Consider the following 57671-nt stretch of genomic DNA (forward strand, 5'->3'; position numbering starts at 1 on the left):
CCCGCCACGCCGATGGTACTGCGAAAGTGGGAGAGTAGGTAACCGCCCCCTTCACAATCAGGCCGACTGCACATCGCAGCCGGCCTGATTCTTTTTATACCCTCCCCGAAAATTTTTCAAAAAATTTATCCCTCAAGGTTGAGTTTTGAAAATGTTATGTGTCTTATTAGTGTATGACAAGCAGAAATGACATAGAGAGGCTTTTCAAAGCTCATTATGCGAGGATGCACCGATTGGCTGTTGCGCTCCTGCACGACGAGGACCTTGCACGTGACATTGTACATGATATCTTTGCCGCCCTATTGGGTGGCGAAATGCGGGTTGCAGCCCTGTCCGATGCCGACATCAACGTTGCCGGAGGTTATCTTCTTAAGTCGGTAAGAAACCGTTGCCTTAACCACATCAGGGATTGTGAGATTCATCAGCGCATAGCCAATCGCTACTTTCTCGACAACGAGGAATACGATACCGAGGATTGGCCCGATGATGAAACCATTGCTCGCATATACGCTCTCATAAAGTCGGATATATCCTCACAGGCCCGCAAGGTTATGGAACTTCGGTTTTCCGAGGGAATGCCGTTTGCCCGAATCGCTGCTGCAATGGGCATAAGTGAAACAGCCGTCTATCGTCATCTAAGTCATGCATTAACTGTCATCCGTCAAAAACTCAATGAAAATGAACAGTAATTTAGACGATCCGAAGGGCACCGGTAAATATGCCCTTGTGCTTGACATTATCGAGCATCCCGAGAGATATACCGAGGAGAAACTTAATGAAATATTCTCCGATTCTGAGTCAAGGGAGATCTACAATCTCCTCTGCAAGACCGATTCCGCAATAGAGGCTCACAATGTTGTCGATGTCGATGCCGAGTGGGAGGACTTTTCTCGCAAGCACGCTGTAAATCCTCGTCGTTACCTTTTGTGGTTTGGAAGTCGCGCAGCCTCGATTGCGGCGTTGGTATGCACTTCCATTGTGGCGGTCGCTGCAGGAATTGCTGTCACTGTTGCTGTGATAGAGCGCAAGCCTCAATCAACAATTGTAAATGATGTCGATTACCCGGAATCACCGGTTGTGGCATCAGCCGATTCTTTAATAAATGCACCGGCCGATACGACAATATCGGCCTCAGGGCCTATAATGTTTGAAAATGAGCCTCTTGAAGCAATAATGGAAACGGTTGCCAAGGCCTACGGTGTTGAAGTGAAGTTCAACAGTGGAGAAACCGCATCCCTGCATCTTTATTATAGGCTCGACCCGGCATTGCCTCTCGATGAAGTAGTGTCGCAGCTTAATACATTTGAGCGAATAGATATAAAACAAGAAGGTGACACATTAATTATTGATTGAAAATGTTATCGATTTATCGTTTGTCGGTCAAGAGAGTCCTGCTGACCGCTTTCATAATAATGGTGACCTCTATTTCGGCCGGTGCTTATGAATATTCCTATACATTCAACAATGTACCTATATCGGATGCCATAGTGCGAATCAGCAAAGATCACCCCGAAATAAACATCTCGTTCATCTACAAGGAGCTTGACAACTACACTGTATCGGCAAAAATCAACACCGATGATGTCTATGACGCATTGCACCAAATAATCGGAATAAACCCCGTTTCGGTGATAAAGAGAGGTGACGATTACTATGTCGAAGCCTTTCAGCATGGTCACTACACCATACATGGCAGGGTTGTGGATGGCGATGAAGAGCCTATGGTAGCCGGTGTCATATATATTTTGTCGGGCGATGAAGTAAAACCATTGACCTATGGTATCACTGACAATGACGGAGCTTTCAAAATTCCGTGTGACAGCAATGATGTTACGTTGAAAATATCTTATCTCGGATATGATGATTTTTCAATGAAGGTTCCTCTATCGGGTAATTGTGGAGTTATATCACTCTCTGAAAGTCCGGTTAAGTTGCAGAATGTTGTTGTGGAAGGAGAGTTGCCTATGACGCGCATAGCCGGAAACGCAATGATTACAACCATAACCAACACGGTACTTGCAAGTGCCGGCACAGCCAATGATGTACTTGTCGGAATTCCTCTTGTCTTCGGCTCTGACGGTAATTATTCTGTTTTCGGACGAGGATCGGCGGTAATATACATCAACAACAGGATTGTCACTAATCCGAGTGCGCTTGACCAATTAAGCTCTTCCGAAATCAAGTCCATCGAAGTTATAAGTAATCCTGGAGCCAAGTATTCGGCTGAAACTAATGCCGTTATCCGCATTGTCACTCTTCCTCCTAAGGGTGAGGGATTCAGTATTGCGCTGTATAATAGGCTCAAAGTGGCCCATTTCGCTTTGAACACCGATAATGTGTCATTGAAGTATCGGCATGGAGGATTGGAGATTTTTGCCAATGGGTATTTCCATGGTGGAAAGAGGCGGTTTCATGATGTCCCAAGTATGACAACCTATGGTGAAAGTATTTTTGAGCAACTTATTAATGCATATACGATAAATACTATTCGGAATTTTTCAGGCAAAATAGGATTCAATTACCAGATTGGCGAGAACCATTCGTTTGGTGGATATTTTGAAACCGGCAGCATGAAAGCCAAGCCGAATGGCAGTATCGAATCGGTCGTGACCAATGACGGAAAACCCTACGAGAAGCTGTCTACTATACAGTCGGCTGTTGAAAGGACAATGCCTTCACATGAGGCCAATGTATATTATAGCGGCAAAATCGGGAATTCTTATGTTGACTTTAATGCCGATTATGTCGAGAATAATTCAAAAAAGGATTTTACACATTTTGAAACTGACGAAAACGACAGTGAGCGGACGGTGATCACTGACGCCGGCAATCGCAAAAGGTTGTTGGCCGAAAAACTCAATGTGTCTTATCCTCTATGGAATGGTCAAATCGAAGTGGGTGAGGAATACACTAATTCCAAAGTGAGTTATAATTCAGTTTACACGGGAGCCGATATTTCGGGAAGCGATACGAGAATCAATGAGGACAATATTTCGGCATTTGTCGAGTTGACACAGACTTTCGGAAAATTCCAGACCGGATTGGGCGTCCGTTTCGAGCATGTGCGTTACAAATATTATGAAGGCAACCGCCTTGACGAAGACCGTAGCCGTAAATATAACAACTGGTTTCCTTCGGTTTTCGCATCCACCAAAATAGGCCGAGTGGGATTGTCGCTTAACATAACAAGTCGAACAACTCGCCCCTCTTATTATCAGCTTGACGGTGCGCTGCAATATATAAACAGATATAGCTATCAAAGTGGCGACCCTTCACTGAAACCGGTCGACATATATTCCGTGCAACTGATGGCACAATGGAGTTGTTTCTTTGCTCAGGCAATATACTCTTATGAAAAGAATCCTATATTTTATACGGCTCACCGCTACAACGATGACCCGTTGGTGAAGCTTATCAAATTTGAAAACAGTAAGGCGCGTCATAAATATCAGTTTGCCATAGGTGCGCAACCCCATGTAGGTTGCTGGTCACCACAGCCCACAATTGGCGTATATTGCAGTCGTTACGCCACTCGTTTTCTTGACCGGGAAATGAAGCTTAATCGACCGATTCTGATTTTCAATTGGGATAACGCCATATCTCTTCCTCATGGATGGATAATCGATGCCGATTTTATGGTACAGACTTCGGGAAGCGCCGAAAATTGCTATCTTAAGGCGAGAAGCTACCTTAATTTCGGAGTGCGTAAATCATTCTTCGATGACATGTTTTCTATTCAATTTAATGCCAACGATATATTTGACACAAATAATGAGCGCATAGTGATGTACAATGGCGATATTAAGGTCACCACGGTAAATTATCAGGAATCCCGAAATGTAATGCTTACACTGCGATACAACATCAACACTTCCCGCTCCAAGTACAAGGGCACCGGTGCCGGGCAAGCCGAAAAGAACCGCATGTGACAAGCTTAAAAATGCGATTCGCGACATTATGGGGTGAAATCGGACATTTCGTGCTATTATCTTTGTGAGAAAAGATAATGTCATGGAAAACCGTCCCAACCGGCACGTGCCTGTGAGCCCGCACAGCCAAGCCGGGCTGCGCAGCCGCATAATGACGAGTGCCGCTCTAAAGCCATGCGCCCGCCTGTTAGGGAAATCGGTCGGGAAAACGAGTTGACCTACAGGGTGATCAATGAGTATCTATACTGACATCGCACTCTTCCGGTCGCGGGGTTTCAACGGCTCTTGTTCATGTCGTCCTTACGTTCCTGAGCAAGCTTGTCACGCTTCTTGAGAAAGAAGTGCAGCAACACTATGCACAGCAATGTAGCTCCTATTATGCTGAAATAATATACATAATTCCCCGCATAAAATTCATCACGTCCTATATAGCTCATTACTCCCAGATAGATGGTAAGCAGCAATGGGATGTAAGTCGATTTTTTCATGGATTGCAAATTGGTTTTATTATTGAGATTCTTGTGATTGTTTATATGGTGATTCTTCGGGTTTGAAGTTTCCTGATATAAGGTGATTGTATATCTTGAGGCATGTCCAGGCGTCGATTGAGGCATATATCTGCTGGGGAGCGGTGAGTGTCGATGCTTCCCAGTTGGATAGCCTTTGGCTCTTGGAAATGCGCTCGTTGAATATTATGCCATATATCTTCTGCAGGCTGCAATCCTGTATGTTATACTCCTTTACCATGCTTTGAAGGTCTATAAAACCTTTAGGAGAGAACTCCTGAATCTTGTGCAGAACCTGAAAATCGTCTTTTAACGACAGTCCCACTTTGGTTGTCGATTCGTCCTCGATCAATCGGCACAATTCAGGGATAAAACCGAATTTATTTATTCGGAAAAGATAGCAGCAATCTCCCGTAGATATTTGTATTAGAGCCACCTGATTGGTGCGTCCTTTGCGGAATGAAGGTTTGGTTTCAGTGTCAAAGCCTACTACGGGATACCTCTTTATTATCTCAAGGGCGCTCGTTGCCTGCTCTACCGTATTCACTACCACGATGTGCCCCGGGTAGGTAACGGTCGGTAGAGCTGCAAGCTGCTCTTTTGATATTGATAGTATTATAGTTTTGACATTCATCTGTATGTTAGATTTCTCGTTGATGTCCAATTAGTATATATGTGTCGCTTCAAAGATAATAAAATGTGTTTTAACAGAGTTTGCGGTATAAGTTAGTTTAACTTATATTAACGGATATTAAATCAAAACTACATGACCAGCACTTCGCTATTGGGAAAATGTTTAGCTACATATCGTTGTATGAATCCGAGCGTGTCCTCGGCAATTACCTTGTCCTTGTCGAAGTGGGTGTTGTAGATTACCGAATGTAGCTTGATGTTGCGCTTGCTGATCGCCTCGAGCGACAGTATGGTGTGATTTATCGAGCCGAGAATGCCGTTGGTCACAAGTATTATGGGCAGATTCCGGTCGGCCACGTAATCGATCGTGAAGTAGTCGTCGGTTATGGGCACCATCAGTCCGCCGGCACCCTCGATAAGCAATATGTCGTAGCGCGACGACAGTGTTTCACGGCTTTTGTCGACAAGCGACAGGTCAATCTCCCTGCCGTCGATTCGGGCCGCCAGCTGGGCCGACGCGGGATAGTTGAATATTATCGGAGCGGTAGTGTGGTCGATGTCCTCGGGCAGCATCTCTATGCCCATTATTTTGCGATGGGCTTCAATGTCCTCCGAGAACTCCTTGTTGCCTGTCTGGATAAACTTTTGAGTGGCTACCGAGAGCCCTTTGTCCATGTAGTTTTTTGCCAGCCATCCTGTGGCGTATGTCTTTCCGGCATCGGTGTCGATGCCCGATATGAAAATTGTCTTTCCCATTATTTTTTTCTTGCAATTATGTAGATTGGATGATAGGTCAACGGACATCCTTCGTCGTGTCGCGGATATTCGTGCATTATGCGTGCGAGGTTGTTGGACGGAGTGTACACTCCGTTAACTCCGGTGTCGCGCAGATGCACCAGTATGTCACGCGGCGAATTGAAGTACATTGTAATCCGCTCTTCAAGAGCTTCGCATATTTCAAATCCTTCAGGAATCATGTCACACAGCTCCTGCTTGCTGAAATATCGCAGTGATGAGCCGGTTATCGCCGACAGCTCCTTCATGTTGTCGTGGCCGAATGTCGAGAATGCCAGTATGCCGCCCCGTCGCATGATGCGTGATGCGTTGTTCAGGAACATGGGCAGAGAGTTGAACCATTGGAATGTTGAAGCCGACACGATTGTGTCGAAGCTGTCGGGGAGAGCGTCGTAGACAAGCTCCTCGGCGTCGCCTGTGACCGCTTTGCCGGTCGGAAGCGGGCGTATCGCATTGGTCAAGTCCCAGGTGGTTATGTCGGCATCGGTCAGCACCGGTGCATATTCTCTTGTCAACATTCCCGTTCCGGCACCTATTTCAAGTATGCTGCACGGCTGCGATGTCATGTTCTCGCGCCAAAGTTTCCACAAGGTAGCGGCTATGCGATTCTGGACAATCGCGTTTTCATCGTAGGTCGAGGCGCTGCTCTCAAATTTTTCACCTACAGCCTTCTTGTTGATTATTTCGCTCTCTAGTATCTTTTGCCATTGCGGGAGATGCCCGCCTGCGATTTTGCTTGTGCGTGGAGTGTGTTCCCACGCCTTCGCCATGTTTTCAGGAGGGAATATCCTGTCGTCGGCAGCGATGATTACGCGGTGCCATGAAGTGTCGAGCGGTGAGCCGTCGGCTGCGTAACGCTCGATTGCTGTCAACTCATCTTTGAGGCCGTCGATGTCACGTTCGGGATAGTTGCCCTTGAACTCGTTGAATTGGGAGATGTCGCTGCACATCCGGCGATAGAACTTTGCGAGTGATCGCTCGTTCAATCCGGCAAGTGTTCCGTGGAATATGGCCGAGGGTATGCCGAGTGTGTCGTGAACGGGATTCAGTGTGCCGTTTATCGCCACCTTCAGCGCTACTGGGAGTGAACTGTTACGTGCAAGGGTGCGTGCGGCCATGAATACGCCAAACGACCATGCGAATACGAATATCTCACGATAGGAGTTGATGATTTCGGCATCAAACGATTCGTCGCGGTAGTCCCACACAGCCATGATGTCATAGCCGTCGAGCCGTTCAACCGAATTGAGCACGGCATCGGTCATGCCCCATCCCAGGAAGATGAGTATGAGCCTGCGGTTTCCACTATGACGGGTTATGAATTCCTGCTTCATTTCATGATGCTTTTTATTGCATTTACAACTCTGTCGATGTCGCTGACATCCATCGATGCGCTAAGGCTGAATCTCAGTCGTTCGGTTCCGGCAGGGACGGTGGGGGTGCGTATCGGCAGCACTTTGTAGCCGAGTGCTCGAAGCTGCAATGACATGTCGACCGTAAGCGATGCATCGCCTACGATGAAGGGTATTATGTGGCTCTCCACAACCGGTTTCGCTGAGATGGCCGAAAGCTTCTCGGCAAAGTGCTTTCCGAGCATGGCCAGGCGGTCGCGCTCAGCATCCATCGTGACAAGCCGCTCGATTACAAAGGATGTCCATGCGCATGTCATGGGCGACAGCGCGGTTGAGAATATGAAACTGCGTGAGCGGTTGATGAGGAAATTCTTTATTGTGGAATTGACGGCCGCGAAGGCTCCCGACGAAGCTGCCGCTTTGCCGAATGTGCCGACTATGATGTCGACATCGTTGTAGTTGGCGTTGTCGCGCGACAATCCCAATCCACGGTGTCCGGCGGCGCCGAATGCATGGGCCTCGTCGATGTATAAAATCACGTTGTTGAAGCGTCGCTTAATGTCGGTCATCCGGTCTATGTCGGCCGCATCGCCGTCCATGCTGAAGATTGACTCGGTTATTACGAGTATGCGCTCGTGGGAGTCGGCTATGCGTTGCAGTATCCGCTCCAGATGGTCGTAATCGTTGTGACGGAACCTTGTGAACGGTGCGCGTGACAGCACTATGCCGTCGATTATGCTTGCATGAACCAGCTTATCGGCCACGATGTAGGTTCCCGAATCGGCAAGGGCCGATATGATTCCGGTGTTGGCGTGGTAGCCGCTGTTAAACAGCAACGTGCTGCGACCGTATAGGTCAGAGAGCAACCGCTCAAGCGCTTCATGCTCGTGCTGGCGTGAAGCTAACAGGCGTGACGCCGACGAGGTCATGGGTATTGCGCGGTTGTCGACATTGTCAAAAAACTGCCTTTGCAGCTCCCGGTCGTTGCCCAGCCCCATGTAGTCGTTGGTCGAGAAGTCGATGCCCCGGAAATCTCCGTCGGCGGGAATCTCACGGTAGTTGCCTGTGGATTGAAGTTGGTTTAGAATGTCGCTGTAATGTGTCATGCAATGATAAATTCGGCTACAAAATTACTTAAAATAACTCACACCGCAAATTATAAAAGCAACGGCAGCCGGTGGTGATTCCGACTGCCGTTAAGCGGATTGTTATTGAGTTGACTTACTTACTTCACTTCCCACTCAAAGAGTCCCGATGAGTATTCGGCGGGCTGGGTGACTTCGAGCTTGACAGCCGATGTCTTCACGGGGTCGAAGTTGACGGTGTTGGCCGCTCCCTTTACAGTGCCGTAATTGTCGGCTCCTGTTACGGGCTGCCATTGACCCTGTGAGTCACGGTAGTATATTTTCCACGACTTGGGAACACGGCAACCGCCCCAAGGTGCGTCGTCAAACCAATACACGGTCGAGCTCTGTACGGTTGAGGGCTGCGGCAGCTCGTAGCTTATCCACTCGGTAGTGCCTTGCTTGGGCCACCAGTGGTAGTAGGGCATAGAGCGGTCGTTTTCGTCTTTCGGAACAAGACGGTCGTTGATTGCCGAGATTGACGATGCCATGTGCGATGCGTTGATTTTGCTTTCCGAGGCAAGGGTTGCGGGCATTGTGGGACGAGAAGCCGAAAGCTCCTGAGGCAACCACACGGCCATTGCGCCCGATCCGCGGTGAGCCCATGAGTAGTAGGGGATGAGGGTGAGCTTGACATCGGTAGTGGTGAGTCGGCCCTTGTCGTCATATCCCAGTGTCTGGGCGTCGGTTACAAGTTCATTGATGCCGTAGAGAAGTTCGGGTTTCTCTACAACTTCAAACTTGGGATTGCGGTTCATGAACACGCTCAGTACATCGAAGTCGTTGTCGGGCCACTCGGCGCAGTACACGATGGGGCCGCGCTCAACAGCCACGCGTCCGCGGTCGGATTCAACCTTATTGTTGGCTTTCACTGTGCGCGGTTCCATGTCGAAGTGAACGTCAACCTGGTCGCCCTTCTTCCATTGACGGTCGATGCAGAAATAGCCGTCCTTTAGTTCGCTGGTGAGCGGAGTTCCGTTAAGAGTAACGGTGTAGCCGAGGCGTTTTCCGTCGGAATAGGTGTAGAGGTCGCTCGGAACCACCTGATTGCGAACCCATCCGGGGATGCGGATCTTCATTGTAAACTTGCCGGCATTGTTCTTGTCGACCTTTATGTTAACATCGCCGTTCCAGGGATAGCGGGTCGACTGGCTGAGAACGAGTTTCTTGCCTACGACATCGAGGTCGGCGGTGTTGGACATGAAGAGGTTCACGTAAACATCACGGTCCTTAACGGCATAGATGTAGCCGGGAAGCGACGGGATGAAGCGGCAGATGTTGGAGGGACAGCAGGCACAGCCAAACCAGGGCTGACGCTGGTGCTGACCTATCGACTCAAGAGGATTTGGGTAGAAGAAGCCTCCTCCGTCGAGCGACACGCCCGAAATGAGACCGTTATAGAGTGTGCGCTCAAGCACATCGTAGTACTTTGAATCGCCGTGAAGCAGGAACAGGCGGTAGTTGACATATACATTGCCGATTGCTGCGCAAGTTTCGCAGTAGGCCGACATGTTGGGGAGCTCATAGTTTTTGCCGAATGCCTCGCCGTTGCTGGTGGCACCGATACCGCCGGTGATGTAGTACTTCTTGCCTACGATATTGTCCCAGATCTTGTCGATTGCGTTGATGTAGGCCGAGTCGCCGGTAAGCGCAGCCACATCGGCCATTCCGGCATACATGTAGGCGGCACGAACTGCGTGACCTACAGCCTCATCCTGCTCCACAACAGGCTTGTGGGCCTGGCTGTATTCGTCGGTGCGGGTGGTATAGCCTCGCTTGTCGAGGAAGAACTTTGCCTGGTCGAGATATTTCTTGTCGCCGGTCACGAGATAGAGCTTGGCAAGCGCCATTTCGGCAATCTGGTGTCCGGGTACGCGTACAACCTGTCCGGGATTGTCGCCGATTTCGCGGCACACACAGTCGGCATACTTGATTGCGATGTCGAGGAAGTTGCGCTTTCCGGTAGCCTGGTAGTGGGCGATTGCTCCTTCAACCATGTGGCCGAGGTTGTAGAACTCGTGCGACAGATCCTCCACCATCTCCCAGCGCTTTGAGCCGGCCCATTCGTGGGGATGTTTGGGGTTCATCGTGCGGCTTGTGTAGAGGTAGCCGTCGGGCTCCTGGGCTGCGGCCACGATCACGAGCACGCTGTCGATATAGTGTTCAAGCTTCTTGTCGGGATAGGTCTGCAGCAGGTAGCTTGCGCCCTCGATTGTCTTGTAGACATCGGTGTCGTCAAATGCAAGGCCGCCAACCTTTATTGTGTCGCTGGGGTGGGCTGCGTTGATGAAGTTCTGATAGCGACCCGTTTCCTCACACTTGCTGAATGCGAGGGGAATAGTCACCTCACGGCTTGCTTTAAGGCGTTGGCCCCAGAAATTGTCGGTCACTTTCACCGAAGTGAATGGCACGGGGTCGATGGGGTATCCGTGCGATTGCTGTTTTGGCGACTTGGCCGAGGCACTTGCCACGACTGTTGTCAACAGCATTGTTGCTAATAACTTTTTCATGATGATAATGATTATTTATTATATGGTATATATTCGTCCCAGAGTTTCAGTGAATGCAGATAACCTGTAAAGGGCCAATCGCGCTCGGCATTGCGTCCGAGGGTTATGTATTGCGACGGTTTGACAATTAACTGTATGTCCTTTTCGCTGACTAGATTGTCGTTGATGTAGACGCGCTCCATTCGGCCGTCGAAGCACACGTAGACATGCTGCCACTTGCCTTCGAGGTTCTTGACATCCTTCCAGCCCGCGTCCTCATACCATCCGTAGTGCTGCATCACTCCGCATCGTGGCTCGGTGCCGTTCACGGCCATTATCTTTTCAAGCTCGTCGTGTGAGGTGGTGAAGTCGGCGATGCACTCGTTTTCGGCGATTTCGGGATTCAGAATCCACATTTCCAGAGTGTAAGGAGCGTTGTCGCGCAGGGTGGCCGGCAGCGCGAATGATGACATGTAGACTTGCGAGCCGTCAAACTTGAACGCCTTCTTTCCTTCGATTTCGGTGATTACGGCCGGCTGTGACATGGCTTCAAAGTAGCCTTCGACACCGTTGTTGTCGAAATAGGGGATTGTGTCGCCCGTAGCGAAGTTGTCGGCGTTGATGTCGACAACGATTCCGTTAAGCAAGTTGTCGGCCACGGGCATGCGGCGAATGTCGGTCGTGAGGTCAAATTCGGTTTCCACCGGCTCCTGCTTCCAGTTATAGAAGCGCAGATTGGTTATAGTGAGTTGACGGTCACCGCTGCTTATGGTTATTCGTCCGTCGGTGAGCGCGTTGCCGAGGTCGGCTGCGGTCCACTTGCTGTTGATGTGCTCCATTGCGCTGAGCGTGTGGGGCTTGGCGGGCGACAACAGGGGATTGGCATATTCAAGCACCGTACCGGGCTGAAGCACAAGCGCATCGCGGCCGTCGACACGGCATGAGCGCGCCTCACCCGACTTCAGCGTGAAGTAGCCTCCGAGCTGACCCTCGTTGTTGTTCCAGCGGCGGCCGTCCCAGTCGGCGGCTGTAAGTCCCAGCCATTGCTGCGGACACGACTCCTCGATGTCGCCGAATATCTTGATGTTCCATATCGCACCGCCGAATCCGTTCTTCTGGCCGCCGGTGAATGTCACTCTCACGTAGCGGGCCTCGGTGTTGCCGAAGTCGACCATGGGGCTTCCGGCGAGGCGGTTGTCACGCTTGTCGGCGAAGATGTCCCACGACTTGCCGTCGAGCGATGTTTCGATGAGGTATTGGTAGAACTGGGTGCCGTACTCCCATTGAGTCCATATCGTGCGAATGTCCTCTTTTTTACCGAGGTCGATTTCAAGCCACTCCTGACCCATGCCCTTGGGGCGCCACAGGGTGCCGTTGTTGTCGTCGACGGCATATTCGGCCTTGAAGTCACTGTCGTAGGATGACGATGCCTTCACGCTCTTGCCGAATGCGAGGTTGGGCGATGTCACGCTGCTCTTGGCGAGAGCGCCAATGCCCTTGTGGGTGGGCGTAATGGGCTTTATCGAGCCGTCGGCGGCAAATTCAAGCTTGTCGATGCACAGCTGACGGTGGAAACCGCGGTTGGAGTGCGGATTGTCGTGACGGTGATAGACGATGTAGTAGTTGTCGCTCTCCTGCAGCACGCTGTGATGTCCCGGGCCGTGTACGGTGCCGTCGGCATTGCTCTCAAGCAGGCAGCCGCGGTAGGTGTAGGGGCCGAGAGGCTTGTCGGAGGTGGCGTATTGCACGCGGTAGGTGTGGTCGTGACATGAGCCCGACGAGTACATGAAGTAGTAGGTGCCGTTGCGCTTCAGCACAAAGGGAGCCTCAAAGAAGTCGGTCACCTCGGTGTTGGGGATGAGGCGGGTTTCGGTAAATCCCTTCATGTCGGGGGTGAGCTTGCCTGCGCCGCATCCGAAACCGTCATATATTCCCCATGTGCCCCAATACATGTATATCGAGCCGTCGTCATCGACAAATGTCTGTCCGTCAAGGGTGATGGCGTTGGTGACGAATCGGTCGGGGACAAGCACCGCCTCGCTCTCGCCGAGGATGTTGTGCCACGGGCCGCGCGGGGTTTCGCCTGAGCCTACATGTATCTGGCACGGCTGGCAGTAGACATAGTAGTACTTGCCGTCGTTCTTGTTGAGCATAACATCGGGAGCCCATATCCAGTGGCTGTCGGGCCAGTTCATGGGCATCAGGGTCCAGTTTACGAAATCCTTGCTCGACCATAGCTGGGCAGGTCCGAAACCGGCACCGCTGCCGTCGGTAGTGGCGTACATATAATATGTGTCGCCGAATTTCTTCACCGTGGGGTCGGCAAAGTATCCCGGAATTACGGGATTCATAGCCCCGGGGGCGTTGTAGGGCACATCGGCCGATGCACTGCCGAGGCTTACTGCGGCGGTGATGAGCCATGCTGTCAGTCTTCTCATACTGTGTTGCTGGTTATTTGTGAATTTGGTTTTTTATAGGAATTTCGATTTCGTAGAAATATTCGCTCAGGAGCTTGTAGATGTCGGGGTCGTAGGCTTTCAGCTTGGCACGGCGGTTGACATGGTTGTGAATTCCGTTGGCCGGTTCGGCATATCGGTTGCAGTTGAAGAATGACTGCACGGCCTCGGCGAAGTACTCCTCCTTGTTGGAGAGCGCATAGGTGTCTTCCCACAATCCCTTTTCCTTGGCGTTGAGCCACAGGGCTTCGAGCCGGTCGTTGAAATCGGGCTCAATCTCGGCGATTCCGAGCATGTGGATGAGGTGGGCAAACTCATGAATCAGAATGTTTTCGCCCTCATACTTGTCGCCGGGCAGTGCGAGCAGATTCTCCTCGCCGCAGCTTGACGACAGTTCATCCTCGGGGGCACCGCCGAAGCCTCGTGCGCGCCAGTTCCAGAATGCTATAGAGTCGGGATCGTTGGTGCAGATGTGCTGAAACTCAGGTATGTCGCAGGTCTGCTCGTCTTTGCCTATCACCATCAGGTGAGCTCCGCGCTGTACCATGTGACGCTTCACATCGGGACGCTTCAGTAGCATGTAGCCGATGATGTCACACGCCAGTCCGAGAGCCTCGTCGCTCACTTTGTCGGACGACACGACATAGAAGCCGTCGCTTTCGATGTACTTCTTGTAGAAATCGGGAATCGCCGCACGCTTCTCGGCGGGAATAGCGGTGACTGTGCCATGGCCGGCGGGCATCGGGTCAAGACGGATTGCAAATCCTCCTCCCGAAGCCAAATGCACCGATGTCTTTGTGTCGCGGGTTACGGTGGCGGTGGTCTTGGCGTAGTCCTGCGCCTGCTTGTCGGCGTTGATTCCGTCGACCATCATTGTGGCCTTGAACGTGGCGCCTTCGGGCAGGAAGGAGTAGTCGACGGTTATGTCACGCGGCTCCCAGTCGGTTATGCCGCCCACAAACCAGCTGCCGCCGTTGCGGCGGGCAGTCACGATGTACTTGCCCATCTCGCCGGATATCACTTTGGTTTCGTCGAATGTCACGGGCAATCCGGCAATGAATTCCACGCAATCCTCTTCGCCCCGATAGTTGGTGGGAGCGTCACACAACATGGTGAACGGGGAGTCGTGCACGATGTAGGCGGCGAGCTGATGGCAGCGCGTGCCCATGCTCATGGGGCTGTAATAGACTGCTTTCCAGTCGGCTTTCGATGCGTTGCGCATAGCTCCGGGGGTGTAGTCGACCTGACCGGCCATCATGCGTATATAGGGGAATGTCACGTCGTAGCGCGGCATGTCGTTGGCAATGTCGGTCCACTTCACCTCCTCCATGCCGAAGACGCTCTCGAAGTTGAGCACGTTGGGGTAGGTGCGGTTGATTCCCGCAGGCTTGTAGATGCCGTGATAGTCGAGCGTGAGGTTGTGGCGGGCCGCAGCGTCGGCGAGGCGGTAGGTCATCTCGACGGCTGTCTGGTCGTCACGGTCGAGGAAGTCGACCTTGAATCCGGCGATGCCCATGTCGCTGTACTTCTTGCAGGCTTCCTCAAGCTGTCGGTCGAGAACGTTGAACACTGTCCACAGCACGATGTCGACACCGCGTTTGCGGCCGTATTCGATAAGCTCGGGCAGATTGATTTCGGGCACCACGGTGAGCATGTCGCCGCTCTTCGGGTCATACCATCCTTCATCGAGCACGATGAATTCCAGGCCGTTCTGCGAAGCGAAGTCTATGTAATATTTATAGGTGTCGGTGTTGATACCCGCCTTGAAGGGCACACCTTTCAGTCCCCAGTCGTTCCACCAGTCCCAGGCCACCTTGCCGGTCTTGATCCACGAAGTGTCGGGCACACGCGAAGGTGACGCGAGGGCGTAGACGAGGTTGTTGACGGGCATCTGGGTGTCGCTTGTGGTGACGGCCATGATGCGCCACGGATAGGTGCGCGCGCCGTCGGCGAGTGCTATGTAGGGGGCGGTTTCGGTCACATACTCCTGCACGCGCCAGGGGTAGAAGTCGGTCTTGACGGGGTAGGGGGCAAACTTTGCGTCGAGGCGGCCGTTGACGGTGTCGGCCTTCAGCCACATTCCGGGGTAGGCCTCAAGGTCCGACTCGAGAAGCGTGAGTTTAAGCCCGTTGCCGTAGTCGACCGTCGCGGGAAGGAATATGAGCTTGTCCTTGGCGTGGCTCAGCGGCGTTACATCGTAGATGTTCTGAAATGCCATCGCCATGGGCTTCTCGTCGTTGGTAGTGTAGGGGAGATAGACCGTGGGGTCGCCGGGGATGTCGAGCTGCGCTGTTTCGCCGGCAATGGTGAGGCGCTTGCCTTTGTCGCGCGTCACGTAGCGATAGGCGACACCGTCGTTGAATACACGCAGCTCCAGTCCTGTGCCGTTGTCGAGCCGCAGCGACAGCTCGTTGTAGGTAATGTCGAAATGTTTCTGACGGTAAAACTCGGCGTCGACGGCCTCGGTGACATTGCGTCGCGAGCGCGCGCTTTTTATCGATGAGGCATCCTTGCGACCCTCGATGTCGAGCGAGATGCGTGACGGCTTGATGAGCTCCACGCCGTTGCGTGAAACTCCCAATGTGATTGCTTTGCCTGTGTCGTCGACGGTAGCTTCAAGCATTCCGTCGGGTGATGTCACGGTATAGGATTTGGCCCAAACAGCGATTGAGGTAAACGCAGCCAATAGCACCGTTAATGTTTTTCTGCAAATTTTCATGCTGGCATTGATGGTAAATAATTACTAAAGAGTCCACATCCGGGAGTGTAACATGTGTTACATTCGGCGTGTGGAAAATTGAAAAAATGTTTACATTGCAAATTAAGCAAATTGCCGTGAATTAGACTGACAAAAATGTCCAAACCTATGGAAAAATCGTCCAAAACAGCTGTTTAAGCCCCGATAGCGTACGATTTTTGCATCAAATTGGACGAATTTTTCATTTGCCTAAAATCTCTTTCGCTACATTTGCCGTCGAATATAGTAATCAAATTTTAACCAAAAAAAGAGAAATGAATCTAGTACCCCATTTCATCACTACATGTGCTGTGGCTTTAACGGTCACGGCTTGCACAAAGGGCACCTACCAAGCTCCCGACGCTCCGGTCAAGGAGGTTGCCTTCACGCAAGTGCACATTGATGATAAGTTCTGGGCTCCACGTATCGAAACCAACCGCCTCGTGTCGATTCCCTCGGCATTCAAGGAGTGTGAGAAGAACGGACGGTTTGACAACTTCGCGATTGCCGGCGGTCTTATGAAAGGTGAGCACCGCGGCGATTTCTCGTTTGACGATACCGACCCCTACAAAATCATCGAAGGTGCATCGTACTCGCTCGCGGTTCAGTATGACCCGCAGCTCGACGCTTATCTCGACAGCGTCATCACTCTCATCGCGGCTGCCCAGGAACCCGACGGTTATCTCACCACGTGCGTTACCAATAAATGCACGCGCCTTTCAGGATGGTGGGGAACTCATCGCTGGGAGAAGATCAACAGCCATGAACTCTACAACAGCGGACACCTCTATGAGGCTGCCGTAGCCCACTATCTCGCAACCGGAAAGCGCAGCCTGCTCGATGTGGCCATCAAGAACGCCGATCTCGTGTGTGAGGTGTTCGGTCCCGCCGAAAACCAGAAGCACGTGCCTTCAGGTCACCCCATCGCCGAGATGGCTCTCGCCAAATTATATAAGGTGACGGGCGACGAAAAGTATCTCAACACCGCAAAGTACTTCGTTGAGGAAACCGGTCGCGGCACCGACGGACACCGCCTGAGCGAATACTCGCAGGACCACAAGCCCATCCTCACCCAGGATGAAATCGTGGGTCACGCAGTGCGCGCGGGCTACCTCTATTCGGGAGTGGCCGATGTTGCGGCTCTCACCAACGACAGCGCCTACTTCAACGCTCTCACCCGTATATGGGACAACATGGCCTCGCGCAAACTATATATAACGGGAGGCATCGGTAGCCGAGCACAGGGCGAAGGCTTCGGTCCCGACTATGAGCTGCACAACCACACCGCCTACTGCGAAACCTGCGCCGCCATAGCCAATGTCTACTGGAACTACCGCATGTTCCTCGCCACCGGCGATGCAAAATATGCCGATGTATATGAACGCGCCCTCTACAACGGCGTGATTTCGGGTGTTTCACTGTCGGGCGACAAGTTCTTCTATGACAATCCTCTCGAATCGATGGGACAGCACGAGCGTCAGCGCTGGTTTGGCTGCGCATGCTGCCCGGGCAACGTTACCCGCTTCATGGCCAGCGTGCCCAACTACATGTATGCCACTCAGGGCGACGATGTGCTCGTGAACCTCTTCATCCAGTCGAGCGCCGAAATAGCCACCGACAACAATAACGTGACAATAGCCCAGACAACCGACTATCCCTGGGACGGCAAGGTGACATTCACCATCACCCCCGACAACGAGGGTGAATGGGCTCTGCGCCTCCGCATTCCCGGATGGGCCGGCGAGTCACCCGTTCCCACCGACCTTTACACCTTTACTTCGGCTCCCAAGCAGCCCTACACGCTGAAGGTCAACGGCACAAGCGCACGCGTGCTTGACGGCGACGGTTACGCCACAGTGCGCCGCACATGGAAGGCCGGCGATGTAGTCGAGCTTGAACTTCCTATGGATGTGCGCCAGGTACGCGCCCATGAGAATGTGGCCGACGACCGCGGCAAGCTCGCCATACAGCGCGGCCCCGTGATGTTCTGCCTCGAAGGCCGCGACCAGGCCGACAGCACTGTCTTTGACAAATTCATCCCCGAAGGCACCGCCTTCACCGCCGCCTACGAGCCCGAATTGCTCAACGGCGTGATGACTCTCTCGGCCAATGCCAAGCAGATTCTCCCCGACGGCACAGTCAAGGATGTGGAAGTCAAGGCGATACCCTACAGCACATGGAACAACCGCGGAGCCGACCAGATGGCAGTGTGGATTCCCGAGGCTGCCGAATATGCCCGCGCAACTCCCGCTCCCACAGTGGCAAGCCGCGCACGCATGTTCTCCGAGCCCACCTCGCTGACCTCCGACGCACCCGCCGCCACTTCCAACCTGCAGTGGGCATGGGGCTACAACGACCAGTGGGAACCCACATCGAGCGCCGACACCTCGAAGCCCTACCACTACTGGTGGCTGCGCAACGGCACCAACGAGAACCTGTGCTATGCATTTGACGAGCCCGTCGAGGTGCGTGACGTCGATGTCTATTGGCTCGACTTCGACCACTACGACGGCAACTACCGAGTGCCCGAAAGCTGGCAGCTCTACTACAAGGACTCCTCCAACTGCTGGCGCGAAGTCAAGGCGACATCGGCCTACGGCACCGAGAAGGACCGCTACAACCACGTGACCATCGAGCCCGTCACGACTACCGCGCTGAAACTTGCCGCAAAGCTGCAGGACGGACAGAGCGGAGGCGTAATCGAGTGGAAGGTCAACGATGGACCCCAATCATGATTATAAATAATCTAATCTTATAAATTTTTTAACCTTACAAGCAACTAAATGAAACCGCATGTAAATCTAAACCATTTCAGTAAAGACTTACTGAAAGTTGCGGCGTGCTTAGCCATCGGGACCGCGATAAGCGCTCCCGTGGCCTACGCCGAACCATTGCAAGCGACACAGTCAGTTCAGAACGGAACCGTATCGGGTGTAGTAACCGATTCACAGGGTGAACCGATTATCGGCGCCAGTGTAATCGTTAAGGGTACATCGGAAGGTGTCGCCACCGATCTTGACGGACGATTCACCGTAAAGGCATCGGCCGGACAGGAAATCTCCATCTCGTCAATCGGCTACAAGCCCGTCACCGTCACCGTGGGCAACTCACCGCTCAACATCGTGCTTGAGGAGGACTCACAGATGCTCGACGACGTAGTCGTGATCGGTTACGGTACACAGCGCAAAGGCGATGTGACATCGGCCGTGTCATCAATTAAGTCTGAAGACTTCACCGTAGGTGCAATCGGTGATGCTTCGGAACTTGTGAAAGGTAAAGTTGCCGGTCTTACTATTTCAAAAGGTACGGGTGACCCCAATGCCGAGTCAACCATAAGATTGCGTGGTGTGATTTCTTTACAAGGAGGTTCGACACCGCTCGTGCTCATCGACGGTGTAGAGGGAGGCCTCGGAACTGTTCCTCCTGAAAACATAGCTTCAATCGATGTGCTCAAGGATGCATCGGCCGCCGCTATCTACGGTACCCGTGGTGCCAACGGTGTGATACTTATCACGACAAAGTCGGGTTCAAGAGGCGAGGCTAACACCACGGCCACTTACTCGGGCTATGTGTCATGGGCAAGCCTTGCCAAGAAGCACAAATTCATGACTGCCGAGCAGATTCGTCAGGGTCTTACCAACTTCTCGGACCGCGGTTATGAAACGGATTGGCTTGACGCAGTGTCACGCACAGCATTCACTCACAACCATGACTTCCAGATAAGCGGAGGAAATTCCACCACCACTTATTCAGGTAATGTGTCCTATCGTAATGCCGAGGGTGTCATCATAACCACTTTCAATGAGGAGTTGAAGATGAACTTCGACATATCGCACTGGTTCTTCAACGACATGATCAAGGTACACTTGAATCTCGTGAAGGGTATCCACAAGAATGGCGCTCTTAATGCAGCCACCGAGGTATATCGTCATGCAATCATGCGTAACCCCACCGAGCCTATATATGATACCGACGGACGCCCGTATGAAAATTTGGGTATCACCTACTACTACAATCCCGTTGGACTCATTGAGGAACTTGAAGGAGAATATAAGAGCGAATGGAGCCGCCTGACAGGCGACATCACCATCGAGCCTATCAAGGGATGGCAGACCAAATTGATGATGTCGACCGACCGCTCAAATGCTCACAATGCCTATTTCCGTACATCGGACTACTATAGCCACCGTACCGATGGAAAGACGGGCGATGCAGGCCATTCATACTCTTATAGCCAAAGCAATAACCTTGAGGTGACCTCCAATTATCGTCAGACATTCGACAACAAGCATCGCTTTGACGCTCTTGTAGGTTATAGCTATCAGAAGAACATGTATGAGGGTTTCAATGCATGGAACGCCGACTTCAACAATGATTTCTTCTCTTATAACAATCTCGGCCTTGGTCAGGAACTTAAGGAAGGTAAGGCTCGTATGGGAAGCTATAAAAACGATGACAAGCTGATAGGTTTCTTCGGTCGTGTAAGCTATGGCTACGACAACCGCTACAACCTGCTTCTCTCGATGCGCCGCGAGGGTTCCTCCAAATTCGGTAAGAATCACAAGTGGGGTAATTTCCCCTCGGCATCGGCCGGATGGAATGTAATGAATGAAGAGTTCTGGAAGGGTCTTTCAATAAGCAACTGGTGGAATGAACTTAAGCTCCGTGCAGGTTACGGTGTTACAGGTGTTATCCCGTCATCGTCCTATCAGGCTCTTACCCGCTATGACTTCGGTGGCGGCCGCTACTTCTACAACAATGGCAAGTGGGTTCCCGGTATGGTTGTAGCATCGAATCCTAACCCCGACCTGAAGTGGGAAACCTCTCATGAAATCAATGTGGGTATCGACTGGGATATGTTTAACGGCCGTTTCGGCGGTAGCGTCGATGTCTATAACAAGACTACCAAGGATATGCTTTGGTGGTATGATGTACCCGTTCCTCCGAACTTGTATCCGCAGACACTTGCCAATGTAGGTAAGATGCGTAACACGGGTGTCGAGCTGCTTTTACGCGGCATACCCGTTCAGGTGCGTGACTTTGAGTGGACTACCACTTTGACATTGTCACATAACAGCAATAAGCTTATATCACTTTCCAACGGAATGTATGAAACAGCCAACCAGCATCCCTCAGGAGGACTTGGCGAGCCTATCAACCAGTCGACTCACCGCCTTGAGGTGGGAAAACCTGTTGACCACTACTTCGGTATCAAATCGGTTGGCGTCAGCGAAAACGGATTGTGGATGGTTGAGGATCCCAGAACAGGCGAAGCTGTTGAGCTCAACGATGATATGCTTCCCGATGACAACATGAAGCAGGATCTCGGCAACGGTCTTCCCAAGGTATATCTGGGATGGAGCAATACTTTCCGCTATAAGAACTTTGACCTTTCGATGCAGTTCACCGGTCAGTTCGGCTTTAAGATTCTCAATGAGGCACGCGCCTACTATGAGAACAACTCAATTAACTACAACCGCCTCCAGTCGGTTCTTGAGGCTCCTTATGGCGACCGCACACTTGCCGGCAACCAGAAGCAGACATTTGTAAGCTATTATCTTGAGAATGGTGACTTCCTTAAGCTGACCAATCTTACATTCGGCTATACAGTGCCTTTGAAGAAAAACAAGTTTGTCAACAACATACGTGCTTACTTCTCGGCCGAGAATCTCTTCACCATCACCAAGTACAAGGGTCTTGATCCCGAGCTTTCCAACGGGGATGCAACATCGGCCGGTATCGAGCGCCGTGATAATTACCCCACAGTACGTTCATTCACTCTGGGACTTAACATCAACTTCTAAATCTTTTGACTTAAATGAAAACAACGTTTAAAACCATAATAGCGTCAGCTGTCGGTGCCTCAATGCTCGGAATCAGCGCATGTACCGACCTTGATGAAACCACCTACGACGTGATAGCGGCTGAGGATTATGAATTTACCGATGCCGACCGTGCCGCCATGTTCTATCCTGTTTACAATTCACTACGTGACTTTATATGGGGATGGTTCGGATTTACCGACCTTGCCGACATGGCATCCGACCTCTGGTGTGTGCCTTATCGCATAGGTATCGGTTGGGGCGACCTTTATGTGCCCACTCACAAGCATACGTTTCACAGCCAGATAGGCTTCTTCTCCACAGCCTGGAGCCGCGCCTATGCAGGTGTCAACTCATGTAACAAGCTTCTGAATGATGAAAGTATAGCTTCATCGGAATCGGCGGTTGCCGAATTGCGCGGATACCGTGCACTTTACTACTATTTTCTCTTTGACCTTTTCCGCAACATTCCTCTTGACAAGGGTGAGCTTCACGATGCAGGCTGGCTTCCGGAGCAGGCTACACCTCAGGAAACGTTCGATTATATCGTGTCGGAGCTAAAGGCCATTGAAGGTGCATTTGGCGACCAGAAGGAGCTTGGACGAATGAACAATGCTACCATCAACATGCTTCTTGCCAAGATGTATCTCAATCACAATGCATGGCTTGGCGGCGATGACGAGTCCTACTATAAGCTTTGTATCGATGAGCTCAATAAGATAATTGCAATGGGCTATCAGCTTTCGCCCAACTACAAGGACAACTTCCGTGAGAGTATTGCTGCTTCGCCCGAAGTGATTTTCGGAATACCCTACGAGGAAAAGTATGCGGGAGGTAATTACTATGCCAACCTGTGGATGTGCAATGCCGGTCGCGCAACATGGGGATTCAACGGCTGGGCAACTTCAGGCGGTGGCGCTCACCCGCAGTTTATCGAAACCTACGACGCTGATGACCAACGCTATGTCGACTGCTGGATTTCGGGTCCGCAGTATGACAAGGACGGTCTTCCCATCTATATTGATGGAATTCAGCTGAATTATACTCATGAACTTCGCTCAATCGACAACCCCGGCTGTTACGAGCAGGAGGGAGAGCGTCTTGTGAAATATGAGATTCTCGGAGGCGACAAGGGTACAAGCTATGACGATCAGGTGATATTCCGCTATGCCGATGTGCTGTTGATGAAAGCCGAGTGTCTTCTCCGCATTTCGGGTGCTTATAACGGTGAGGGAGAGGCCCTTGCTGCCGAACTGGTAACACAGGTGCGTCAGCGCAATTTCAAAACGGCTCCCGGCAAGGCACTTCGCACTGTAGCTCAGCTCCGTGGCGGAAGCTGCTACGATTACGGACATCGTGAGAACCGTGCCGAGATCGACCAGCCCGACAACTGGATTATCACTCATGAGGGTGGCGACGACATCATCCTCGGCGGCTTGCTCGATGAGCTTGCATGGGAGTTTGTGGCTGAGGGACATCGTCGTCAGGACCTTGTGCGTTTCATGATGACCAACGGCTGTAATGTGTGGAACGGCAAGTCATGGTTCTGTAAGGATGGCATGAGCGATCCCAACGACCGTCATTACGATGTGTTCCCCATACCCAAGGATGCTATGGACGGTAACCCCAAATTGGTTCAGAACCCCGGCTATGCAAGCTAATGTACTTACCTTAAACCATTAAAAGGAAAAACAAGATGAAAAAAACATATCTATATTCATTCATTGCGGCATTGGCTTTTGCGGGCGTAGGCTGTAACAGTGACGACCCGGCCGATGCCTCAGAAAAGAAAGTTTATGCTGAGGGTGAAGCACCCTATCTGCGCACAAACAACGAGGCAACCGTAACTGCATCACGGGTATTCTCGGTGGTTGATATCGACGCACCCCAATATGTGTATCTTAAGGACTATGCGACACAGTTCCATAAGTTCCTCAATATGACCGTTGATGAAACCGTTGCCGCTCTCGAACGTGGCGAAGTGGTGTTCTACAATATCAACACCGGCCGTCAGTGCTGGGATATAACACCTCCCAACAATGGCGAATCGGGATGGTACTACACCTCTAACGGTCGAGTAGCTTCATCCGATCAGAATCCGGTGTTCACGGCATCGCTCAACAAAACCGAGAAGGCTATAGAGATTCATGCCGTCAACGACCCCGCAGCCGGAACGTTGACAACGCTCGACATGGGCTTTGCAATCAAGAATGGCCGGGACTTTGACGACTATGTGCGTTTCTCCATAAGCCTGGTGGTAACCGATCCTTCGATTGTTGAATGTTCGGGTAGCGTGCCTGCCGGCGCCTGGGCTTCATGGTCGCTTGACTTCTCAAAGTATGATGCTGAGTTGCAAGCCGCTCTCGGACTTTCGGCTAAGGAGTTCATAAAGCTCTATGGCCAGTGCGAGCCTGAATATCAGTGGACCAACTTTGAAGACGACCCGATTCAGGTGTTCCTTGTAAAGAATGGCGAGCGCGTGACAGGCGAAGGCGGTCTGCGTCCCAAGTCGACAACCAACTGGATGGGCTGGTGGCTTGACAAGGATCAAAACATTGTAGGTTACGGCGATACAAGCTATATATTCCTTGAAGGAGCCGAAGGCGTTTACAACTTCGGTCGACATCCCAATGTTCCGTCGGGAGAGAGTGCTACGATAATCGTTGACTTCGCGCTGACTGCCGATCTTGACAAGCACATCAAATTCATGGTTAACTTGTCATTTGAATAAACAAAATCATGTAATCGTCCCGGGAGGCTTGTCCTCCCGGATGCGGTTCCGATAAAAAAGCAATAATAATGAAAGATATAGCTAAATATTCAAGATGGTTCGTTGCCGCGTGTCTGCTGGCCTCAGCTCCGATGTTTACGGCATGTGACGACGATGATGAAATAGTGGTCGAAGTGCCTCCCTTTAATCTTGACGCTACCGCAGTGAGTGTAGTGTGGAATGAGAGCGAGGCCGTGGTAAATTTCTCGGCAAGTGAAAACTGGAGCGCGACTACCGATGCTTCATGGGTGAAACTTACTCCTGAAAAGGGTGAGTTTGGCAAACATCGCCTCTTCATGACCTTTGAACACAACGATTATTTGTCGCCGCGTCAGGCTACAGTGACAGTTAAGTGCGGCGAAGGTGTGCAGAATATCCTTGTGACCCAAGGCGGCTGCACCGATGCTGCAAGTGTGTTGAGCGTATCGGCTTCGGTTGAAACAGGAACTACCGATTTTTCGGCCGGCGCATTGTCGCTCGCTTCTTACCGAAAGGATATTGAAGGCAACATGGGCATGACCTATGATGAATTCATTCAGGGCATAAGTAATGACGGCGACATCGATTTCTACATAATCAATGACGGAGAATGGAATCTTGCGAGCAGCGCGGGAACACGTTGCAGCGCATGGCTCAACACCGATATGGAAAATGTAGGCTGGAAGGACGGTACATATCCCGATAATGCCATATATGTGGAAACATGGGCCGAGGATGAAGAAGTTAATATAGGCCGAGGTGTTGACATACCTGATAATGCTGAGTTTGATGTTGAGTTTGCATACGCCAACTCCGACAAGTCGCGTTACATCATCTTCAAAGTCAACATTCTCTGTCCTACCTACGAGCCGGTTGTGGATGTAGAGTGTGACGGCAACAAGGCAATCGTGAACATGGAAATCGTTGATGCCGCTTATGCTCCCACTCTCATTACATTTGACGCTCTTGCCGATGCATTGCAGGCAGGCATAAGCCTTGATGTAGAGGGATTTGTTTCGGCAGTGACTTCTGACCGCGACACCGCTCCCGTAGTCATGTACATGATCGATCAGGCTACCGGCAACTGGGATATGGACAGCAACTATACCGCTAACGGCATCGGTTACTGGCTCGACGATAAGTATCTGCCCACAGGCTGGACAGGCAGCTATCCCAGCAATACGTTCTATATCGAAACATCGGAGGACGGCATCTATATCGGCCGCAGCAATGATGTTCCTTCAGGTACTTACACATTGAAGTTCGTCTATGCTTTGCGAACCAATGTGACTAAGTACGTTGAAATTGAAGCTAATATCGATTGCTTCTAATAAGCTCTATTATATGCAGGGGATGGCCGTCTACGGCCATCTCCTTGCATTAATATAAGGAGGAGAATCATTATGATGAAAAACTATTTATTATTGTACTTTGCGATATTTTCGTTGGCATTTGCATCGGTAGGTTGTTCTGATTCCGACGCTGATGAAGCGGACATGTCGCCGGCATTGGTCTTTTCAAGCAATGACCGTACATTCAGTGTCGCATCGGCTGAGCAGAGCGAGATTACAATAAAGTTCAAGGCCAACAAGCGATGGTCGGCTCAGGCTCTTGAAGGAGCCACCTGGCTCTTTTTTTCCAATAACGGTGTCAGCACCGGTGATGTTGAATTGACCGTTACTGTAGGAGCCAACACTTCCACCGACGGCCGCACCGGTAAATTCAGAATTTCGGCCGGTGACATGAGCGAGGAATTTACAGTGAATCAGCCCGGAAAGAGTGGCGAAGCACCCAAGCCTCCTACTGAAGAAATCGACCCGTCGACCATCCCCGATTATGATAAATTCTGGGCAAATTCAGAGCATGGATCGGGAATGTTGAAGAGCAATTCAAAATTCTCGTTTGCGCGTTATAAATCGAGCGAACACTTCTTTGTGTTCTGGGACAAATATTTCGGCGACGATCCCAACGGCTCACATGTAGCTCCCGGTGACCGCGTTGATATCGATGATCTTCTTGCCAAGGCCGAGCATTTCTTCCAGACCAATATCATGACTCTCGGCATGGCCGTACTTGGTCAGGGTCAGTCGACACTCGACGACTACAAGATGCAGATATATCTTCTCGATCCTACACCTGAATCGTGGGTGGCAACAGGTTCGGGTTATGACGACATGATAGGTGCGCTTTGGGTTACTCCGGCTACCTGTCAGCCCGTCGGCTCGACAATCGCTCACGAAATAGGACATTCGTTCCAGTATCAGGTATATGCCGACAAGATTCAGAAACAGGGTTACGACCACAACTACAAGCATGGTTTCCGTTATGGTTTCGGCCCCAACGGTGAAGGCGGTTGCTCTTACTGGGAGCAGTGCGCCCAGTGGCAGGCCCAGGTTGACTATCCCGAGGAGATGTTTGGCTATCATGTGCCTACATGGACAGCCAATTGTCATCGCATATTCTATCATGAATGGATGCGCTATGCAAGCTACTGGCTGCAGCATGACTGGGTAAACCGTCACGGAGTGGAGGCTTACGGACGCATCTGGCGTGAGTCGGAATTCCCTGAAGACCCCATTGAAACCTATACACGCCTCTACAACGGATCGGATATTCAGAAGACCTACGACGAGCTTTACGACTATGCGGCTCACATGGTTTACTACGACATCCCCGGCATACGCGAATATGCTACTCCCGAAGTGAAGGGTAACTATTCGACCGTATTGTTCCGAGTTGACGATTCCAAGTATCAGGTAGGTTATCAGTCGACCCCCGGAACTACCGGATTCAATGTCATAAGACTTATGACTTCGGCCGGCAAGTCGGTATCGGTTAAGGTAGATGCCCTTGAAACAGGCAGTGCTCTCGCCGAAAAGGATCCCGGAACACAGGTTAACGGCGACGGTAGCATTGTGGGTTCGGTTAAACGCTATAATACACAGCGCAACACATCGTCCAATTTCCGTTATGGCTATGTGGCAATCGTCGGCGGAGTGCCTCAGTACTCCGAAATGAGCAAAGGTGCTACAGGAACTGCATCCTACAACGTGCCTGCCGGAGCTTCGGAACTCTATTTCGTAATAATGGGTTCGCCTGACACCTATAATCGCGCGGGTTGGGATGACAAGGAGTCCAATGACGAGCAGTGGCCTTATACGATAACTCTCACCGGCACCGATGTTTACAATTATGTAGAGCCGTCGGTAGCGGTGTTTGAGAAAGTCGACGACAATACCCTTAATGTCACCTATGACTTAAGTGTCGACCCTGAAAACAGCGACTGGATTGCCGGAGGTCTTAACATGACTGTGCCCGATGTCACCGAATTCCTCGGAATGGATGCCGCAACCTTATCCAAGTCGGTCGTATCACCCGAAGTAGGTAAGGCTGTGGAGAAAATAGATGGTAAGATCGTGGTGTTCAATAAGAACGCTGACGGTTCGATATCCAATATGCCTACAGCTAATGTCGGTTACTGGCTCACTGTTGACGGAACCGCCATCGAGTATGCTGAAGGTACGATATATTACGAGTTGAACGGTGCCAACCTGATACTCGGCAAAAAGGGAGCTGTAGGTGCTCCAGGCGACACAATGGTGATGCATCCCGTTTATGTGTACAAGAAGGGATCCTCTGAAAAGACTATCAACGTTACAGTCACCTATAAATTCCGTGGTGCCACTACGGAATTGGGTAAGCGGGTGTCCTATTCACGTATGAAGCTTTTTTAATTAGGCATATTTAATGTCGGTATTTATTTCTAAGGTTGAGGAGGTATTGCGGGGCAACCTTGCAATGCCTCCTTTTTCATTTTCTAATTAAGGAAAATTACACTATCTTTGAATTGTGTAACACGAAAATTCATGATCAAGCAATTTGTTTTGGCAGCTGTTTTGCTGTCGTCGCTTCAGCTAACGGCCGAGGTGACCGAATATAAAGGTAAGAGCATATATCTCCCCAAAGAGCTGCGTGCCAACGACTTCACCGACCCTGCGTCGAAGTGGAGCTACGACCGCATGGCCTGCACCGACAACATCGTGCTTTTCTGGGCTCCCGGATTCGGCGGCAACATCGCCGCCGCTCCCGACCTTGAGGGACATGACATGAAGGTGGACCTTGCCAATCTGCTCGACCGGCTGGAGTCGTTTTACAAGTTTTTCTACAATGACCTCGCTTTCGTCAAGCCGGGCACCAAGGCCGACAAGTATCGCATTATGGTGATGCTCGACTACTCGCTTGAGGGCACGGCCTACGGCGGTGACTATGACGGCGAGATAGGCGCGCTGTGGATAGCTCCCAACCGCGTGCAGGACAAAAAGCTAAACTGCATAGCCCATGAGCTTGGACACTCGTTCCAGTCGCAGGTGTCGTGTGACGGCGAGGGCGAAGGCTGGGGCGGAAGCGGATTCTTCGAGATGGCGTCGCAGTGGATGCTGTGGCAGGTCAATCCCGACTGGCCCACCGACGAGAACTATCACCTGAACGCCTACCGTGACGGCACTCACAAGGCATTTCTTCACCTCGACAACATATACCGCTCGCCTTACGTGCTTGAACTGTGGGGCGAGAAGCACGGCCGGCCCATAATCGCCGAACTGTTCCGCCAGGGAAAGCGCGGCGAGGACCCGGTAATCACCTACAAGCGCATCAACGACATGACGCAGGATGAGTTTAACGACGAGATGTTCATGATGCAGCGCCGGCTGATAAACTGGGACATCGACCGCGTGCGTGACAATATGCGCCCCTATGCCAACCTGTGGCATACCGATATGGTGGATGCCGGCGGCCGTTACCGCGTGGCTCCGTCAAACTGTCCCGAGAACTACGGCTTCAACGCCATTGCGCTTGAGGTGCCGGCTCCGGGCAAGAAGGTGACTGTCGACTTCAAGGGCGAGGCCGGCCGCAAGGGTTACAACAGCGTCAATGTGGCGAAGGCCGGATGGCGTTACGGACTTGTGGCCGTGGATGCTGACGGCAATGCCACTTACGGCGAGATGAAGCGTGACCGTCACGGACGCATCGAGTACACCGCGCCCGCCGACAAGCAGCTCGCCCACCTGTGGCTCGTGGTCATGGGAGCTCCTGCCGAGCACTGGATGAATCCTCACGGACGCGACAACAATGAGGTTGACGCGCAGTGGCCCTACAGCATCAAGCTTTCGGGTACGGCGTTGAGGAAGTGACGCGTCGGTGAAGTGAGTGACCTTAATAATCTGTGTAAATATTCCTATCTTTGGTTTTAGCCTTAACATTGACTGATGAAAAAATTGTGCCTACTATTCATTGCCGGCTTGATGTCGCTTGCGGCTCTTGCTTCGGGGAGTAATCTTGCGTTCCGTCACTACACGACCGACAACGGATTGCCGTCAAACTGCGTGCGTGACATCATGCAGGACAGCCGCGGCTTCATCTGGTTTGCCACCGACGGCGGCCTTGTGCGGTTTGACGGTCAGCGTTTCAGGGTATTCTCGTTAAGCAAGGTGGAAGGCAAGCATTTTCAGGACGATTTTGTGTCGTCGATGCATGAGCTTGACGGCAAGATATGGATAGGTGTTGACACACACAGCTTTTTTATTACGATCCTGAAACTGAAAAGATTCTTGCGCCTGAGTTGCACTATGCTCCCGCGTGCACCAGCCGCATAGACTCCTACGTGCGTGACATGACTTCGGACAAGGACGGTAACCTGTGGCTTGCCGTGGCCGGCAACGGCGTGTTCAAGGTGAACAGCGTCACCGGCGATGTGGTTAACTACGAGTTTCCGCAGCTTTCCAATATGGTGGGCAGGATCTATGTCGACTCTCGCAACGATGTGTGGGTCATGGGTAATCAGGGACGGGGAATACTATTTAAGCTGAACAAGAGCGATGACACTTTCAAGCCGCTGCAGCTCAAGCTCGACGGCCGTCCGCTTCACGTAATTGCAGTGGCCATGGTCGAGGATGAGGCCCACAACATGTGGATAGGAATGTGGGACTCGGGGCTTTACCGCTTCGACCCCTTCACGGGCGAGGCCTATGCCGCACTGCAGCCCGGTGCCGACAGGGGGCTGGTTCACATCCACTCGATAACCGCGGGGAGCAATGACGCTCTTTTCATCGGTTCCGATACCGGATTGACCGTGTTCAATCCCAAGAGCGGCGAGTACACTCTATATAAGAATGACGAGCTCGACCGAAGGTCGTTGTCTGACCAGTTTGTCTATCCCATACTGCGTGACCGTGAGGATGGAATGTGGATAGGCACCTTCTACGGCGGTGTCAATTATCTGGCACCCGACCTCAAGCAGTTCAACGCTCATCGTCACTCGCGATTTGTCAACTCGGTGAGCGGTGACATCATATCGGGATTTTGCGAGGACGGCATGGGCAATGTGTGGATAGCGTCGGACGACGGCGGATTGTGTTACTACACTCCTTCGACGGGACGCTACAGTCACGTTGCGCTGCCCTCGACCGGAGCCGTGCCGTTTAACAACAACGTGCATGCGCTGTGCCTCGACGGCGACGACCTGTGGATAGGCACTTACACAACCGGTGTGGGTGTCTACAACATCAAGACCCACCTGATGCGTCACTACTACCCCCGCGAAGGCGACGACAGCTCGCTCGACGGGTGGAGCAGTTATGCCATCTACCGCGATCGCGACCGCAATATATGGGTGTCGACGATGGACATGATAAACCTCTATGACCGCGAGGCCGACAATTTCAAGCGTGTGCGCAGCCTGGGGGCTATGACTATCGACATCGACCAGGATGTCCTGGGCAATCTGTGGTTCTCGACCCAGGGCAAGGGGCTGTTCCGTTACGACACTCGTCACAGAGTGTGGAAAAACTATCGCTTCTCCGGTGACGAGGGTGCGTTGCCTCATAATCATGTCAACTGCACTACGATTGACTCGCGAGGCCGGATGTGGGTGGCTACGGCCAACGGCCTGTGCCGTTACGTGCCCGAGCGCGACAGTTTTGAGATTATCAATATAGGCGATGTGCCGAGTAAAATAGTGTTCTCGGTCATCGAGGACCAGAATTCATTGTGGCTCACGACAAGCAACGGGCTTGTGAGGTATTCGCTGGTCGACGGCAGTTCGGAACTGTTTACGACATTTGACGGACTGTCCAACAATCAGTTCATGCTGAATGCCGGGCTCAAGACTTCGAGCGGGTGCATCTATCTCGGTACGATTAAGGGCCTTAACTCGTTTTATCCCTATCAGATACGCCCTAATCAGGCAATGCCGCCGGTGGCGTTCACCGAGCTCGATGTGGTCAACTCGGTGGTCGAGGTGGGTGATTCGCGACTTCCCAAGTCGCTCAACAGTGTCGAGCGTATCGAACTGTCGCATGAGGATTATCTGTTCAGCCTGAGCTTCTCGGCGTTGAGTTACGTTAATCCGTCCAAGAATCATCTGCGTTACAAGCTCGAGGGCTTCGACAAGACATGGATAAACGCCGGCAGCGACAACCGTGCCACCTATACCAATCTGCCTCCGGGCAACTATAGGATGATGGTGCAGGCCTCCAATAATGACAATCTGTGGAACGAGGATGGCATAACGCTGCACATCAAAATATTGCCTCCGTGGTATGCCTCGATTCCTATGAAGATTCTCTATGTGCTTCTTGCGTTGGGGCTGATATTTCTGTTGATTCGTCTGTTGCTGCGTTACTACGACAAGCAGCACAAGGTGGAGCTGAGCCGTGTCAGTGCCAACAAGGAGAAAGAGGTGTATCAGGCCAAAATGTCATTCTTCACCATGATCGCGCATGAAATAAGGACTCCCGTGTCGCTTATAATAGGGCCGCTGGAAAAAATCATGCGTTCGCCAGGTGAATTGTCGCCGACAGTCCGCGACGACTTGAATATAATCAATCGCAACAGTCAGCGACTGCTCTTTCTCGTGAACCAGTTGCTCGACTTCAAGAAGGTTGAGCAAAACGGATTCACCGTGCAGTTCAGCAGGCAGAATGTGACGAATCTTGTCACGGCTGTGGCCGAGCGTTTTGCTCCGTCGATAGAGCAGATGGGTGGCAAGCTTGTTGTCGAGCAATGCGAGCGTGACATCGAAGCCGATGTCGATGCCGAGGCTTTGACCAAGCTTGTGAGCAATCTGCTAAACAACGCGCGCAAGTACATGAAGGATCGCATTGTCATTGCCTGTCACGCCGATGAGGGGCAGGGATGGTTCACCATATCGGTATCGGACAACGGTGTGGGAATCAGCCGTGACAATCAGGAGAAGATATTCAAGCCCTTCTTCCAGGTGATGGATGACAACCGAGAGTCGAAGGGCGGCACCGGACTTGGATTGAGCATCGTGCAGAGTGTGGTCGAGGCTCACAAGGGTGAGATAAAGGTTGAGTCGTCGCTCGGCAACGGCGCGACATTCATCGTCACCTTGCCGCTCAGGCAGGAAGGAGTGACTGCCTCGGCCGGCAACGACATTATGTCGCCCGCCGAGGATAAGGGCTGTTCGCGCGCAATCGACGGGGGTGTCAACGATGTGTCGCGTCCCGTGATGCTGATTGTCGACGATAACGAGGAGATGCTTCAGTTCATCACGAGCAACTTCAACTCCGACTACGAGGTGGTGACGGCTGTCAACGGCAAGGAGGCGCTTGACAAACTGTCGCGTCACGAAGTTGCGCTCATTGTGAGCGACTGGATGATGCCGGTGATGAACGGCGTCGAATTGTGCCGTGCGGTGAGAAGCAACTGCAACTACAGTCACATTCCGTTTATCCTGCTCACGGCCAAGACCGACAATTACTCCAAGATTGAGGGATTGAACTGCGGGGCTGACGCTTATGTGGAGAAGCCATTCTCGGTCAACTACCTTGAGGCGCGCATCCACAACCTTGTAGAGATGCGCAAGCTTCTGCGTGAGAAATTCTCGCAGACACCTCTTGAACCTATAAACACGATTGCGCCCAACCCGGTCGACGACCAGTTCCTGACGCAGCTTACCAATATAATAGAGGAGAACTTCTCCAATCCGGAGCTGTCGGTCGATTTCCTTGCCAACCGCATGGGCATAAGCCGATCGGGCCTATATGCCAAAATAAAGACTCTTGCCAATGTCACGCCCAATGAGCTGATACAGCTGACGCGCCTGAAGAAGGCGGCAAAGCTTCTTGCCGAAAACAAGTACCGCATTAACGAAATATGCTACATGGTTGGATTCAACAGTTCGTCATATTTCTCGAAGTGTTTCCAGCGGCAGTTCGGCATTAAGCCCGGAGAGTTCACTCCACACTCGCTATAGAGCCGTTAATATTTATTGTCGAACCGGCTCTTAGGGCAGAATCTCGATCATTCTGCGGCATAGTGTCCTCAGGTCGTCGTCCTTTATTATATAAGGAGGCATGATGTAGACATTACGGCCGAAGGGGCGCACCCATATTCCCTTTTCGACGCATCGTTTCTGAAATTCGCCCACATTGACGGGGTCGTTCATCTCCACGACTCCGATAGCACCTAGTACGCGCACATTCTTCACTCGTTCGTTGGACGCGGCGGGAGCCAGCTCCTGCTTCAGCAGGCTTTCGATGTGGCTGATGCGCGATGCCATGTCCTGCTCGTTGAGCATCTTGATCGACTCAATGGCTATGGCGCATGCCAGCGGATTGCCCATGAATGTGGGGCCGTGCATGAGCACTCCGGCCTCGCCGCGTGAAATGGTGTCGGCCACATCCTTGGTCGTGAGCACTGCGCTCATGGTGAGGTAGCCGGCGGTCAAGCCCTTGCCTATGCACATGATGTCGGGCTCCACTCCGGCCCACTCCCAGGCAAAGCGGCGCCCTGTGCGCCAGAATCCCGTGGCTATTTCGTCAAATATCAGGTATACGCCGTAGCGGTCGCAGAGGCGGCGAGCCTCGACGAGATATTGCGGATGGTAGAATCGCATTCCTCCCGCTCCCTGCACTACAGGCTCGAGAATCAGTGCGGCAATGGAGTCGTGGTGCTCGGCGAGAGTCTTTTCAAGCGGTGCCATAGTTTCGGGATGCCACTCGTCGTAGAACCCTATTTCAGGCGCGGGAACGAAGTAGCGAATGGGAAGAGCCGGGCCGAATGCTCCGTGCATTCCCGTCACGGGGTCGCAGACGCTCATTGCATTCCAAGTGTCGCCGTGATAGCCCGAACGGATGGTGACGAAGTTGCTCTTCTCGTGGTTGCCGCTGCGTGACACCGCAGCCTGTATAGCCATCTTCATGGCCACTTCGACTGCCACCGAGCCCGAGTCGGCGTAGAAGATGTTGTTCATCGACGGCGGCACAATTTCGAGCAGCAGCTTCCCCAGCTCGATTGCCGGTTCATGGGTCAAACCGCCAAACATCACGTGTGACATCTTTTCACATTGTCGGGTTATGGCTTCGTTTATGCGTGGATTGTTATAGCCGTGTATCACGGCCCACCACGATGACATTCCGTCGATGAGTTCGGTGCCGTCGACGAGCTTGATTGTAGTTCCGGCAGCCGAGTCGACCTTGTAGGTGGGCAATGGATTTATGGTTGAAGTGTAGGGGTGCCACAGGTGTTCGCGGTCCCAGTTGTCATATACGATTTCCTGATTGGTCATGGTGGGGTTGTTTTGAGAATACAGAATGTATTGCAAAATTACTGAAAGAAATTAAAAAAATGTGCGATAAATGGTCATTTAGGGATGGATTGTGAGTTATTTTCGCCATTTACGGAAAAATTTCAGTAATTAAGGCGTTTTTTTTGCCAAATTAGTTATGCGCTCCATTTAAAATCATTAAATTTGCGCAACCAACCCCTAAAATATCGTAGAAATTATGAAGAAGCATAACTTTTATGCCGGACCATCGATTCTGAGTGAGTACACTATCAAAAACACCGCCGAGGCCATCAAGGACTTTGCGGGAACAGGTTTGTCGATTCTTGAAGTGTCGCACCGCAGTAAGGAATTTGTTGCAGTTATGGATGAGGCCCAAGCCCTCGTCAAGGAGCTGCTTGAGGTTCCCGAGGGCTATCATGTCCTTTTCCTCGGTGGAGGCGCTTCAATGCAATTCTGCATGGTTCCTTATAACTTGTTGAAGAAGAAAGCCGCCTATCTTGAAACAGGAACATGGGCGACAAATGCCATCAAAGAGGCCCGTCTTTTTGGAGAGGTGGATGTTGTTGCGTCAAGCAAGGAAGCCAACTTTACCAACATCCCCAAGAATTATGTAGTACCCGATGATGTGGACTATTTCCACTTCACCTCAAATAACACCATCTACGGAACCGAGATGCGTTACGATCCCGATGTAAAGGTGCCTTTGGTAGCCGACATGTCGAGCGACATCTTCTCCCGTCCCGTTGATGTGTCAAAGTATGATGTAATATATGCCGGAGCTCAGAAGAATCTTGCTCCCGCCGGCGTTACCATCGTGATTGTCAAGGAGGATGCCCTCGGTCACGTAGACCGCGCAATCCCCACCATGCTTGACTATCGCACCCACGTAAAGAAGGGCTCGATGTTCAACACTCCTCCCGTGCTGCCCATCTACTCGGCACTGCAGACCCTCAAGTACTATAAGGAACTTGGTGGCGTAAAGGAGATGGAGCGTCGCGACCTTGCCAAGGCCGAGCTTCTCTATGAGGCCATCGATTCAAGCAAGATGTTTGTAGGTACCGTTGCTCCCGAGGATCGTTCAATAATGAATGTGTGCTTCGTAATGAAGCCCGAATATGACGGACTCGACAAGGAGTTCATCGACTTTGCATCGACCAAGGGCATCGTGGGCATCAAGGGTCACCGTTCGGTTGGCGGTTTCCGTGCATCGCTTTACAATGCTCTTCCCATCGAGAGCGTGAAGGTGCTTGTTGACGCAATGAAGGAATTTGAGGCAAAACATTAATCAGGAGAGCATTAGGACTATGAAAGTATTGGTAGCCACCGAAAAACCGTTTGCAGCCGTTGCTGTTGACGGTATACGCAAAGTGATAGAAGAGGCCGGTTATGAACTCGAGCTTCTTGAAAAGTACGGCAGCAAGCAGGATCTGCTCAATGCCGCTTCCAATGCCGACGCCATAATCATACGCAGCGACATAATCGACGCCGAAGTGCTCGACGCCGCAAAGCAGCTTAAGATTGTGGTGCGTGCCGGTGCCGGATATGACAATGTGGACCTCGCAGCCGCTACAGCCCACAATGTTGTTGTGGAGAATACTCCCGGACAGAACTCCAACGCTGTTGCCGAACTCGTATTCGGTATGGCAGTGATGGCAGTGCGCAACATGTATAACGGAACATCGGGAACCGAGCTGAAGGGCAAGCGTCTTGGCATACAGGCTTTTGGTCAGGTAGGCCGTAACGTTGCCCGCATAGCCAAGGGATTTGGCATGGAGGTGTCGGCATTCGACCCCTTCTGCCCCGATGAGGCTATGGTTGAGGCCGGTGTCACTCCCGTTCATTCGGTTGAGGAGCTCTACGCCGACAACAATTATGTGTCGATTCACATTCCCGCAACTCCCGACACCAAGAAGAGCGTTAATTACGAGCTCATCACCAAGATGCCCAAGGGCGGCGTGCTCATCAACACAGCCCGCAAGGAGGTGATTGACGAGGAGGGATTGCAGAAGGCTCTCGCCGATCGTGCCGACATGAAGTATGTAGCCGATGTGAAGCCCGACAATGCCGAAGCGCTGAAGGCTGAATTTGGCGACCGCGTGTTCTTTACTCCCAAGAAGATGGGAGCCCAGACCTCGGAAGCCAACATAAACGCAGGAATCGCCGCCGCACATCAGGTTGTGGCCTATCTGCGTGATGGAATCAATAAATTCCAAGTGAATAAGTAGAAAACTCTAATTCCTTGATAACATGAGGGCTGCTCTATGTGGGCAGCCCTATTTTGTAACTTTTAACACAAAAACAGGCGAGTATATTTGGTGGTAACGGCCAAAATGCCTACCTTTGCACTCACAAAACAACATCGCGGGATGGAGCAGTGGTAGCTCGTTGGGCTCATAACCCAAAGGTCGCAGGTTCGAGTCCTGCTCCCGCCACTAAAATAGAGGAAACAATCGTTATAAACGGTTGTTTCCTTTTTATTTTGGTTAATTTTTAACGATAGTCCAAATTATTTTGTATCTTTGACTATGTCTTAGATGCGATTAAGTTGAGAGTAAAACAACGTATTAGTATCTTTGTCATAGGACTTACAAATATTAACCACTTATACACAAGTACAATTATGAGCAAACCTTATGTTGTAGGAATCGACATAGGCGGTACAAATACCGTATTCGGTATAGTTGACGCACGAGGAAACGTAATAGCAAGTAACTCGATAAAGACAGGCAAGCATGCCAATATCGAGGATTATATCGCAGAGCTCAAGGTAGCCCTAAACAAGCTTATCGAGGCTCACGATGCTAAAGATAAAATTCACGGAATAGGTGTAGGAGCTCCCAACAGCAACTATTTCACCGGAACCATCGAGTATGCCACCAATCTGCCCTGGAAGGGTGTTGTGCCTCTTGCCAAGCTGCTCACCGAAGCTTTCGGTGTGCCTGTCGCCGTTACAAATGATGCCAACGCGGCCGCTATAGGTGAAATGACCTATGGTGCGGCACGCGGCATGAAGGATTTCATCATGATAACCTTGGGAACCGGAGTAGGAAGCGGCATCGTTGTCAACGGTCAGCTTGTCTACGGCCACGACGGATTTGCCGGCGAGCTGGGCCACGTGATTGTGAAGCCCTCCAACGGACGCATGTGTGGATGCGGACGCACCGGATGTCTTGAAACCTACTGCTCGGCAACAGGGGTTGCACGCACAGCGCGTGAGTTCCTTGAGATACGCACCGATCCGTCGCGTCTTCGCGACCTTCCCATCGAGGAGATTACATCGAAGGATGTATATGACGCAGCCATTGCCGGCGACAAGCTTGCCCGCGAGATATTCCAGTACACGGGCGAAATCATGGGCCGCGCATTTGCCAACTTCGTTGCATTCTCAAGCCCTGAGGCAATCATACTCTTTGGCGGACTTGCACGCGCAGGCGAGCTGCTGATGAAGCCTATAAAGGAGTCGATGGACCGCAATATGCTCAACATGTTCAAGGGAAAGACCAAGCTCTTGCTTTCGGAACTTAAGGAGAGTGACGCAGCCGTGCTCGGCGCAAGTGCATTGGGCTGGGAAGCACGACCCACTCCTCCCCCGGCATCGGCTCAGACGATTCTTGCTGAAGTATAGTGTCGATATTTTGACAACTCATAATTGCGGCCGCTCCATTGTGGGCGGCCGCTTCGATTTTAAGGTACTGCGCGAATCAAAGGCGTGGATTATCCGTTATTATAATAAATAGAATAAGCGTTACGGTTATGAAATTCATATCATGGAATGTCAACGGGCTTCGTGCCTGTTGCGGCAAGGGATTCAAGGATGTATTCAAGGAGTTGGATGCCGATTTTTTCTGCATTCAGGAAACCAAGCTGCAGGAAGGGCAGATTGATTTGTCGTTTGACGGATATGATTCCTATTGGAACTATGCCGATAAGAAGGGGTATTCGGGAACGGCCATATTCACCCGCATCGAGCCTGTGTCGGTGCGTTACGGCATAGGTGTCGAGGAACACAATCACGAAGGGCGTGTTGTCACGCTTGAAATGGCCGACTTCTACCTGGTCAACGTGTACACTCCAAATTCACAGGAGGGACTGAAGCGCATTGACTATCGTGTGGCATGGGAGCGCAGTTTCCGTGAATATGTCATGTCGCTCGACAAGGAGAAGCCTGTAATAGTGTGCGGTGACTTGAACGTGGCCCGCAGTGACATCGATTTGGTCAACCCTGACAGAAACAGGGGGTCGGCCGGATATTCCGATGAGGAGCGCCGCGAGCTTGAGCTGCTTCTTCAGGCCGGATTTGTCGACACGTTCCGTTACCTGCATCCCGATGCCACGGGGGCTTACACATGGTGGAGCTATTTCTATAAGGCGCGACAACGTAACGCCGGATGGCGCATCGACTATTTCCTGATATCGGAGCGGTTGTTGCCGAGGCTCGAAGGCGCCGCCATACACAGCGAAATCCATGGCGCCGACCATTGTCCCGTTGAGCTCTTGCTCACCGATTGACGGCAGCCATTACCAAAACTTGTTGGCTTCGGGGTTATACTCCCATCCGGCCGCGTTGAGCTTTTCTTCAAGAAGCTTGCGGTCGATGTCGAGCGATGCACACAGCTCGTCGAGCGAGGGGTATTCGTCACGCAGTTTCATGTTTATGAAACTGAACAGCATAGCCGGGTCCTGAGGCAGATTATCCATGATTAAGAACGATATTGCAGATATAATTTGCGGCAAAGTTACAAAAAAAATAATCTTGCAATTAAATCGCATCAAATAGTTGCAATTGTGACGCAAAACAGCAGCTGTTGATGAAAAATGTATAGCAAAAGGCTCTCAGATGCGACAAACGCGTTGCTAATGAGAGCCTTTGCGGCAATTAAACGCATGGAATTGAGATAATTTGTAACCTCGGCTATTTTATTATTTCACGGAGAAAAGCTAATTTTGTACTCTGAAATAAAAAATGTAATCATACAATGGAAAAGAAATTCAAACGTACCTTGATAACCACCGCATTACCCTATGCCAACGGTCCCGTTCACATAGGTCATCTTGCCGGTGTATATGTTCCGGCCGACATCTATGCGCGTTACCTCAGGCTTTGCGGCAAAGATGTAGTGCTCGTAGGCGGAAGCGATGAACACGGAGTGCCCATCACAATAAAGGCCCGTCGCGAAGGCGTGACCCCTCAGGACATTGTCGACAGGTACCATAAGATAATCAAGGATTCGTTTGAAGAGCTGGGAATTTCATTTGATGTATATTCACGTACCACTTCCGACACGCATTCGGCTACGGCAAGCGAGTTTTTCCGCCGTCTGTATGACAAGGGCGAGTTTATCGAAAACACATCGATGCAGCTTTACGACGAAGAGGCCGGGCAGTTCCTTGCCGACCGTTACGTTGTGGGCAAGTGCCCTCATTGCGGAAATGAACGCGCCTACGGTGACCAGTGCGAAGCCTGCGGTACATCGCTCAACGCCACCGACCTTATCGAGCCCAAGAGCGCGATAACCGGCAGTGTGCCCGTGATGCGTGAAACCAAGCACTGGTATCTGCCCCTCGACAAGTGGGAACCCGCTCTGCGCGAGTGGATTCTTGAAGGTCACAAGGAGTGGAAGACCAATGTGTACGGCCAGTGCAAATCATGGCTCGACATGGGCTTGCAGCCCCGTGCGGTGAGCCGTGACCTCGACTGGGGAATCCCCGTGCCCGTGGAGGGTGCCGAGGGAAAGGTGCTCTATGTGTGGTTTGATGCGCCGATAGGCTACATCTCCAACACCAAGGAGCTGCTCCCCGACACATGGGCCACTTACTGGAAAGATCCCGAAACCCGCATAATCAATTTCATAGGCAAGGACAACATTGTGTTCCACTGCATTGTGTTTCCCGCAATGCTCATGGCCTACGGCGACGGCTTCCAGCTGCCCGACAACGTTCCTGCCAATGAGTTCCTGAACCTCGAAGGTGACAAGATTTCGACTTCGCGCAACTGGGCGGTGTGGCTTCACGAGTATCTCGTGGACTTCCCCGGAAAGCAGGATGTGCTGCGTTACGTGCTCACAGCCAACGCTCCCGAAACAAAGGACAACGACTTCACATGGCGTGACTTCCAGGCCCGCAACAACAGCGAGCTTGTGGCCATTCTCGGAAACTTCGTGAACCGCGCCGTGGTGCTCACTCACAAATACTTCAACGGAGAGGTTCCCGCCGCCGGAGAATATCAGCCGATAGACAATGACGCATTTGCCGAACTCAAGTCGATAAAGAGCTCGTTGAGCGACAATCTCGACAACTTCCATTTCAGAGAGGCATTGAAGGATGCGATGAACATAGCCCGCCTCGGAAACAAATATCTTCAGGAAACCGAGCCTTGGAAGGTGGCCAAGAGTGACATGGCGCGCACGGCTACAATACTCAATGTAGCAGCTCAGATGTGTGCCAACATCGCCGTGGCCTTTGAGCCGTTCATGCCTTTCATGTCGAAGAAGCTTCGCGGAATGCTCGGAATGAACGAGATAAATTGGGACGAGCTGGGCCGTAACGACCTTATTCCCGCAGGGCGCCACTTGGGCGAGGCCGAATTGCTCTTTGACAAAATCGAGGATGCCGCAATCGAAGCACAGATAAAGCGTCTTGAGGACAACAAGCGCCAGAACATGATCGATGCGTGGACAGTGGCTCCTCAGGCCGAGGATGTTGACTTTGACACATTCATGAAGGCCGACCTGCGAGTAGGCACCGTGCTTGAGTGCAAGAAGGTGCCCAAGGCCGACAAGCTGCTGCAGTTCCTTATCGACGACGGAATGTCGAAGCGCACCATCGTGTCGGGAATCGCAAAGTACTACGAGCCTGAAGACCTTGTGGGCAAGCAGGTGTGCTTCATCGCCAATCTGCCACCCCGCAAGCTGCGCGGCATCGTGTCGCAGGGCATGATCCTGTCGGCCGAGAATCCCGACGGCCGCCTTGTAGTCATGGGCCCGACTGCTCCCGTGGTGCCCGGAGCACAGGTTAAATAAGGGTTACGATGCAATATAATCCTCTAACTCCCCGACCTCTAACAATGAACAGTGAACGCAAACCCAATATACTGATAGTCTACACCGGAGGAACAATCGGAATGATTGAGAATCCGCAGACTCATGCGTTGCAACCCTTTGACTTCAGGCACCTGATCGACAATGTGCCCAAGATAAAGATGCTCGATTATAGAATCGAGAACATACAGTTTCAATCGCCTATCGACTCGTCGGACATGAATCCGCAATGCTGGATGGAGATAGCCAAGGCGATTGAGGACAACTTTGACCGCTTTGACGGTTTTGTGGTGCTTCATGGAACCGACACCATGGCCTATACGGCCTCGGCGTTGTCGTTCATGCTCGAGAATCTTCACAAGCCTGTAATTATAACCGGCTCGCAACTGCCTATAGGCGAAGTGAGAACCGACGGCGAGGAGAACCTCATAACGGCATTGCAAATAGCTGCGGCTACCGACATAAGCGGCGCCCCCATGGTGCAGGAGGTTGCGATACTCTTTGAGAACTATCTTTGGCGTGGCAACCGCTCAACCAAAATGAGCGCCGATAACTTCAATGCGTTCAAGAGCAACAACTATCCATCGCTTGCGAAGATAGGCCTTGGCATACACTTCAACGAGGAGTCGTTGATGCGCGCCATTGTCAAGCGTCCGCTGAAGGTGCGTTACGCAATGGACTCAAACGTGATGTTTCTCGACCTACATCCGGGCATAACCGAGGAGATACTTCGCCACCAGCTCAACACTCCCGGCATAAAGGGCATCGTGCTTAAGACATTCGGAGCCGGTAACGCGCCCACTTCGCAATGGTTTTCCGATGCCATACGTGACGCAGTGAATCGTGACATCGTGATATTGAACATAACGCAGTGTGTCAACGGCGGAGTACACACCAAGCGTTATGTGGCCGGCGACCGTCTTGCTGCTGCCGGCGTAATATCGGGTCACGACATGACAGCTGAAGCGGCCATAACGAAGATGATGTATCTTTTCGGACTCGGACTTGAAGCCGCCGATGTGCGAAAGTACCTTGAATGCTCGTTATGTGGAGAAGTGACATTGTGAAAACATTGTCTAAGAGTATGAATTTGAGAATTTTATTTAAAAATTGCCGAGCATATTGCGTCTAATTGAAAAAAAAGTGCGATATTTGCAGTTGCAAAAATCACGGAGTCTAATGTTTGGACGCAAAGAGTTTTGCCAGTCAATAATATTGTAATTATTATAATCATAAAATTTAGTAGAAAAAATGACTAAAGCCGACATCGTAAACGAAATCTCTAAGACAACCGGTATCGAAAAAGCTAATGTACTTGAGACTATCGAAAAGTTCATGGAGATTGTAAAAGATTCTTTGGCACATGGAGAGAATGTATATCTCCGCGGATTTGGCAGCTTCATCGTAAAGACTCGTTCGGAGAAGACCGCCCGCAACATTTCAAAGAACACCACCATCATTATCCCGGAACATAAGATTCCCGCTTTCAAGCCTGCCAAGGTCTTCATGGAAGAGGTGAAGTAATGATCAACTTTAGAGATTTTATATAACCCATATTATTAACTTTAAACAGCGTAAAAATGCCAAGCGGAAAGAAAAGAAAAGGCCACAAGATGGCAACTCACAAGCGCAAAAAACGCCTTAGAAAGAATCGTCATAAGAAGAAATAATTCAATATTCTTCGATTGACAATTAAAAAAACGTATATACTCGAGAACAAACTTGATCAAGTCGCCCAACGTAATTGACCCAGTCACGTTTGTTCTCAGCGTATATAATAAAGAGTCATCGCCACCGTGGCTCGGCACTCATTAGAGGGTGGCAGTTAAGAAATGAGAAGTGAACTCATAGTAGATGTACAATCCACCGAGGTGTCAATCGCCTTGACTGAGGATTCCCGGCTCGTATCGCTCCAGAAAGAGTCGAGAAACATTTCCTACGCAGTGGGCGACATTTATCTGGCACGAGTCAAGAAGCTCATGCCGGGATTGAATGCCGCATTCGTTGATGTAGGCTACGAAAAAGACGCGTTTCTTCATTACTTAGACTTAGGCTCCCAGTTCTCATCCTACTACCAGTTTGTCAAGCAAGCGCTTGACGACAAGAAACACTTGCCACAAGTGTCAAAAATGAAGCTCCTCCCTGACATCGACAAGCACGGTTCGGTGACCGATGTCCTTGAAAAGGACATGCAGTTGATGGTTCAGATAGCAAAAGAGCCCATATCCTCCAAAGGTCCGCGACTGACTACCGAGATAACGTTTACCGGACGCTTCCTTGTACTCATCCCCTTCGGCGATAAGATATCGGTATCGCAAAAGATTAAGACGACCGAAGAGAAACTTCGTCTGCGCCAGCTCGTAGAGAGCATCCGCCCCAAGAATTTCGGCGTGATAGTGCGCACCTCAGCCGAGGGAAAAAGAGTGGCCGAACTGAATCATGAATTGAAGACATTGTTGAAATGTTGGGAAGATACAGTGGCCAAGGCCCAGTCGTCGACCGTTCCGTCGCTAATATTTGAGGAGGAAAGTCGTATTGTGAGCATGTTGCGTGATGTGTTCAGTCCATCGTTTGAAAGCATTTATGTCAACGATGCGGAAACTTACGGTCAGATAAAGAAATATGTCGACCTCATAGCTCCCGATCGTGCCGACATCGTAAAGCTCTATGCCAAGGATGAACCGATATTCGACCACTTCAACATCACCAAGCAGATAAAGTCGTCGTTTGGTAAGACGGTGTCGTTCAAATCGGGCGCATATATCATTATAGAGCACACTGAAGCGCTTCACGTAATCGATGTAAATTCAGGTAACCGCTCGAAGGCCTCCAATGACCAGGAGAGCAATGCCCTTGAGGTCAATCTGAGGGCGGCCGACGAGATAGCGCGCCAGTTGAGGCTGCGTGACATGGGCGGCATTATCGTGATAGACTTTATCGACATGAACAAGTCGGAACATCGACAGGCTCTTTACGAACACATGAGGGAGGTTATGGCCAATGACCGCGCCCGGCACAATATCCTGCCGTTGAGTAAATTCGGGTTGATGCAGATAACCCGCCAGCGCGTGCGGCCGGCTCTCGACATCGTCACCTCAGAGAAATGCCCGTCGTGTTACGGAAAAGGCGAGGTGCAGCCGTCGTTGCTGTTTACCGATGTATTGAAGGAGAAGCTTGACTACCTGATTAATAATCTGCATGAAAGCGGATTTACGATGTATGTGCATCCCTACGTTGATGCATATCTTAAAAAGGGCTTATTGTCGCTCTATCGAAAGTGGAAGATGGAGTTTGGCAGCCGCTTCAAGATATTGCCCGATCAATCGTTGGCCTATTTGCAGTACAGAGTCATAGACTCAAAGAAAAATGAGATAGACCTTGCCGAGGAAAAGGACATGGATTCCTCTTCGACAAAGTCAAAGACTAAAGCCAAGGAAAGGAATAAGAATGAAGATTAAGGTGTCAGCGCCTTATTGAAATCTTGAAAAAATCAAAGGCTGTCCGCGATTGGCGGGCAGCCTTTGTTGTAATATTTACTTTGTATCAAGCCTGTGCGAGGGGAGAGGGAACGTTGTAAACTCTTGAGGCGAGCTCCTGGTCGAGCATGTACTGTCCCATGCCGTCGTTGCCGATCAATTTGAACTTGTCGATGAGCTGACGGGCGGTGTCCTCTTCCTCAACCTGCTCCTTAACAAACCAGTTGAGCTGGTCGCGTGTAGCGTAGTCATGCTCTGCTTCGGCGAGTGCATATAGGTCGTTGATAAGTGAAGTCACCTTGCGCTCGTGCTCGAGAGTGTTCTCAAAAGCTGCGATGGGTGATTCCCACTGGGTGGGCACTGCGTCGATGGGCTTCAATTCAACGCGACCTGCACGGGCGTTGACATAGTTCATGAATATCTGTGCGTGAGCCTGCTCTTCCTGGAACTGGATGCGGAACCAGTTGGCGATTCCGGGCTTTCCTTCGGCATCGAAGTGGCAAGCCATTGAGAGGTAGAGATAGGCCGACCAGAACTCGGCATTGATTTGCGCGTTGAGAGCGCTTTGTACTTTGTTGCTAAGCATTGTTATAATTGAAAAATTGGTTAATCGTTACGCTATATCTTAATATTAACATTCATCATGCGTGATGAGTTGAGTAGAGGCGCTGTTAAAAAAACGAGCCCGGAATTTTGTTTCCGAGCCCGGAGGCTATTGCGTTAGTATTTATTCCTCTTTTTTAGCCGTTTTCTTGGTAGCTGCCTTTTTAGGAGTTTCCTTTTTGTCGGCCTCCTTTTTGGGAGCGGCTTTTTTCTTGGCAGTTTTTTTCTTCTCTTCCTCGGCTGCGAGAGCTTCACGCTTGGCGTGCTCCTCGTCGTAGTGCTCGAGGTTGTTGCGCATTGATGCCACTTCCTTGTTCAGCACCTCGATTTCGGTAGCCTGGTTGCGGATTGTTGTGAGCAGCGAGTTGAGCTCTTCGTTCTCGATCGAGAGGGGATATTGCTCTTCGACGCGCACGATGAAGTCGGCAAGCACGTTCATGTAGTTGGTGAACGCCTGGAACGGAGTTTCATAGGGGCTGAACATTGCATGTACGGCTCCATCGTTCATGTGCTTGGTCGACATATAGAAGAAGTGGTCGCTTCCCTGGAGATACTGCCAGTCCTGCTTGAGTCGGCGGTCGGAGCAGAGTCGTACGCGTTCAGCTACCGAATAGAGCTTGTTGAAGGCTTCGTTCTGGAGCTTGTTGCCAAGCCAAGCCGAAGTGTCGCGAGCTTCGTCGGCCCATGAAATGGGGTAGAGTACGCTGAGCGAATCGATAGCCTTGCACTTTGACACAACTTCCGAGGGAGTCCAGAAGTCGATTCCGCGTTCGGCGGCGAAGCGGGGAAGTGCTTCAAGGAACTGGAAGATGCCGCTTTCTCTCGGCTGAAGCTCGCCAAATGTTTCGAGGCTCATGAACAGGTTGATTACCTGCTCCTCGGCGGGAGTCGATGCAATCCAGTCGATATACTTGTCGGCGGTCAGGGGGTAAGCGTCCCACTCGGGGTTGCTGAAACGGAACGAGATGTCATCGCTGAGCTTGTCGTTCTTCAGAAGCAGCTTCAGCTTGGGGCATGAGGCGGCCGAGTAGACATAGTTGGGCGACTTCCATCCGAGGATGTGCTTTGCGCCTTCGGTTATGCAGCCCTTGTAGCCCATTTCGTAGATCATGGGTGCCATTTCGTCGCAGTAGATCAACTCGGTGTTGCGAAGCACCTTGGGGCGCTGGCCAAACAGCTCGTAGATCTTGTCGTCGTGAGCGCGTACCTGCATTGTAAACTCTTCGGGATCGATTAGCGATGACAGAGAGTGAGCGTAGGTTTCGGCAAGGAATTCAACCTTTCCGGTATCGGCAAGCTTCTTGAGCAGGTCGATGAATTCGGGCACGTACTGCTCGCACTGCTCAAGGGCAGTTCCGGTGATGGATAGTGCGCAGCGGAATTTTCCTCCTGTCTGCTCGATCATTCTAAGCAGGGCCTCGGCTGCGGGGATGTAGCTGCGATGAGCTATGCGGGTGATGATGTCGTCGTTGGCGAAGTCATCATAGTAGTAGTGGTCGTTGCCTATGTCGAAGAAACGATATCTTTTGAGCCTGAACGGCTGATGAATCTGGAAATAAAAACAAATAGCTTTCATGAGCTTGTGGTTTATTATAAGTTTTTGTTGTGTTTATTGGCGTTATGGTTAATTGCGGTGAAGCACACGGTTGTATATGTCGATCACCTTTGCTCCGGCTTTGTCCCAGGTTATCTGGTTCACTTCGTTCAAGCCGTCCTCCTGCAGCTGCGCGTGCATTGCGGGATAGGTGACAATCGAATATATGGCATTGGCCATGGCGTCGATGTCCCAGTAGTCGGTCTTGATTACATTGGTGAGGATTTCGGCGCAACCCGACTGCTTTGAGATGATTGACGGAACACCCATCTGCATGGCTTCGAGAGGCGATATACCGAAGGGCTCCGATACGGAAGGCATCACGTACACATCGCTTGCCTTCAGCATTTCGTAAACCTGCTTGCCTTTCTGGAATCCGGGGAAGTGGAACCGGTCGGCAATTCCGCGTTCAGCCGCGAGGGTTATCATTTTGTCCATCATGTCGCCGCTTCCGGCCATCACAAATCGCACGTTGTGATTGTTCTTCAACACGCGGGCGGCAGCTTCCACGAAGTACTCGGGGCCTTTCTGCATGGTTATACGGCCGAGGAATGTAACTACTTTTTCCTTGGAGCGGGGCGGATTTACATTGAGCAGCTCTTCGCTAAGGGGAGTCACGGCATTGTGTACGGTGGTCACCTTTGCGGGGTCGATGCCATATTTGTCGATGACTGTGTTGCGGGTGAGGTTGCTCACTGTGATGATGTGGTCGGCGTGAAGCATTCCGTCGCGCTCGATGTTGTAGACCGTGGGGTTTACATTGCCGCGCGAGCGGTCGAAGTCGGTTGCATGCACGTGAATCACGAGAGGCTTTCCGGTCACCTGCTTTGCGTGTATGCCGGCAGGGTAGGTGAGCCAGTCGTGGGAGTGGATTACATCAAACTCCTCGGTGCGGGCGATTACGCCTGCGCAGATGGAGTAGTTGTTGATTTCCTCCAGCAGGTTGTCGGGATAACGGCCTGAGAACTCAATGCAGCCCAAATCGTTGGTGCGCATATAGTTGAAATCGGCGTAAATGTGGTCGCGAAGACGGAAGTACTCATCGGGGTTCATAACGTTACCGATGCGGCTCTCGACATATTCGCGGCTTACATCGCGCCAGGCTATGGGAGTCTGTGACGCGCCTATTATTTTAGCGAAGCTCTTGTCCTCGTCGCCAAACGGTTTGGGAATTACAAATGTGATGTCCATATTGCCACACTCCCACATTCCCTTGGTGAGACCGTAGCTGGCAGTGCCAAGACCGCCGAGGATATGAGGTGGGAATTCCCATCCAAACATTAATGCTTTCATGGAAGGATGATTACATGTTTAACTTTTTAAGGTTGCGGAGTGTGCGGAGAACTTCGGCGACATTGGTCGCTTGTGAAATTGCTCCTCGTCCGGTAAAGGGCGGGTTGCCGTCGTAGAGCTGTGAAATGGTGCCTATGCAGCCGTTGCTCATCTCTTCCTCGAAGCCGATGAGCATTCGGTCGATATAGCTTACACCGCTCATGCCGAACACTTTGATGTAGGCGTCGGCGTAGGAGCCCATCAGCCATGGGCGTGCCGGGCCGTTGTGGTAGGCGCGTTCGCGCTCTTCGGGCGAGCCGAGGTAGAACGGCTGGTAACCGTAGCTCTTGGGCGACAATGTGCGTAGTCCCTTGGGGGTCAGCAGCTCACGGGTCACTACATCGAGCACGCCCTTGCGCTGACGGCGATCGAGCGGCGAGTAGTCAAGTCCGATTGCGATTGCCATGTTGGGACGCACCGACAGGTCGGCATAGTGTCCGTTTACGTAGTCGTAGAGGTAGCCGTGGTCGTTGAGGAATGTGTCAACGAATGCCGTCTTGGCCTGCTCGGCTATAGTTCCCCAATGCTCGCGGCGCTCTTCGTAAGCCTTGATGCCTTCCGAAATGTTGTAGGTGAACATTAGCGCGTTGTACCACAGAGCATTGAACTCAACGAGGAGTCCCGAGCGGGGTATGAGAGGCCATCCGTTGGAGGTGGCGTTCATCCATGACACGGGAACCGATGTACCGGCGGTGGCTACGAGCCCGCTCGTCTGCACTTCAAGGTTGGGATGTCCGCCGGCGATTATCCAGTCGAGGATTCGGGCTGCCAGCGGCAGGTACTTTTCACGAGCCTTGTCAACGCCTGCGTTCTTGGCATACTGCTGGATGCTCCAGATGGCCCACAGCGGCACATCGGGGAGGTCGATTCCGTGTATGCGCGAGTCGAGTGTTTCGTTGTCGATGAAGTTGTTCAGCGCCTTTGAGGCTGTTGCCATGATGTCATGGAAGTCATTTTCATGATTGATGGCCAGAGTGGTTCCGGGCAGGGCGATGAATGTGTCGCGTGCGCGGATGGGTCCCCAGGGATAGCCCGACTTGATGAACTCGCCGTCTTCGTCCTTGATGTAGAACTGCTTGGCTGCGTTCTTCAGGCAGTTGTAGAAGCTGGTGCGGCATGTGCGGCTTGCGAGCTCGACTTCATACATCTTGTTGAGCGAGCGAGGCGATGCTTCGGTAGTTCCGGCCGAGAATATGATTGATTCACCCTTCTTGATGGGGATTTCAAAATATCCGGGCACCCAAAGGTCCTCGGTATAGGGAACTCCGCGCTCAAGGTCCTTGACATATTCGATGCCGTTGTACCAGTTGGGCTGTGATACCCAAGTGGGCTTATGGTTGAACTGCATGTATAGTGTGGGGAACCCGTCGTAGAGGCAGAACGACACGCCGTTGTTGACTTCGTTGTAATTCTGGTTGAGATTACCGTTCTGGACTACGAGCTCGTTGGACTCGCGGAAAGCGAGGAACGGACGGAACTGCAGTGTGGTGGCCGAATGTGCGTCGACGAGCGTGTAACGGATCAGTATTCGGTTTTCCTGAGAGATGAATATCATCTCCTTGGTAAGGATAACTCCTCCTACACGATAGGTAGTGCGCGGAACGCTTTCGCAGTCATATTCACGAATGTACTTGTGTCCTTTGGGACTGTATACTCCACCGGAATACCGGTGTAACCCAAGATTAAACGGGGCACCATGCTGAATTACCGTTTCGTCAAGCGATGACAGCATGACGAATGATTTATTGTCCATCTCTTTTATAGGAATTACCAGCAGGCCGTGTTGCTTGCGGGTGTTGCATCCTACGATAGATGAGCAATGATAAGCTCCGGCTTGATTAGTGCGCAGCATCTCCTTTGGAAGAGATTGCTCGAGGTTAATCATGAGGTTTTTATCAAATTTAAGATAACTCATTATATAAAATTGTTAGGATATAATTCGGTTTTAAGGTATCGATGCACAATGTTACTGAATTTTTCGGGATTAAGCAAAATTATTTAAAAAAAAGTACCGGTATTAGATGAAAAAGTAGGTTTTATTGGTTTGATATTGGTTGGAATGTCACACTTTTCGGGCTATTAGACGGTTAAATGAGCTGGCCAAGTCCTTGAGTGCGTTTTCAATCGGTGTTATGATGGGTCGGAATTCGATTTCACGCGAGGGGGTGAATATAGGCAGTGCGTTGGCATGGCATTTTATTGCCATGGTGTCGTCGATGGTCACCGGTTCTCCGTCGAGATGCGCGGGTCCTTCGCTTTGTCGGTATATTACTGCCGACGGTGCTCTGAAAGTGTGTATCATGGTATTTGAGTTAATGTATCCGGTGAATAGATCCATACCCACGAGGGCGGTGTCAAACGGCGTGCCTGCGTGGATGATCGTGATGTCGAGCAGTCCGTCGGTTATGCTCGCAGTGGGAGCTATATATGCGTTGTTGCCATACTGCGATGCGTTGCAGCACGCTATCAGGAATGCTTTTTCGGTAAGAATGTGCCCGTTGGCACTTATTGTATATACCTGAGGATGGAATTTGATGTATTCCGAGATTGCGCTTTTTATGTAGGCGAGTTTTCCTCGACGATGCTGTCGGGCGAAATTGCTGCTTACGGCGGCATCGAATCCCACGCCGAAAGTGCAGAAGAAAGGCATGTCATTAACTGCGCCGTAGTCGCTCTTCACGATGTGATTTTCGGCTATGATCTTGACCGCGCTCAACGGGTCGAGGGGTATTCCGAGGTGTCGTGCAAGACCGTTGCCCGACCCGCAGGGGATGATGCCCAGTGCCGTGTTGCTGTGACACAATGCCGCTGCCGTTTCGTTGACCGTTCCGTCGCCACCGGCGGCGATTACTCCGTAGAAGCCTGCGTCAACGGCGTTCCCGGCAAGGCGAGTGGCATCGCCGTGGGCACAGGTATAGGCTGTGGAGATTTCAAATCCGAGAGGCTCAAGTCGACTGCGCACGAGAGGCTCAATAGTGTCTTTGCTTCCAATACCTGAAACGGGGTTTATTATAAGCAGCAGTTGGCGCGAAGTGTTCATTGTGTTTACGTGTAATCAATATGTGCAAAGATACGATTTCTGTAGAAATTAAACAAACAGCCTGCCGAATGTGATTTCGGCAGGCTGCTAAAAAAATGTTATAAAATCGTGAATTATTCGTAATCGAGCGGTATTGCAACGATTTTGAGGTCGTGGTTGCGGATGAAGTCGATGATGTTGGAGCGTATGTCGCTCGGAGCCACATCGGCTTCGACGCGCTTAACGGCGTTGAACACCGAGGTTCCCGACTGGTAGATGTGGCGGTAGCTCTTGGCAACATCGTCGATCTGGTCGTCGGTGAATCCGTGCTTGCGCATTATTACGGCGTTGATTCCGTAATATACCGCAGGGTTGTGGGCTATGATGACATAAGGGGGCACGTTGCCAACGATGCGGCAGCCACCCTTGATGAGCACCCAGTCGCCAACTTCGCTGCGCTCGTGCATGATGGCGTTGGACGAGAGGATGGTGCACTGGCCTACCGTGCAGTCGCCTGCGAGCGTAACGCCGTTGCCTATCACCGAGCGTCCCTTTATGAGGCTGTCGTGGCCTATGTGTGCGTCGGCCATAATGAAGCAGTCGTCGCCTATTACGGTGGATCCTGTAGAGCGTATGCCTCGGTTTATGATCACATGCTCTCTTATCACGTTGTTGTCGCCGATGGTGCAGTAGGTCTTCTCACCTTTCCATCGGAAATCCTGCGGGTCGGCACCGATTATTGCGCCTTGGTAGACTTTGTTGTGCTTTCCCATGCGCGTGCCGTTCATTATGCTTGCGTAGGGCATTATCTCGCAATCGTCGCCTATCTCGACATTTGCATCGATGTAAGCGAATGGATGGATGGTGACATTGTTGCCAATCTTTGCCGACGGGTCGACATGAGCTAATGGACTAATCATGGTTGTAAGTGTTTAAGTTAAATTATCGTCCTCCGCCGAGCGACTGATACAGGTTGATGGCTGCACGCGCTCTTGCGTTTTCGCAGCTTGCCTGCGACAGCTGGGCTGCGAGGAGGCTCTGCTGGGCGGTGAGCACTTCCAGATAGGTGGTGCGTCCGTCCAAAGATAGCAATTCCTGAGTATATTCGACCGATTTTTCAAGATTTTCTACCTGATTTTTCAGATAGTCGGCTTTTTCGTTGCTTTTGGTGTAGAGCATCAGGGCGTTGCTCACCTCGGCGCTTGCACTGAGCAGCGTGTACTCGAAGTTGTTCATAGCCTGCTCCTGCTGTGCTCGTGCAGCCTCAAGGTTGGAGATGAGCTGTCCGCGGGCAAATAGCGGTGCGGTAAGCTGTCCGGCAAGCTGAACGAAGAACTTGGCGGGATTTGACACCATCGAGCCCATGAGGTTGGTGAAGCCTCCGTTGGCCGATATGTTGAGGCCGGGATAGAATGCCGAGCGAGCCTGGTTGGTGGCATAGTAGGCCATAGCCAGCGAGTGTTCCGACGCTCTTACATCGGGGCGTGAAGCGAGTTCGCGCATGGGCACTCCTTCGCGCATGATGGCGGGTGCCTCAAATCGGGCATCGGCCTGGATGTTCCATGTCTGAGGCATAACGTTGAGGAGCAGCGACATGGTGTTGTTGGCTTCGTTCAACGACACTTCAAGGTCGGTGATTGAGGCGAGAAGGCTGTAGTAGTTGGCGGTGCTTTGTACTACGGCGCTTTCGTTTACACGGCCGGCGAGCTTGAAGTTCTTCATGATCTGTACGCTCTCCTTCCAGTATTCAGCTGTCTGTCGGCTGATTTTCAGCTGAGTTTCAAGCATGGATATTGCATAGTAGCAGTTGGCCACACCGGCGATGAGCTGCGAGCGCACGGCCTGCTGATAGGCTTCACTCTGAAGAAGGGCCTGCTTGGCGCGACGGTTGCTGTTGAGCAATTTTCCGAAGAGGTCGACCTCCCAGCTCACTGCGAGAGGAAGCTGATAGGACCATGACATCTTGGAGTGGTCGAATGACGAACCTGCACCGTTGGGGGCGAGTGTCACCGAGGGGAGGTAGCTCAATCGCGCTCCCTTGAGCTGGGCGTGAGCTATGTCGATGTTAAGTTTGGCGTTGCTGAGATTGGTGTTGTTGGCAAGAGCCTGATTGATGAGGTCGACAAGCATCGGGTCGGTGAATACCTCTTCCCAGCGAAGGTTTCCGAAAGCCTCGGCGTTTTCCTCGGTTTCCTTGGCCTGCACATACTCCGATGTGAGCGCATTGTCCTCGGTGGGCATCTCAAACTTGTTGTAGATGTGGCAGCTCGAAAGAGCTCCCACACTTACAACCATTATTGCGATACGTGATATATTGTTCATGATTTTTCCTTTGTGCATTAAGTTAAGAGCGAGAGTACTGCTCGATTTCCGATTCGATACCGGTGTTGTCGGTGTCTTCCCACTTCAGCGGCGATATCTTCTCCTGGATTATCTGGAAGGTGACGAAGAGCGCCGGAACGATGAGTACCTGCAGAATCATACCGATAAGCATACCTCCGATTGAACCGGTACCGAGGGCGTTGTTACCGTTGGCACCTGCTCCGTCGGCAAACATCATAGGCAACAGACCGATAATCAGGGCCAGCGATGTCATGAGAATCGGGCGAAGACGGGCTGATGCTCCGGCGATGGCCGAATTGACAATCGACATGCCCGTGCGTCGGCGCTCAAGTGCAAACTCTACGATGAGGATTGCGTTCTTGGCCAAAAGTCCGATAAGCATGATTAGCGCGATTTGCAGATAGATGTTGTTGGATATGCCGAATATCTGGGCAAAGATGAACGAGCCCATAAGTCCGAAGGGAATCGAAAGGATAACGGCCCAGGGAATGATGTAGCTTTCGTACTGTGCCGATAGAAGCAGGTACACGAAGAGCAGACAGAGTCCGAATATGATAGCTGTTGCGCTACCGCTTGACGAATTGGCCTCCTCACGGGTCATACCGGCGTATTCATATCCGTAGCCCTGGGGCAGGTATTCGGCGGCTGTGCGCTCGATGGCTGCGATGGCGTCGCCCGACGAATAGCCGGGAGTAGGCTGTCCGGTTACCGATATCGACTGGAACATATTGAATCGGTTGAGCAAGTCAGGGCCGTATATGCGCTTGAGGGTCACGAAGTTGCTCAATGAAGCCATTTCGTTGCCGTTACGTATCTTGATATTGTTCAATGTTTCGGGCGATACACGTGCTTCAGGCGAGGCTTGCATCATAACGCGGTAAAGCTTTCCGAAACGGTTGAAGTTGGACACGTACATACCTCCGTAGTATCCCTGCAGGGTGGAGAGGATTGTCGACGGACTGATGCCGGCCTGCTTTGCCTTTGCGGCATCCACATCGACAAGGTACTGGGGGAATGTGGGGTTGAATGTAGTGTAGGCCATCTGGATTTCAGGACACTGGTTCAATGCGCCAAGGAATCCTTGTACAACCTGGAAGAATGTGTTAATGTCGCCTCCGGTCTTGTCCTGCATCTTGATTTCAAAACCGTTGGTTGCCGAGTAACCGGTAATCATAGGCGGTGCGAATATCATCACACGGCCGTCCTTCACCTGTTGTCCGGTAAGGGCATAGAGCTGCTGTATTATGGCATCAGAGCTTTCGGATTTTGAACGCTGGCTCCAGTTCTTCAGCTTGATGATGAATGTACCGTAGGTTGCACCCTGTCCGGCGATGAAGCTGTAACCGTCGATCATTGTACGTGACTGAACGGCGGGTATCGAGCCGATAATGCCGTCGACTTGGTCGAGAACCTCGCCGGTGCGCTCCTGTGATGTGCCCGGGGGCATGTCGACCATACAGAATATTGTTCCGGTATCTTCATTGGGCACGAGGGCGCTCGGGGTGGAGTTCATCAACCACACAAGGATGGCGATCGAACCGCCGACGATGGCGAATGAAGTGATCTTGTGGGAAACGAAGAACTTGGTTACCGAGTTGTAGAGCTTGAGCAGACGGTTGTAACCTATCTCAAATCCTGCATGGAAGCGTGAGCTGAATATACCCATTATGGTGACGATGGCGCAGATGGAGGCTACAACGAGTTTCCATATTGACTCGGTGCTGTACCAGCCAAGTACCATGAATGTGATTGTGGCAACGAGGAACAGGGCTGTAACCAACGGGGGTAGGTTGAGCTTGAATGCGCTGCTGTAGCGCTTCTTCATCGTTTCGGCCGCTTCACCGTAGGCTGTTCCCATTCGCTCCTTAAGCGACGACTTGTCGTCGTGGGCTTTCAGGAACACGGCACAAAGCGCAGGCGACAAGGTGAGCGCGTTGACAGCCGAGAAACCGATGGCTATGGCCATGGTAAGACCGAACTGCTTGTAGAACACACCTGAGGTGCCGGGCATGAATGACACGGGGATGAACACGAGCATCATTACAAGGGTGATCGACACGAGTGCTCCTGCAATTTCACCCATGGCATCGATTGATGCCTTGCGTGCGCTCTTGTAGCCCACATCGAGTTTGGCGTGGACCGCCTCGACCACCACTATGGCGTCGTCGACCACAATCGCAATCGCAAGGACGAGAGCCGAGAGGGTGATGAGGTTGATCGAGAACCCGATGAGGTTCATGACGAAGAATGTACCCACCAATGCAACCGGGATGGCGATTGCGGGGATGATGGTTGAACGGAAGTCCTGGAGAAACACGTAAACAACAAAGAACACGAGGATGAATGCCTCGATGAGGGTCTTGATGACCTCATGGATCGAAGCATCGAGGAACTCGTTGTTGTTCAAGGGGATTTCAAGACCGAGTCCCTTGGGAAGTTCTTTCTTTACATCGTCGAGATAGGCAAGACACTCGTTGATGATCTGGGTTGCATTTGAACCCGGAGTCTGGAATATGATTGCCGTAACGGCGGCTTTGCCGTTCATCTTGTTGTGGAATCCGTAGCTTACGCGGCCGAGTTCGACATCGGCTACATCCTTAAGGTAAAGCACGTCGCCGTTTTCATTGGCGCGGATTACGATGTTGTCAAATTCTTCAGGTGTTACGAGGCGGCCCTTGTAACGCATGATGTACTGGAAGCTCTGATTACCCTGCTCGCCGAATGCACCGGGAGCGGCTTCGATATTCTGCTCGGCAAGTGCGGCCGATATATCGGTAGGCATCAGGTGATATTGTGCCATTACATCGGGCTTGAGCCATATACGCATCGAGTAGTCGGCACCCATTACCATTGCGTCACCAACTCCTTGTATACGCTGGATCTGCGGAATGATGTTGATTTTTACATAGTTCTCGATGAAGTTTTCGGGATAGGTGCCGTCCTCGTCGTATATGGTAAGGCCGAGAAGCATTGAGGTCTGGCGCTTCTGGGTGATGACGCCCACGCGCGTTACTTCGGCGGGAAGCAGACCCTGAGCTTTTGACACTCGGTTCTGTACATCGACAGCGGCCATGTTGGGGTCGAAAC

At 51.6% G+C, this 57671-nt stretch carries 38 protein-coding genes and 1 tRNA gene (1 of these 39 running past the window's edge); 21 read left to right on the forward strand and 18 right to left on the reverse strand.

All coding sequences use genetic code 11. The annotated features are described in order from the left end of the window. Nucleotides 1-173 precede the first annotated feature (173 nt). The 3 genes from E5354_RS08330 to E5354_RS08340 are packed head-to-tail and all read left to right on the forward strand — an operon-like array spanning nucleotide 174 to nucleotide 3929. The gene (locus tag E5354_RS08330) at nucleotides 174-689 is read left to right on the forward strand and encodes an RNA polymerase sigma factor (RefSeq protein WP_123396199.1); all 516 of its coding nucleotides are present in this window, start codon (nucleotides 174-176) and stop codon (nucleotides 687-689) included. Next, entirely contained in the window at nucleotides 679-1353 is a 675-nt protein-coding gene (locus tag E5354_RS08335) for a DUF4974 domain-containing protein (protein WP_168353860.1), read from the forward strand. The genes E5354_RS08330 and E5354_RS08335 overlap by 11 nt, the downstream gene beginning before the upstream one ends. A gap of 2 nt (nucleotides 1354-1355) precedes the next feature. Further along, nucleotides 1356-3929: a TonB-dependent receptor domain-containing protein gene (locus tag E5354_RS08340; RefSeq protein ID WP_135947190.1), complete on the forward strand. Its 2574-nt coding sequence runs from the start codon at nucleotides 1356-1358 to the stop codon at nucleotides 3927-3929. A gap of 275 nt (nucleotides 3930-4204) precedes the next feature. On the opposite strand, the gene E5354_RS08345 is transcribed toward E5354_RS08340, so the two are convergent. The 8 genes from E5354_RS08345 to E5354_RS08380 all read right to left on the reverse strand — a co-directional run bounded on the left by E5354_RS08345 (nucleotide 4205) and on the right by E5354_RS08380 (nucleotide 16003). Next, nucleotides 4205-4417, reverse strand: a complete 213-nt coding sequence (locus E5354_RS08345) for a hypothetical protein (RefSeq protein WP_123396202.1) — start codon at nucleotides 4415-4417, stop codon at nucleotides 4205-4207. Between the two features lie 19 nt (nucleotides 4418-4436). Beyond that, nucleotides 4437-5069: a 3'-5' exonuclease gene (locus E5354_RS08350; protein ID WP_123396510.1), complete on the reverse strand. Its 633-nt coding sequence runs from the start codon at nucleotides 5067-5069 to the stop codon at nucleotides 4437-4439. A 128-nt stretch (nucleotides 5070-5197) separates the two neighbouring features. Then, on the reverse strand, nucleotides 5198-5824 hold the full coding sequence (gene bioD, locus E5354_RS08355) for a dethiobiotin synthase (protein WP_123396203.1): 627 nt from the start codon (nucleotides 5822-5824) through the stop codon (nucleotides 5198-5200). Then, nucleotides 5824-7197 (reverse strand): pimeloyl-ACP methyl esterase BioG family protein, encoded by a 1374-nt coding sequence (locus tag E5354_RS08360; RefSeq protein WP_123396204.1) that lies wholly within the window; start codon nucleotides 7195-7197, stop codon nucleotides 5824-5826. The genes bioD and E5354_RS08360 overlap by 1 nt, the downstream gene beginning before the upstream one ends. Beyond that, a complete protein-coding gene (locus tag E5354_RS08365; protein ID WP_135947191.1) occupies nucleotides 7194-8321 on the reverse strand; it encodes an aminotransferase class I/II-fold pyridoxal phosphate-dependent enzyme in 1128 nt (375 codons plus the stop codon). The genes E5354_RS08360 and E5354_RS08365 overlap by 4 nt, the downstream gene beginning before the upstream one ends. 119 nt (nucleotides 8322-8440) lie before the next feature. Further along, nucleotides 8441-10849 carry a glycoside hydrolase family 127 protein gene (locus E5354_RS08370; protein WP_135947192.1) on the reverse strand — a complete coding sequence of 803 codons (2409 nt, stop codon included), beginning with the start codon at nucleotides 10847-10849 and terminating at the stop codon, nucleotides 8441-8443. An 11-nt stretch (nucleotides 10850-10860) separates the two neighbouring features. Next, entirely contained in the window at nucleotides 10861-13266 is a 2406-nt protein-coding gene (locus E5354_RS08375; RefSeq protein ID WP_135947193.1) for a family 43 glycosylhydrolase, read from the reverse strand. A 13-nt stretch (nucleotides 13267-13279) separates the two neighbouring features. Beyond that, nucleotides 13280-16003, reverse strand: a complete 2724-nt coding sequence (locus E5354_RS08380) for a glycoside hydrolase family 97 protein (protein WP_135947194.1) — start codon at nucleotides 16001-16003, stop codon at nucleotides 13280-13282. A gap of 293 nt (nucleotides 16004-16296) precedes the next feature. On the opposite strand from E5354_RS08380, the gene E5354_RS08385 reads away from it, so the two are divergent. From E5354_RS08385 to E5354_RS08420, 9 genes are all read left to right on the forward strand, one after another. Further along, complete coding sequence (locus E5354_RS08385) at nucleotides 16297-18756, forward strand: glycoside hydrolase family 127 protein (protein WP_135947195.1); 2460 nt, start codon at nucleotides 16297-16299, stop codon at nucleotides 18754-18756. Nucleotides 18757-18804: 48 nt separating this feature from the next. Continuing rightward, a complete protein-coding gene (locus E5354_RS08390) occupies nucleotides 18805-21825 on the forward strand; it encodes a SusC/RagA family TonB-linked outer membrane protein (protein ID WP_135947196.1) in 3021 nt (1006 codons plus the stop codon). A 14-nt stretch (nucleotides 21826-21839) separates the two neighbouring features. Beyond that, a complete protein-coding gene (locus E5354_RS08395; RefSeq protein WP_135947197.1) occupies nucleotides 21840-23504 on the forward strand; it encodes a RagB/SusD family nutrient uptake outer membrane protein in 1665 nt (554 codons plus the stop codon). 35 nt (nucleotides 23505-23539) lie between these two features. Next, nucleotides 23540-24574 carry a DUF4859 domain-containing protein gene (locus E5354_RS08400; protein WP_135947198.1) on the forward strand — a complete coding sequence of 345 codons (1035 nt, stop codon included), beginning with the start codon at nucleotides 23540-23542 and terminating at the stop codon, nucleotides 24572-24574. Nucleotides 24575-24642: 68 nt separating this feature from the next. Further along, entirely contained in the window at nucleotides 24643-25923 is a 1281-nt protein-coding gene (locus tag E5354_RS08405) for a DUF4859 domain-containing protein (protein ID WP_135947199.1), read from the forward strand. Between the two features lie 72 nt (nucleotides 25924-25995). Next, nucleotides 25996-28326, forward strand: a complete 2331-nt coding sequence (locus E5354_RS08410; protein ID WP_135947200.1) for a DUF6055 domain-containing protein — start codon at nucleotides 25996-25998, stop codon at nucleotides 28324-28326. Nucleotides 28327-28458: 132 nt separating this feature from the next. Next, nucleotides 28459-29781, forward strand: a complete 1323-nt coding sequence (locus tag E5354_RS08415) for a DUF6055 domain-containing protein (RefSeq protein ID WP_135947201.1) — start codon at nucleotides 28459-28461, stop codon at nucleotides 29779-29781. Nucleotides 29782-29856: 75 nt separating this feature from the next. Then, nucleotides 29857-30243: a two-component regulator propeller domain-containing protein gene (locus E5354_RS14350; protein WP_246863777.1), complete on the forward strand. Its 387-nt coding sequence runs from the start codon at nucleotides 29857-29859 to the stop codon at nucleotides 30241-30243. Nucleotides 30244-30260: 17 nt separating this feature from the next. Then, complete coding sequence (locus E5354_RS08420; RefSeq protein ID WP_246863778.1) at nucleotides 30261-33866, forward strand: ATP-binding protein; 3606 nt, start codon at nucleotides 30261-30263, stop codon at nucleotides 33864-33866. A gap of 30 nt (nucleotides 33867-33896) precedes the next feature. Here the strand turns inward: E5354_RS08420 and bioA are convergent, their stop codons facing one another. Next, a complete protein-coding gene (bioA, locus tag E5354_RS08425; RefSeq protein ID WP_123396217.1) occupies nucleotides 33897-35180 on the reverse strand; it encodes an adenosylmethionine--8-amino-7-oxononanoate transaminase in 1284 nt (427 codons plus the stop codon). Between the two features lie 217 nt (nucleotides 35181-35397). Here bioA and serC point away from each other — a divergent pair, with 217 nt between their 5' ends. From serC to E5354_RS08450, 5 genes are all read left to right on the forward strand, one after another. Next, entirely contained in the window at nucleotides 35398-36465 is a 1068-nt protein-coding gene (gene serC, locus E5354_RS08430) for a 3-phosphoserine/phosphohydroxythreonine transaminase (protein WP_123396218.1), read from the forward strand. Between the two features lie 19 nt (nucleotides 36466-36484). Then, nucleotides 36485-37405 (forward strand): NAD(P)-dependent oxidoreductase, encoded by a 921-nt coding sequence (locus E5354_RS08435; RefSeq protein WP_123396219.1) that lies wholly within the window; start codon nucleotides 36485-36487, stop codon nucleotides 37403-37405. Nucleotides 37406-37540: 135 nt separating this feature from the next. Then, nucleotides 37541-37612: transfer RNA gene (locus E5354_RS08440), tRNA-Met, on the forward strand. A 188-nt stretch (nucleotides 37613-37800) separates the two neighbouring features. Beyond that, a complete protein-coding gene (locus tag E5354_RS08445; RefSeq protein WP_123396220.1) occupies nucleotides 37801-38805 on the forward strand; it encodes an ROK family protein in 1005 nt (334 codons plus the stop codon). 128 nt (nucleotides 38806-38933) lie between these two features. After that, nucleotides 38934-39689, forward strand: a complete 756-nt coding sequence (locus E5354_RS08450; protein WP_123396221.1) for an exodeoxyribonuclease III — start codon at nucleotides 38934-38936, stop codon at nucleotides 39687-39689. A 9-nt stretch (nucleotides 39690-39698) separates the two neighbouring features. Here E5354_RS08450 and E5354_RS08455 read toward each other — a convergent pair whose 3' ends face one another. After that, nucleotides 39699-39878: a DUF4250 domain-containing protein gene (locus E5354_RS08455; RefSeq protein WP_123396222.1), complete on the reverse strand. Its 180-nt coding sequence runs from the start codon at nucleotides 39876-39878 to the stop codon at nucleotides 39699-39701. A 278-nt stretch (nucleotides 39879-40156) separates the two neighbouring features. Between E5354_RS08455 and metG the strand changes: the two genes are divergently transcribed. The 4 genes from metG to E5354_RS08475 all read left to right on the forward strand — a co-directional run bounded on the left by metG (nucleotide 40157) and on the right by E5354_RS08475 (nucleotide 45675). Then, nucleotides 40157-42199, forward strand: coding sequence for a methionine--tRNA ligase (gene metG, locus E5354_RS08460; RefSeq protein WP_123396223.1), 2043 nt, complete (start codon nucleotides 40157-40159; stop codon nucleotides 42197-42199). A 44-nt stretch (nucleotides 42200-42243) separates the two neighbouring features. Continuing rightward, the gene (locus tag E5354_RS08465) at nucleotides 42244-43284 is read left to right on the forward strand and encodes an asparaginase (RefSeq protein WP_135947202.1); all 1041 of its coding nucleotides are present in this window, start codon (nucleotides 42244-42246) and stop codon (nucleotides 43282-43284) included. A gap of 184 nt (nucleotides 43285-43468) precedes the next feature. Then, complete coding sequence (locus E5354_RS08470; RefSeq protein WP_123396225.1) at nucleotides 43469-43741, forward strand: HU family DNA-binding protein; 273 nt, start codon at nucleotides 43469-43471, stop codon at nucleotides 43739-43741. Nucleotides 43742-44049: 308 nt separating this feature from the next. Continuing rightward, entirely contained in the window at nucleotides 44050-45675 is a 1626-nt protein-coding gene (locus tag E5354_RS08475) for a ribonuclease E/G (protein WP_123396226.1), read from the forward strand. Between the two features lie 85 nt (nucleotides 45676-45760). Here E5354_RS08475 and E5354_RS08480 read toward each other — a convergent pair whose 3' ends face one another. The 8 genes from E5354_RS08480 to E5354_RS08515 form a co-directional block, all read right to left on the reverse strand. Then, the gene (locus E5354_RS08480) at nucleotides 45761-46279 is read right to left on the reverse strand and encodes a ferritin (protein ID WP_135947203.1); all 519 of its coding nucleotides are present in this window, start codon (nucleotides 46277-46279) and stop codon (nucleotides 45761-45763) included. 141 nt (nucleotides 46280-46420) lie between these two features. Continuing rightward, nucleotides 46421-47872, reverse strand: coding sequence for a glycoside hydrolase family 57 protein (locus E5354_RS08485; RefSeq protein WP_135947204.1), 1452 nt, complete (start codon nucleotides 47870-47872; stop codon nucleotides 46421-46423). Between the two features lie 48 nt (nucleotides 47873-47920). Then, nucleotides 47921-49183, reverse strand: a complete 1263-nt coding sequence (locus tag E5354_RS08490) for a glycosyltransferase family 4 protein (RefSeq protein ID WP_135947205.1) — start codon at nucleotides 49181-49183, stop codon at nucleotides 47921-47923. 10 nt (nucleotides 49184-49193) lie between these two features. Further along, nucleotides 49194-51137, reverse strand: a complete 1944-nt coding sequence (locus E5354_RS08495; RefSeq protein WP_135947206.1) for a glycogen debranching enzyme N-terminal domain-containing protein — start codon at nucleotides 51135-51137, stop codon at nucleotides 49194-49196. Between the two features lie 147 nt (nucleotides 51138-51284). Beyond that, nucleotides 51285-52262, reverse strand: a complete 978-nt coding sequence (locus E5354_RS08500; protein WP_123396231.1) for a diacylglycerol/lipid kinase family protein — start codon at nucleotides 52260-52262, stop codon at nucleotides 51285-51287. A 113-nt stretch (nucleotides 52263-52375) separates the two neighbouring features. Continuing rightward, on the reverse strand, nucleotides 52376-53161 hold the full coding sequence (gene lpxA, locus E5354_RS08505) for an acyl-ACP--UDP-N-acetylglucosamine O-acyltransferase (protein ID WP_123396232.1): 786 nt from the start codon (nucleotides 53159-53161) through the stop codon (nucleotides 52376-52378). Nucleotides 53162-53183: 22 nt separating this feature from the next. Further along, nucleotides 53184-54563: a TolC family protein gene (locus tag E5354_RS08510; protein ID WP_168184359.1), complete on the reverse strand. Its 1380-nt coding sequence runs from the start codon at nucleotides 54561-54563 to the stop codon at nucleotides 53184-53186. Nucleotides 54564-54585: 22 nt separating this feature from the next. Beyond that, on the reverse strand, nucleotides 54586-57671 hold the 3' portion of the coding sequence (locus E5354_RS08515) for an efflux RND transporter permease subunit (RefSeq protein WP_123396234.1). Its footprint extends 292 nt past the window's final position; the window shows 3086 of its 3378 coding nt (coding positions 293-3378); the start codon falls outside the window, past its right edge; its stop codon occupies nucleotides 54586-54588.

The sequence above is a fragment of the Muribaculum sp. NM65_B17 genome (assembly GCF_004793735.1).
Taxonomy (GTDB): Bacteria; Bacteroidota; Bacteroidia; order Bacteroidales; family Muribaculaceae; genus Muribaculum; species Muribaculum gordoncarteri.

Excerpts from the sequence above, each read along its gene's own strand:
- E5354_RS08395 (WP_135947197.1), top strand. The coding sequence starts at position 21,840 with ATGAAAACAACGTTTAAAACCATAATAGCGTCAGCTGTCGGTGCCTCA.
- E5354_RS08405 (WP_135947199.1), top strand. The coding sequence starts at position 24,643 with ATGAAAGATATAGCTAAATATTCAAGATGGTTCGTTGCCGCGTGTCTG.
- E5354_RS08415 (WP_135947201.1), top strand. The coding sequence starts at position 28,459 with ATGATCAAGCAATTTGTTTTGGCAGCTGTTTTGCTGTCGTCGCTTCAG.
- E5354_RS08455 (WP_123396222.1), bottom strand. The coding sequence starts at position 39,878 with ATGGATAATCTGCCTCAGGACCCGGCTATGCTGTTCAGTTTCATAAAC.
- E5354_RS08420 (WP_246863778.1), top strand. The coding sequence starts at position 30,261 with ATGACTTCGGACAAGGACGGTAACCTGTGGCTTGCCGTGGCCGGCAAC.
- metG (WP_123396223.1), top strand. The coding sequence starts at position 40,157 with ATGGAAAAGAAATTCAAACGTACCTTGATAACCACCGCATTACCCTAT.
- E5354_RS14350 (WP_246863777.1), top strand. The coding sequence starts at position 29,857 with ATGAAAAAATTGTGCCTACTATTCATTGCCGGCTTGATGTCGCTTGCG.
- E5354_RS08385 (WP_135947195.1), top strand. The coding sequence starts at position 16,297 with ATGAATCTAGTACCCCATTTCATCACTACATGTGCTGTGGCTTTAACG.
- E5354_RS08510 (WP_168184359.1), bottom strand. The coding sequence starts at position 54,563 with ATGAACAATATATCACGTATCGCAATAATGGTTGTAAGTGTGGGAGCT.
- E5354_RS08485 (WP_135947204.1), bottom strand. The coding sequence starts at position 47,872 with ATGAAAGCTATTTGTTTTTATTTCCAGATTCATCAGCCGTTCAGGCTC.
- E5354_RS08450 (WP_123396221.1), top strand. The coding sequence starts at position 38,934 with ATGAAATTCATATCATGGAATGTCAACGGGCTTCGTGCCTGTTGCGGC.
- E5354_RS08475 (WP_123396226.1), top strand. The coding sequence starts at position 44,050 with ATGAGAAGTGAACTCATAGTAGATGTACAATCCACCGAGGTGTCAATC.
- E5354_RS08465 (WP_135947202.1), top strand. The coding sequence starts at position 42,244 with ATGAACAGTGAACGCAAACCCAATATACTGATAGTCTACACCGGAGGA.
- E5354_RS08340 (WP_135947190.1), top strand. The coding sequence starts at position 1,356 with ATGTTATCGATTTATCGTTTGTCGGTCAAGAGAGTCCTGCTGACCGCT.
- E5354_RS08360 (WP_123396204.1), bottom strand. The coding sequence starts at position 7,197 with ATGAAGCAGGAATTCATAACCCGTCATAGTGGAAACCGCAGGCTCATA.
- bioD (WP_123396203.1), bottom strand. The coding sequence starts at position 5,824 with ATGGGAAAGACAATTTTCATATCGGGCATCGACACCGATGCCGGAAAG.
- E5354_RS08410 (WP_135947200.1), top strand. The coding sequence starts at position 25,996 with ATGATGAAAAACTATTTATTATTGTACTTTGCGATATTTTCGTTGGCA.
- E5354_RS08335 (WP_168353860.1), top strand. The coding sequence starts at position 679 with ATGAACAGTAATTTAGACGATCCGAAGGGCACCGGTAAATATGCCCTT.
- bioA (WP_123396217.1), bottom strand. The coding sequence starts at position 35,180 with ATGACCAATCAGGAAATCGTATATGACAACTGGGACCGCGAACACCTG.
- E5354_RS08380 (WP_135947194.1), bottom strand. The coding sequence starts at position 16,003 with ATGAAAATTTGCAGAAAAACATTAACGGTGCTATTGGCTGCGTTTACC.
- E5354_RS08435 (WP_123396219.1), top strand. The coding sequence starts at position 36,485 with ATGAAAGTATTGGTAGCCACCGAAAAACCGTTTGCAGCCGTTGCTGTT.
- lpxA (WP_123396232.1), bottom strand. The coding sequence starts at position 53,161 with ATGATTAGTCCATTAGCTCATGTCGACCCGTCGGCAAAGATTGGCAAC.
- E5354_RS08365 (WP_135947191.1), bottom strand. The coding sequence starts at position 8,321 with ATGACACATTACAGCGACATTCTAAACCAACTTCAATCCACAGGCAAC.
- E5354_RS08470 (WP_123396225.1), top strand. The coding sequence starts at position 43,469 with ATGACTAAAGCCGACATCGTAAACGAAATCTCTAAGACAACCGGTATC.
- E5354_RS08490 (WP_135947205.1), bottom strand. The coding sequence starts at position 49,183 with ATGAAAGCATTAATGTTTGGATGGGAATTCCCACCTCATATCCTCGGC.
- E5354_RS08330 (WP_123396199.1), top strand. The coding sequence starts at position 174 with ATGACAAGCAGAAATGACATAGAGAGGCTTTTCAAAGCTCATTATGCG.
- E5354_RS08345 (WP_123396202.1), bottom strand. The coding sequence starts at position 4,417 with ATGAAAAAATCGACTTACATCCCATTGCTGCTTACCATCTATCTGGGA.
- E5354_RS08375 (WP_135947193.1), bottom strand. The coding sequence starts at position 13,266 with ATGAGAAGACTGACAGCATGGCTCATCACCGCCGCAGTAAGCCTCGGC.
- E5354_RS08500 (WP_123396231.1), bottom strand. The coding sequence starts at position 52,262 with ATGAACACTTCGCGCCAACTGCTGCTTATAATAAACCCCGTTTCAGGT.
- E5354_RS08350 (WP_123396510.1), bottom strand. The coding sequence starts at position 5,069 with ATGAATGTCAAAACTATAATACTATCAATATCAAAAGAGCAGCTTGCA.
- E5354_RS08370 (WP_135947192.1), bottom strand. The coding sequence starts at position 10,849 with ATGAAAAAGTTATTAGCAACAATGCTGTTGACAACAGTCGTGGCAAGT.
- E5354_RS08400 (WP_135947198.1), top strand. The coding sequence starts at position 23,540 with ATGAAAAAAACATATCTATATTCATTCATTGCGGCATTGGCTTTTGCG.
- E5354_RS08480 (WP_135947203.1), bottom strand. The coding sequence starts at position 46,279 with ATGCTTAGCAACAAAGTACAAAGCGCTCTCAACGCGCAAATCAATGCC.
- E5354_RS08495 (WP_135947206.1), bottom strand. The coding sequence starts at position 51,137 with ATGAGTTATCTTAAATTTGATAAAAACCTCATGATTAACCTCGAGCAA.
- serC (WP_123396218.1), top strand. The coding sequence starts at position 35,398 with ATGAAGAAGCATAACTTTTATGCCGGACCATCGATTCTGAGTGAGTAC.
- E5354_RS08390 (WP_135947196.1), top strand. The coding sequence starts at position 18,805 with ATGAAACCGCATGTAAATCTAAACCATTTCAGTAAAGACTTACTGAAA.
- E5354_RS08445 (WP_123396220.1), top strand. The coding sequence starts at position 37,801 with ATGAGCAAACCTTATGTTGTAGGAATCGACATAGGCGGTACAAATACC.